The sequence below is a fragment of the Streptomyces sp. NPDC026394 genome (genome assembly GCF_055567735.1).
The window spans coordinates 1-55,528 of sequence record NZ_JBVHPX010000035.1 but is presented as its reverse complement, the minus strand read 5'-3'; the positions used below and the strand labels follow the sequence as shown (position 1 = coordinate 55,528).

Here is a 55,528-nt window from a genome sequence, read left to right as displayed (position 1 = left end):
ACCGCAGACGGCTCGTCGTGGCCCAGTTACTGCTCCTGGTGCTGGCGCTGACCGTCGTGGCAGCCGCCCGCACGGCGACGTTCCTGCTCGTGGGCATGGCTGCCACCGGGCTTCTCGCGGTCGTCACCCAGACGTTGGTCGCCTTCGCCGCGTCACTGGCCGCACCCGCCGTACGCGGACGGGTCGTCGGCCTGGTCACCAGCGGCGTGGTCGTCGGAATCCTGCTCGCCCGCACCGCCTCCGGCCTGCTGGCCGACCTGGCGGGCTGGCGCTCCGTCTACCTCGCCTCCGCGTCGCTCACCGCTCTCCTCGCCCTGGTCCTGTACCGCGTGCTGCCGCGCCGTACTGACGCCCCGCCGACCGCCTTGCGCTACGGGCAGCTCCTGCGCTCCACGGTCACCCTGTTCGTACGGGAAAGACTGCTGCGGCTCCGGGCCCTGTTCGGGCTGCTGATCTTCGCCGCCTTCAGCACCCTGTGGAGCAGCGTCGCGCTGCCGCTCAGCGAGGCCCCGTACTTTCTGCCGCACAGTGCGATCGGGGCGCTGGGCCTGATCGGCGTCGCCGGAGCCCTGGCCGCGACGGTGGCGGGCCGTCTGAACGACCGTGGGCTCTCCCGGCGGACCACCGGCATCGCCCTGGCACTGCTCGCCGCCTCGTGGCTGCCCTTGGCCTTCACCCGCAGCTCGCTCTGGGCCCTGGCCGTCGGGGTGATCCTTCTCGACCTCGCCGTGCAGGCGGTGCATGTCACCAACCAAACCCTGATCCACGCGCTGCACCCGGACGCGGGCAGCCGGCTGATCGGCGGATACATGGTCTTCTACTCGGTCGGCAGCGCTGCCGGCGCCATCGCCGCGACGACGCTCTACACGGTCGCCGGGTGGGGCGCCGTATGCGCGCTGGGTGCCGCGTTCAGCTTCCTCGGGCTCGTCCTGTGGGCGTGCGCCCGACACGCTGACCTGCACTGAGCTACGGACCCGGCAGTCCGACTCGATGTCTTCTGCCGGAAGCCGGAGTGAGCGGCTGCCCCGGCCGACTGGTCGGGGCAGCCGCTCACTCCGAATGTCTGACAGGGAAGCCGTTATCGCTTGCGACCGTCCGTGTGCTGACGTGTGTGCCGGAACGCGGCGCGGATCTCGGCAACCAGCAGGTCCGGCTGTTCCAGGCCGGGGAAGTGGCCGCCGCGATCCATCTCGTGCCACGAGCGGAGGTCGTGGTAACGGCGCTCCGCCCAGCGCCGGGCGGTCGGCCACGGCTCGGCCGGGAACAGTGAGCAGGCGGTGGGCGTCGTCACCGGTTGGGCGATCTCCTCCTCGGCGCTGCGCGGCACCCACCGCATGGCTTCCCAGTACCAGCGGGCGCTGGAGGCGCCGGTCCCGGTCAGCCAGTACAGGGCGATGTTCTCCACCTGCTGCGTCACGCTCACCCCGCCACCGGCCTCGGGCCGGGTGTCGGAATAGGCGTCGAACTTCTCGCCGAGCCACGCCGCCAGACCGGCGGGGGAGTCGAGCAGGGAGTAGCCGAGCGTCTGCGGACGCGTCGCCATGATCATGCCGAAGCCGTAGCCGTCCGCGAGATGGTTGTCGCGTCGCTCCAGCATGCGCAGCTCCGAGGGGTCGGGGGCGTCCCGGTCCGCCGGCAGAGGAGAGGCGAGCGGCATCGTCAGATGCAGACCGGCGACGCGCTCGGGCACCTGGCGCGCCAGTTCGGTACTGACGTACGCGCCCCAGTCCCCGCCGTGCGCGCCGAACCGCTCGTACCCGAGCGTGGTCATCAGCTCGGCCCAGGCCCGCGCCGTACGGGCCGGCTGCCAGCCGCGCTCACCCGGACGCTCACTGAACCCGAATCCGGGCAGCGACGGTACGACCACGTGGAACGCGTCGGCGGCGGAACCGCCATGAGCCACGGGATCGGTGAGCGGCCCGAGGACGTTCTCGAATTCGAGCACGGAGCCCGGCCAGCCGTGGGTCAGTACCAAGGGGAGCGCCGTCGGCTCGGGCGAGCGCACGTGCCAGAACGCGATGTTCAGCCCGTCGAGACGGGCGCGGTAGTGCGGAATCGCGTTCCAGCGGTCCTCCGTGGCCCGCCAGTCGTGCTGTCGCCAGGCGTCCAGCAACGTCCTCAGCCGGCCGAGCCCGATGCCCTGGGACGCGTCCGGCACCGTCTCGGGCTCGGGGAGCCGGACCTCGTCGAGACGAGTCCGCAGGAGCGTCAGCTCGCGGTCGGGAACGTGAAGGGGGAAGTGCTCGATCTGTCCGGTCTGCTCGGTGCCCGGCGGTGTCGTCGTGTTTCCAGCCATGGACGAAACCCTAGGTACGGTCACCGCTCGGACCCATGCGCGAGATTGCCGCGAAGAGGTCAGGAATTGCGGTACGCCGAAGGGCGGACGCCGGTGTGGCGCAGGAACGCCGTCGACAGGGCGCCGGGGTCGGCGAATCCGCAGAGCGGTGCGATCCGGGCGACCGTGAAGTCGGTCTCGCGCAGCAGGCGTTTCGCCTCTTCGACACGGAGGCGGGTGAGGTAGCGGTGAGGTGTCTGCCCGGTCACCCGGCGGAACACGCGGACGAGGTGGAAGACGCTCAGATGCACTTCGTCCGCGACATCGGCCAGCGTGAGCGGTTCGGCCAGCCGGTCACGCATGAGCGCGATCGCCGCGCGGACACGCGCGTCCTCCCGCAACGGCCCCCGCCGCTCCGGGGCCCCGCAGTGACGGGTGAGCAGGTGTACGGCCAGGAAGGCGGCCGATGCCTCGGCGTACAGGTCCCCGGTCTCCGCCGCCGAACCGACGGCACGGACCGCCTCCACCAGGAGCGGGTCCCCGGCGGCCACGGATGCCGCCATGCTCGCGTAGTCGACCTCGCGGCTCCCCAACTGCGCCGCGGTACGTTCGACGGTGCCGCGCGGGATGTGCACCTGAATGCTGCGCAACGGCCCGTCCCCGCGGTAGCGGCGGAGGACGGACCGGTCGGGGACGGCCAGTTCGAGCTGGTCGGGTGCCCAGGTGCGGCGGTGCCATGGGCCACCGGCCCGCGTCTCCATCACGGCCCGGCCGGCCACGGGAAGGATCAGGTGCAGGTCCGCCGCGGCCGGCAACTCCATGCTCTCGACCACCGGGACGTGGTGGAACCGCTGTACGAGCAAGGACTGCCAGTCGGCGTCCTCCCAGCTGCAGTGCGTCCGCCGGACGTAGGAATCCATGGCGAAACCGGCGTAGGGCTGGAGATCGAGATGAGCCGAATCGAACACCATGCCGCCGAGAGTACGGGCTCCGGTGGCTTGCCCGGCCCGGGCGGACCCGCCAGGGCGGGCCGCCCGCGTGCGGCGTGGCATGCGTGCCTGGTCGCCCGGCACTCAGTCGAGACAGAACTCGTTGCCCTCGACGTCCTGCATGCAGAGACACGACTCGTTGTCGTCGTCAGCGGGCAGCAGCCGCACGCGTACCGCGCCGAGCGCGACCAGGCGTGCGCCTTCGGCCTCAAGCGCGGCCACCCGCTCTTCACCCACGAGCCCGGTGCCGGCCCGCACGTCGAGATGCACCCGGTTCTTGACCACCTTCCCTTCGGGAACACGCTGGAAGTACAGTCGCGGGCCCACCCCCGAGGGGTCGTGGCAGGCGAACGCCGAACCCTGTAGCTCAGGCGGCCGCGATCGGTCGAAGTCGTCCCAAGTGGCGAACCCCTCCGGTGGCGGCGGTACGACATACCCCAGCGCCTCGCACCAGAAGCGAGCGACGCGCTCGGGGTCTGCGCAGTCGAAGGTGACCTGGAACTGCTTGATCGATGCCATCGGCCCATCGTAGAGGCGGGGTCTTCCGTCGTCATCCGGGTTGTCGCGGCTGGTCAGGTGGTGAGGCGCACGGCCGGCCGCGAGGTCGCCCGAAGAGTTGGCCGTAGGCTCCGCTGCCGGGCAACTGGCCCCCAGAGGCACTTCCGGCACCATGGTCGCGTGACGAACGACGAGGAAGTCGGAGCACCGTCGCTCAGTACCGGGTTGGTTGTCGGCATGCTGATCGGCATCGCGGCCGGGCTCGTACTCGGGTCGACTGTTTTCCACAATATGGCGATCGGCCTCGTGCTCGGCGGTGGTGCGGGCGGGGTCCTGGGGGGGCACTTTGTCTGCGGCACGGCGCTCGTAACGTCAGCACCCACGAGAACCCGCATGCCGAAGCCGCGGATGCGGCCCCGCCGGTAGGGCCGGCGGAGCTTCGGAGCTTCGGAGCTTCCGGGACTTCAAGGTCGCCGAGGAATCAGAGCATCAGCAGCAGCCGCGTGTGCGGCACCAGCTTCCGGTTCACGCTGGTGCTCTGCACGAATATGGTGAAGTCGTCATTGCGGTCCGGGTTGACGCGAACTTCCTCGTCCGGCAGGCCCAGCAAGGATCGGGCCTCCGGCCCCGTGTACACCCGGTCCGTCTTCTTCTCCAGCACGGCGATCTGCTTCCGCGCCTGAATCTTCTCCGACTTGCTCAGCTGATAAAAGGCGCAACCGGTACGGTACGTGTGTCCGCATTCGACGACCCATTCCCGTATCGCCGCTGTGCGAGCCACCGGAATCAGCTGGTATTGCGACGGAGCCACGGGAGTGAGGCCGGCTGCCTCGATGGTGTCCTTGTTGACCGCCTCCGCGCCGGTGGAGAACACCGCCCGGGATCCTCGGATGCCCTGGGCCCGGCCGACCATGAAGTTCTCGGTGGCCTGCTGGATGACCAGCCCCGCCTCCTCCAGGCCCTGGGTGCTGGTGGCGTCCCAGATGGCGATGTTGTCCTTCGGGAAGCCGCACTGCATCGCCTCGCGCTTGCCCATCTGGTCCGGCACGAGGACAGCGAGCGTCCAGTTGTCCTCCTGCCTCTTGAGCAATGCGTCCACGGCCTCGACCAGTTCACGGGTGCCCTTGCCGGCGGCGTCCGGGCAGCGATGGCTCGCGTTCTCCTGCCCGTCGGTCAGCACGAACGTCAGGAAGCTGTGGTCGCCGTACAGTTGAGCGGTCTGCGCCAGTTCCCGCTGCGACTTCAGCGTGGCCGCCAGCAGCGCCGTCATTCCGCCGACCCGGTAAAGCTCCTTCAGGGACGGCATCCGCAGCACGTCCTTGTCGTAAATGACGCACTCCACCGTGTCCGCGAAGGCGTACACCGTGACGCGGGTCTCCTGGTCCAGTTCCTTCGAGCGGCGCGCCAGATAAGCGATCTGCTGGTCGGCGACATCGACGACCTTACGGCTCAGGTGCGACATGGACGAACTGGCATCCAGCACAAGAGCGACGTGATTGATGTAGTTCTGCTTTCCGGACATGAAAGCTCCCCCTCTTCCGACTCGGTGCTCCCACCTTCTCACCCACCACTGACAATCGATCTTGGACGCGGAGCCGGGGGGCCGTGTACGCGGGTGAATCAGCGACCGGTCGAGCCGTCGATCAGCTCGCGGAGGATGTCCGCGTGGCCCGCGTGACGGCCGGTTTCCTCGATCATGTGGGTCAGTGCCCAGCGGACGCTGGGGCCGGGGCGCCCCTGCTGCGGCCGGGGGAACGGTGCGTCGAGATCGGTGCACACGTCGAGGGCGACGTTCGCGCGCTCGACCGTCTCGCGGTAGCGGGCCACGATGTCGGCGACGCTGTCCGCCGGTGCGGCCTGGAACGTCGCCCGCCAGTCGGTGACGCCGTCCCCGAGGAACAACCAGCGCTCGACCGCCGTCAGGTGGTTGAGCAGGCCGAGCAGGTTCGTGCCCGACGGTACGGCGGCTGTTCGGGCCTGTGGCTCGGGGGCGCCGTCGACCTTCGCGGCGATCGACGTACGGAGGTAGTCGAGGAATCCGCGCAGGACCTCGGCCTCGCTGCTTCCGGTCCGGGGTGGTGGGGTGTCGCCGCGGTGGGTGTGGCGCGTGGTGCTGGGCAACAGGGGTCGCCTTTCTTCGTCGAGCCGTCGTCGAGGTCGGCGCCGGCCACCGCGTCAGGCGGTGCGGCGGACGAGGAGGACATGGTCGGTGACTTCGGCGGTGCGCCCGTCCGGCCCGGTCGCGATCCGGCGGGGCGCGTCGGCCCGTTCGATCGTCCATGTCTCCGGGGCCAGGCCGATACCGGCGGCGACCTCCTGCGAGCTCGGGTACCGCGTGTCGGGTTCCTGCTGCCACGACCACGGCGCGGCCGAGCCGTGGTCGACGACCAGCAACCGCCCGCCCGGGCGCAGGGCGTGCGCCGCCGCACGCAGGGCGGTCGCCCGGTCCAGGTCGCACGGGGACTGCAGGTAATGGGCGCAGATCAGATCGAACGCGCCGGGCGGGAAGGACTCGTGCACGTCGTACGGCACGGTGGTGACGCGTTCGGCCAGGCCGTGCGCGCGGGCGAGGGTGGCGAGCCGTTCGACCGCCACGGCCGAGATGTCGACGCCGGTGACCTGCCACCCCTGGTCGGCGAGCCACAGTGCGTCGCCGCCGGCACCGCAGCCGAGGTCCAGCGCGTCGCCAGGCGGCAGACCCGTCACCGTCTCGGTGAGACGGGCGTTGGGCCGCGGGTGTCCGGCTGCCGGCCGGGCCGCGTGGACGCCGTCCCAGAACGCGACCGCATCGGTGGTGCTCATCAAGACTCCTTGTGTCGGTGGGCGCCCAGTGTCGCCAGGCACCGCACGGCCTGGCACGGAAACTTGCGGTAACGGCAAGATGGGCCGCATGGACCCCAAGACGGACGACGACGTGCTCGACGCGGTGGGCTCAAGGCTCCGTGCGCTGCGCCGTCACCGCGGCATCACCCTCGCCGCCCTCGCGGTGACGACCGGCGTATCGGAGAGCACCCTGTCCCGGCTGGAGAGCGGGCAACGCCGGCCGACCCTGGAGCTGCTGCTGCCGCTGGCCCGTGTCTACGACGTCCCGCTGGACGACCTCGTCGGTGCTCCGCGCACCGGCGATCCCCGGATCCACCTCAAGCCGATCAGCCGGCACGGCATGACCTTCGTACCCCTGTCCCGGCGTCCGGGCGGCGTGCACGCCTTCAAAATGATCATCCCCGCCCGTCCGGAACCCCTCGAACCGGCTCCGCAGACGCATGAGGGCTTCGAATGGCTCTACGTGCTCAACGGTCACCTGCGGCTCGTGACCGGCGATCGCGACCTGACGTTGCCGCCTGGTCAGGCAGCCGAGTTCGACACGTCCTTGCCGCACTGGCTGGGCAGCGCCGATGGCGGCGCGGTCGAACTCCTCATCCTGTTCGGACTGCAAGGGCTGCGCGCGCATGTACGCACCGACGCCGACCGGCCGTCTCCCGGCCACTCCTAGGCCCAGCCTCCGCCCCGGCCTGGCTGGTCACAGCAGGTGCTGTGCCCGAAGGTCCGCCACATACTTGGTGATCAGTTCCTGCGACAGGTGGGGGATGTCGTTCTCCTCGTCGAGGGCGGCGGCCCGGACGGCCGCGCGGAATTGTTGCGCAGGCAGTGCGGAGCCGGGCAAGGGCTCCTCCGGCTCGGCGAAGGCGTGCAGCAGGGGGAGCAGTGAATGCTGCCTCTGGCGATCGGGCAGGCCGCGCATGGCGGTCCCGAAGCGGTCGAGCCATTCGTCGTGATCGCGGATGCGCGTCAGGGGGTGCCCGGCTGCCACCAGCCAGTCGACGAAGGTGTCGAGTGAGATGCCGTCCTCGTGCGGGTTGACGACGTTGAAGGTCCGGTACCCCTCCCGTGCGCCGTCGCCCAGCGCGGCGATGGCGCGCGCTGTGAAGTCCACGGGGAGACCGTCGTAGTGCCCGCTGCCGGTATCGGCACCGACACCTCGGGCGTAAAAGCTCTCCGGGGCGATGCCTGTCGCCAGCAGGCTCAGCAGGAGGCGTGTGAACACGTCCGGGATGTTCAGCTGGCCCCGGTAGCGTCGGTGCGCGAGGATCATGTTGGAGCGGAACACGGCGACCGGCAGACCGTACGTGTCGTGTGCCTCGCGCAGCAGCACCTCGCCCGCCCATTTGCTGGCGGCGTAACCGTCCGCGTAACCGCCGTCGAGGTCGCGCACCCCGCAGGCCGTACGGATGTCGGCCGTCTCGTCGGCCGCGGCCTCGTACCCGAAGACGACGGCGACCGTCGACAGGTAGGTGAACTGCTTGATCCGGGAGGTGAGCGCGAGCCTGATCAGTTCGGCCGTCCCCAGTACGTTGGGGCCGAACTGCTGGTCGTACGGCAGGACATGGTTGACGAGCGCTGCCGGGTGGACGATCAGGTCCACGGTGTCTGCCAGCCGCTGCCAGGTCCCCTTGTCGAGCCCGAGGCCGGCTTCCCCGATGTCGCCGGCGACCACCTCCAGGTGCTCGGCGGCCAGTTCGCGGTAGAGCCGGAGGAGTTCCGGGTCGCCGCTGTCGAAGGCCGCGTCGAGCCGTTTCCGGGCCGCCTCGTCGGTGCTGCCACGGACCACGCACACCAGGGTGCCGCCGCGCTCGGCGACCCGTTCCAGCCATTCGAGGCACAGGAAGCGGCCCAGGTAGCCGTTGGCGCCGGTCAGCAGGGCGGTCCGTGCCTCGGGCAGCGGACCGGTCGGCCTGCCGGTCTTCGCGAGGGCGTCCGTGTCGAGGAAAGCGTCCGGCGTCAGGTCGCCCGCCAACAGCCGCGTCGCGCCCGGCCCGTGGACGCTGTCGGCGGTCGGGCGCCGGTGTCCCGCAAGGGCCTTCTCGATGTGATCAGCCACCTGCCGGAGTGTGTTGACCGGGTTGATGAGGACGTCGACCGGGACATCGACGTGGAAGATGTCCTTCAGCAGTTGGGAGAACGACAGCGCGGAGAGGCTGTCACCACCGAGTTCGAGGAAGCGCGTGCCGGACCTGACGTCGCCGGGCCGGTGTCCGAGGAGCGCGCGGGCGGCACGGAGCACGGTCTCCGCTACCGGCTGGGACGGGCCTGCCTGGCGCAGTGCCTGGAGTTCGTCGGCCCCGCGCTCGGTCAGCTCGGTGTACAGCGCTTCGAGGCGTTCGCCGTAGCGCTTCGTCAGCGCGGGGCGCAGCAGCTTCCGCACTCCGGAGAGTAACCCGTTCCGCTGGCTGAACGGCTCGGTCTCGATGAGGAAGTCCCGTGGCACCTCGTACGCGTTGAGACCGGCCTCGGTGGCGAGGCGTTGCAGGGATTCGCGCAGGATCGACCTCAGCCGCCGCGGGTCCTGGCCGGCACGGTCGAGCGCGTCCTGAGTGGGCACGATGACCGCGAGCAGGTAGGCACGGGCGCTGTTGCCGTACACAAACACCTGCCGGACGAGCGGGCTGCCGGTGAACAGGGCTTCCAGACGGGACGTGGCCACGAACTCGCCCTGGGACAGCTTGAGGACGTTGGAGCGGCGGTCGACGTACACCAACGTGTCGGGGCCGGTGCGGGCCATGATGTCGCCCGTGCGGTAGAAGCCGTCCTCGTCGAAGACCTGGGCGGTGGCATCCGGCCGCTGGAAGTAGCCGGAAATGAGCCGGTCGGACTTGATCAGCAGCTCGCCCCTGGGGTGTGGCGCATCGGTCCGGAAGTATCCCAGCTCGGGCACGTCCGCCAGTTTGTGGTCGGTCACCGGCGGACGCAGCACCCGGCCGTCGAGCGAGACGATTCCGGCTTCCGTCGACCCGTAACCGTTGAGCAGCCGGACGTGCAGGCAGTTCTCGACGAACGCCGTCATCTCGGCGCTCAACGGTGCCGAGGCGCTGACGGCCCACAGGAGGCGGCCGCCCAGGAGCTCCTCCCGCAATTCCGTTCGGAGCTCCGCCTGTACACGCTCGATCTGCTCGGACGTGTCGCCTTCCACCCCCGTATCGCTCCGGCGGGCCAACTCGGCCTGGTAACGCTGGAAGAGCATGTCGCTGACGCGGGGCACCATGATGAACTCGGTGGGGCGGACCAGGGAAAGGTCCTCGAAGAGCGTCGACAGGTCGCTCGACGCCACGAAGCAGGCGATGCCCCCACGGGCGAGTGTGCCGAACAGTACGCCCCGTCCCATCATGTGGCTCAACGGCAGGTAATTGAGCACGATGGACGGCCGTACGCCTTGGCCAGGCACGAAGTCGACCCAGAACTGCCGGACAAGCCGCTCGGTGTACATGGCGCCCTTGGGGGTGCCGGTACTTCCCGAGGTGTAGATCAGCGAGCTGAGTGTGTCGGCCGTCGCCCCCTCGGGGCACCGGGGGGCCGGTGGCAGGGCCCGCCCTCGCTCGATGACCGACGCCAGGGTGTCCAGGGCGACGCCTCGGCCCTGCGCGGCGAGGCGATCGCGCGCGGAGTCCAGCTTCTCCTGGTGAGCGGTGATCTCGGGACGGTGGCCGAGAACGACGACCCTGTCCAGCGACGGGGTGTCCGCCGCGAGCTGGAGCGCGACGTCGAGGTGGGCCACGTCCACCGCGAGCAGGCGCGGCCCGCTCTGCGCGACGACGGGGGCCAGATGTTCGGCCGAGGCGCCGGCCTGGAGGGGGACGCTCACCGCACCGGAGCGGACGCACGCCAGATCCACCAGGGTGTACTCGGCGCTCGTGGGACCGAGCAGCGCGACGACGTCACCGCGGCCCACGGCGTGGCCGGGCTGGTGCCGCCAGTCGGAGGCCACCGCGCCGACGCGTTCCCACAGTTCGCCGTAGGTGATCGTGTCGAAGCGCTCCAGGAGACGCAGCGTGGTACGGCCCGTATCAGGGTCGGTGACCGGTTCGGTGGCACGCTCGCCCAGGGCGGGGCGGTCCGCGTACCCCTCCATCACCGTGGCCACGAGGTCGGCGAGCGTGAGACCCGGCCGTCGGATCGCCTCGGTGACGGCGTCCAGGGGCGCGGCGTCGCGGAACTGCGGGTCTGTCGCGTACAGGTGAGCGGCGCGCTGCGCGGTACGTTGCGTGAACGCGTCGGTCGGAGGCTGCGCGGTACGTGTGGTGAACTCGTCGGTCGGTGGCTGCGCCGTATGCGCGGTGAACGCGTCGGTCGGGGGCTGTGAGTCGGACATGAGTGCTCTCCTCTGCGCCTGGGGCTGGAAGGCCCGTTCAGGTGGGGGAATCTTCATGCTGCGGGGATGAGTGGGCGGCCTTGTCAGCGTGCCGGACACCGCACTTGGCGGTTGCGCCCTGCGCCGTATCCGGCACCTGCCATGGCGATGCCGAGAACGACCAGAAGCACGAGCGGAAGGGTCCAGCTGTCTGTGCTGTCGTGCAGGATGCCGAGGAGGAGGGGCCCGGCTGCTGCCACGAGGTAGCCGACGGACTGCGCCATGCCTGCCAGTGCGGCAGCTTCTCCGGGGCTGCCGGCGCGTTCGCTCTGGAAGGTCAGTGCGAGGACGAGACACGCGCCGCCACCCAGGCCGAGCAAGATGCACGCCAGAACGGACAGCGCGGGGGCCGACACCAGTACGGCGAAGCCACCGGCCACGAGGACCGAGGCCCCGGCCGCAACCCATCGTTGGTCGTGACGGCCCCGGGTGAGCAGGGGCAGGAGACCGCTGGCCGCCAGGCCGATCAGCTGGTAGAGGAACAGCATCCACCCGGCCGTGGTGCTGGTCGTGCCGTGGTGCGTCAGAATGCTGGGCAGCCACGCGACGGCCGTGTAGAAGGCCAGGGATTGCAGGCCCATGAACAGGCTGACCTGCCAGGCCAGTCGGGACCGCCAGGGGACCGGGCTGCGGGTCGCCCCGGTGGAGGAGTGGGGCCTGTCGCCCCGCATCCGGGGCAGCCAGGCGAGGAACGCCGCGACAGTGAAGGCGACACCCCAGGCGAGCGCGGTGCGCCAGGAACCCGGCAACGTGTGGGAGAGCGGCGCGGAGATCCCGGAGGAGACCGCGGCCGTGACGCCCATGACCGTGACGTAGAGAGCACTGATGCCCTGGACGCGGTGTGCGGGCACGCTCCGCCGGATCAGCGCGGGCAGCAGCACGTTGCCGAACGCGATGGCAGCGGAAAGGATCACGGTCCCGGCGAACAGGCAGATCACCGAGGGAGTCGACCGGACCACGGTGCCGACCGCCAGTGTGCCGAGGGCGGCCACCAGCAGGCGTGCGGTGCCGAACCGGTGGGAGGCCCGGGCCACCAGGGGTGACGTCGCGGCGAACGTCAGCAGGGGGAGCGTGCTCAGCAGTCCGCCCCAGCTCGATGTCAGGCCGCTGCCGTGCTCGATCGCCGGGAGCAGCGTACCGACACCGGTGAGGCCGGTACGCAGGTTCGCCGCTACGAGGCAGATCGCGAGGACGAGCCCGACGGACACGGCGGGCCGGGTGCGGTCGGCGGCCGGCGACGCCGCGGTGGAGCGCCGACGGGACAGCGACGCCGCCCGCGGACTCACTCTCCCGCCGCTTCGTGTGGGGCCCCGGCCTCGTGGTCGCGGGTGAGCTGGACGATCGCGGCCGCCGCGGCGCGGGCGCCGCTCTCGTCCCGGTCCTCGATCGCGTCGACGAGGCGCCGGTGCAGGGTGGCATGCTCCTCGGCGCCGGCGGCGTCCCAGGGCAGGCCGCCCAGGGAGGAGGTGAGAGCCGTACCGAGGTGGTCGTACATCTCGATCAGAAGGTCGTTGCCGCTCGCCCGGACGACGGCCCGGTGGAACAGCGCGTCGACACTCTCGGCCGCGGACCTGTCCGCGCCGGCGCAGGCCGCGTCGGCGTCGGCCACCAGCTCTTTGAGCTGGTGGAGCTGGTCCTCGCTGCGGCGCAGGGCGGCGGCTCCTGAGGCGTACTCTTCGAGGACGGTACGCAGTTCGAGCACGTTGTTCCGTTGCGCGGAACTCGCTCGCCGCACCATGACCGACTGGAGCTCACTCGACGCGCGGACGTAGGTGCCGTCCCCGACCCGGGCCTCCAGCAGGCCCAGGTGTACGAGCGCACCGAGCGCCTCCCGCAGGGTGCTGCGCCCGACCCCGAGCTCCTCGATGAGCGCCTGCTCCGACGGGATACGCGTTCCCACCGGCCATCCGCCTGCCTCGATGTGCGAGCGGAGACTGTCCACGAGCTGCGCGGACAGGCTGGCTGTCCGCCGCGGTGTACTGATGCGTTTCATGGCGGCAGCATACAGACAAACATCAGACATTTGAACATCACATAGGTGCTGACTGGAGAGGTCTCGTGCGTCGGCCCCCATGCGGGCGGTTCATGGACGTTCACGCTCGTCATCGCCAGGCTTGAGCCTCACGTAGCGTGAGGCTGGAGTGTGGGGGCATGAGCGACTACTACAACGCGTTCGAGATGAGCCCCGTACCCGCTCCCGGCCCGGACGCGGTTCCGCCGGAGCCGTTCCACGGCATATACGGGATGCCCGCGTTCGTGACGATCCCCACGAGCGACTTGGCGGCTTCGGTGGACTTCTGGACCCGTGGGCTCGGGTTCTTCGAGCTGTTCGGCATCCCCGGCAGGCTCGTACATCTGCGCCGGTGGGCGTTCCAGGACGTACTCCTCGTCCCGGCGGAGAACGCTCCGGCACAGCCACCGGCGATGAGCTGCAGTTTCGCGTGCGTGCTCAGCCAGGTCGACTCCCTCGTCGAGGCATGTCGCGCGCTGTGCCCCGACTCGGTCGAGGGGCCGAGGGACACGCCCTGGAACACCCGCGACGTGACGGTGATCACGCCCGAGAACGCACGGATCGTCTTTACTGCGGCGAAGCCCTTCGATCCGGCCAGTCAGGAGGCGCGGAACCTTGCAGCCATCGGAATCACCCCACCGGACGCCGGCCGCGGCGACCATGAGAAGCATGACTGATGCCGATGAGGCCGGTGGCCTGACCATCGGTCAGGTCTCGGCGCGGCTGGGCGTGACCGTCCGCGCGTTGCACCACTGGGACGAGATCGGCCTGGCGCGGCCGTCGCTGCGTACGACTGCCGGATACCGGCTCTACACCGCCGGTGATCTGGAACGTCTGCACCGCGTCGTCGTCTACCGCGAGATCGGTCTCGGCCTGGACCGGATCCGGACCGTCCTGGACGACTCGACCGCGGATGTACCCGGTGCGTTGCGCGCGCAACGCACCCAGGTCGCCGAACGGATCGCCCGCCTCCAGCGGCTCAGCGCCGGACTGGACCGGATGATCGACGCCCACGAGCGCGGCCTGCTGCTGACCGTCGAGCAGCAGGCCGCGGTCTTCGGCCCGCAGTGGAATCCGGACTGGCCCGCCGAGGCCCGTCGGCGCTACGGGGACACGACGCAATGGCAGCAGTACGCCGAACGCTCGGCCTCTCGCGGCACGGAGGAATGGCAGGCGGTCACCGACGCCATGGCCGACCTCGACCGCGCCCTCGGGGAGGCGATGGACGCAGGTGTCACCCCCGGCAGTCCGGAAGCGGACCAACTCGTCGAGCGGCACCGCGAAGTCTTTGCTTCGTACTTTCCCCTCACCAGGCAGATGCAGGTCTGCCTGGCCCGTACGTTCGAGACCGATCCGGGATTCGCTGCCCACTACGACGGCATCCGCACCGGCCTTGCCGCATGGTTCCGTCGCATCGTCGACGCCGGCGCCCGGGCCCACGGCATCGACCCCGAGACCGCGACCTGGCAGTAGAGCGCGGGACCGGGAGCCCGCACCCGTGAAGCGACCCTGACAACCCTTTTGGAGCTGCTTGGTAGGCCTTGGCGGGCCTTGGTATTGTTTACGGCTTGGATGGCCGGTGGATGTGTGGCCCGTGAACGCTCGGGAGGGCCGGATGTCAGTGAGCTTGGGGTACCGGAATGCGGGTGCGCCGGACGTGTACCGGCGTGGCCTTCGGCCTGAGAGGGCGCATGACGGAGTTCTGCTCGTGGACATCGAGGCAGACCTGGTCATCCGGGACGGAGACCGGGTGGTGCTGGCGGAGGAGCAGTTCCCCGTGGCTGAGCTGGCGCGTGCTCTGGTGGGCTGGCTGCGCCGGTCGGACGGCGAGCGCGGTGACTTCGTGTTCGACTCGATGTCCTACCCGGAACCGGGGGTGGTGCGGATGGTGGAGTCGGCAGAGGGGTGGCGGGTCGGCTCGGTCTTCGAACCGGATGCCTGGACCTCACCGGTCACTTGGGACGTCCTTGCGGCGGAACTCGGACGCTTCGTGGCCGCCGTCCGCGGGGATGTGGCGGAGATCGGTGCCAGGCCCGGTCTGATCCCCGGCCTTCGCGGCACGGCCGGTCCGTGAGGCACGGCCGCCCGTGTCTCATCGGCCGGCCTCCTGCGCGGCCGCGACCTGTGGTTGGGGACATGATCCTGCTCGCAGAGGGGCGATCAGTCACCGAGTCCGGCCGGAGCCGCGGGCGGGCGACCACCAGCGCATTCATCGACACGGGGCCTTTCCCCCTCTCGTAGTCGAGCGCAGCGTCCCGCAGCAGTGGGGCGGTCTTACGCGTCCTGGACCCGGCGCGAAGGGCGCGAGCGCTCCCTCGGGCGCGCCAGTACGTCGTACGGGTACGGCAGCGGACGTTCGCTCGCCGCAGTCAGGCGCTCCTCCTGCTCCGGCGCAAGCTCCCAGCCGTGAGCGCCCAGGTTGTCCGTCAACTGCTCCAGGGTGCGTGCTCCGATGATCGGTGCCGTCACGCCCGGGCGCTGCAGCAGCCAGCGCAGTGCCACCTGGGCCGGGGTACGCCCCGTCTCGTCGGCGACCGCGAGCACCGCGTCCACGACCCGCCACGTCTGCTCGGTGTCCCGGTCCCGCCAGCTCTCCCGACCCTGCTGCTCCTGGACAGCCGCCTCCCGCGAGCCCGCCGGGGCGGCCGCCATGCCGCGCTGGTACTTGCCCGAGAGCCAGCCTCCCTGCAGCGGGCTGAACGGTATGACTCCGACTCCCTCCGCCTGGCTCAACGGCAGCAGCTCCCACTCCAGTTCCCGCGTCAGGAGGTTGTAGAGCGGCTGCAGACAGACGAACGGCTCCCAACGGTGGAACCGTGCCACGTCCAGCGCCTCCTGCAACTGCGACGGCGTGACGCTGCTCGCGCCCAGGTAGCGCACCTTGCCGTCCCGTACGAGCCCGTCCAGCGTCGACAGGGTCTCCTCGACCGGCGTCTCCACGTCCCACATGTGTGTCTGGTACAGGTCGATGTAGTCCGTACCGAGACGGCGCAGGCTGCCCTCGACAGCCGTCAGGATGTGTTTACGGCTCAGGCCCGACGCGTTCCCGCCGCCCTCGCCCATCGACCCGAACACCTTGGTGGCGATGACGAGGTCGTCACGGTTGCCACGGGCCTTGAGCCAACGGCCCAGGACCTCCTCGGACGCGCCCTGCCCGTAGATGTCCGCCGTGTCGACGAAGGTACCGCCCGCCGCCGTGAACGCGTCCAGCATGCGGTGCGACGTCACCTCGTCCGCGCTGCTGCCGAACGTCATCGTGCCCAGGCACAGTTCGCTGACACGCAACCCCGTCCCGCCCAGAAATCGCTGCTCCATCTGCTGCGGCTGCTCCATGGTTCCCGCCCTGCCCTTCCGTCGGCCGATGGGGCCACCTAAGACGTCCGGTACGGCAGGGGCAACACAATTCCTGGGACTGCCGGGGTGTTGGGTGAAGGCAGGCGCACCGATGTGGGCCCCGGGGATCAGCCGTAGCGTCCCCGAGGCCCGGCCGTGGCCGTGGTCGTGATGGTCGTGAGATCCCGCATGCCGTCCGCGGCCGGGCTGCCGGCCTTAGCGGACGTCCACCGTGGTGGGGCTGGAAGTCCGCTGGCGTACGGGGTTGTGGTCGGCCGGGCTGAGCAGGCCGTACACCACCGCGCGGTACTGCTGGGCGCCGCTGTGCGCGGCCTCGACGTGTGCGGCGACCCGCGCGTCGTAGCCCCTTTCGACCACGGCGCCGCAGGTCAGTCGGTGCCACGCCGACCCGCCGCTGCGGTTCTCCAGGCATACCCGCAGGTAGCTGGAGGCGTCGTCGTCGCCGTGCGCCGTGACCGTGAAGGTCTTGCCGACCTGCGCCGTGGGCGGCGCCGTGATCTCCACACCACCCTTGGCGAACGCCGGCCCGGCGGCCAGAGCCACGGAGGCCAGCCCCAGCGCACCGATCACAGCCACCCGGCCGCTCCGCGCCTTCGTCCCGGTCTTCTTCGTCCTGGTCATGGACTTCCTTCGCTCATGCGTGTCTCTTGTGCCCGGGCTCCAAGCCCTTGTGCCTGATGCCGTCGACGCTACGTCCGGGTACGGGCGCCTCGGGCCGTCCGGACGCGATCTACGTAGCGCCTTACGTAAACCCCACCTAGCGCTCCGGTTGTACCGCGGTAGACCGTGATCCGAGAGAGGTGTGACCGCGAGGGCGGCCGTCATGCCAGCCGCTTCCCGGGCACCTCTTGGTCCGGGAAGCACTCCGCCTCACCCCGGAGAAGCAGCACGTCGAAGGTGTCCGGTAGGGCCAGGCGTACGCGCGGCTCCTTGCGGGCGTTCCGCGCAGTCGCGGAGGTGGCGCTGGCACACACGTCTGGCGGCGAACGATTGCCGGTATCTCCATGGGAACCGACCTTGACCAGGCAGGCGCGAAGCGCGCCTGCGGCGCAGGACCTACCCCCAGCGACCGATGCCCCGGGACGGGAGTGCCCCGGTGCCGTGGCCCGGCCCGCCGCAATCCCGCCCGGCACGGATTACGGGTTCTCCCGCACCGACTGTTTCAGCGCGATGCTCGCCGAAGTGGCGGCGGAGGCACGTTCCGTTCTCCGGGTGGGCTCTTTCGGTAGGGGAACGGTCCTACTCGGCCGCTGCGCGGACATTTTCGTCCGTCTTTTCGAACTGTTCGGAAGACGGTGTGAGTGCTCCTCCGGCCAGGAGAGAATGGCGGGTTGAGCTGGGAATTCGCCGTGGCGTCAGACCGCGCCGGCCCGCGGTGCGCGTCCCTTGACCGCCTCCCGGAGGCGGAGGATTCTGAGGGGCGCGGACCGCCGCAGCGGGAATCGTCGGTCCGGGCACGGGTCGGGGGACGCTATGGCGGGACTCAACGTTGCGGCGACATGGGTGGGTACCGGCGCGCTGGGGCCGGGATGGCGTTCGGTGGTGTGGGTGCAGGGGTGCCCGTTCCGCTGCCGGGGCTGTATGTCCCCGGACTGGATACCGGACGTGCCCGCCCGCACGGCCCGGCCGGCCGAGCTGGCTGCCGAACTCCTCGCGGATCCCGCCGTCGACGGGCTGACCTTCTCCGGCGGTGAGCCGATGCAGCAGGCCACGGGGCTCGCCGAACTGGCGCGTGCGGCCCGCGAGGTGCGGGAGGTCAGCCTCGTCTGTTTCACCGGTCACCGTGTGGAAGGCCTGCGGGCCCGGCCCCCCGGGCCCGGTGTGCGGGAACTGCTGGGGATGGTCGACGTCCTCATCGACGGCCGGTACGTCGCCGCGCTGGACGACGGCCGGGGACTGCGCGGCAGCAGCAACCAGCGGGTGCATCACCTGACCGGCCGTCTCGCGGGGTGCGGATACGACTTCACGGGCCGCGACCGCAGTGCGGAGATCGCCGTCGACGGGCCCGCGGCCCTGCTGATCGGCGTCCCGCCGCCCCTCCTGCTCGCCGCGTTCGACTCGGCGGTCGACCAGGTACGGACGTCACACATCGGGGGAGACCATGAGCGGTAGGAAACGCATCCAGGTGGACGAGTCCGAGTGGTACCGCATACAGCGTGCGGCGTCACGCCAGAAGGACGTCCTCCGCAACGTCCCGGCGTTGATACGGGAGATACGCCGGCAGACGCACGACGACCTGGAGCGCGTCTTCGGAGTCATCGAGGACCGTCAGCGCTCGGTGGAACAGGTGGTCGAAGGGCTGAGCGAGCAGACCCGCCGGCTGGAGACGGAGACCCAGCAGCGACTGCGGGCGCAGGCGCGGCAGATGGCGGAGGACCTGCGGGCCACCGCGGACGAGCTGCGTGGCGACACACGCCGGCAGCTCGCCGATCAGCAACGCAGGTTACGGAACGAGCTCGCGGCCGAACGGGAGCAGCGACGCGCGGACATCCGGCGCATCAGTACCGAGCTGGCCGAACTGGTCCAGGACCGGGAGCACGCCGCAGTCGTCGCCCGCGCCGCCCTGTCCGACGCGCGCGCCATGCACGCCCTGGTCCTCGGCACGCTGCCGCACGAACGGCACGCGCCAGGACGGCTGGAGAGCCTGGAGGAGACACTCGGCCGGGCCGGGGACAACATCGCCCAGGGCCGGTTCGACGCCGCTCTGGCCACCGCGCAGGCCGCGTATCAGGAACTCAGCGAGCTGCGACTGGACTTGGAGCACCGTGAGCGGGAGCGGGAGGTGCTGCGCGCCCAGGCGCGCGGCGAGCTGCTCCTGGTCCGCCTGCTGATCGAGGACAGCGCCCGGCAGAACGTGCGCGACGAACAGGGTGAGGAGCTCGACGGGTACGACCTCGACGTCGACTACTGGACGCACGGCGAGTTCACCGCCCTGCGCCAGGAGGCCGAGGCGCTGCGGCGCCGCGTCGAGGACGACGAGCGGCCGCTGTCCGCCGACGAGCTGCGGGAACTCCTCGAACACCGGGCACCCGCGCTCCAGGACCGTCTGACCCGGCTCGTCGAGCGGGCGGGCGGCCGCCAGCTCGCCTCCCAGCAGCGGGTCAACCTCGCCGAGGCGGTCGTACGGACCCTGGAGGGCATGACGGCGTACGAACTCGACGCGACCACGTATCTGGGCGGGGACCAGCGGGACGCGTTCTTCGCCCGGCTCGTGCACGGCAACCGCAACGCCATCGTCGTGGAGGTCGCCCCCGCCGGTCCCGACTCGGGCGCGTCCGTCCTGCGGGTGCTGTCCTACGACCACGACACGGCCTCCCGTACCGAACTGGAGGAACGGGGAGCCGGACTGATGCGCGCTCTACGGGGTCAGGGCTTCCCGGCCGCGGCGCCCCAGGAGGAGGCCGGCACGCCGGACCCCGAGTACGCCGATTTCGCTGCTCTGAGTGAGCCGCGGAACCTGCCGGACAGTGAGCCGAGAGCCTTGCCGGACAGTGAGCCACGCACGCCGGCGCACAGTGAGCCGCGCGCCCTGCCCCACGCCGCCGCGGAAGCCGAACCGGGATGAGCCGCCCCCTCGTCGAGCGGCTGGACGGATTCCGGCTGCCGGCCGGCGATGCCCTGCTGATCGTGCACGGCCAGGGCGTCGACGACATCTTCGTCTGCCGGGACCACGGGGTACGCGGCATCGAGGAACTGTTGTGGGACGTCCTGCACGACGCCGGATTCACCCGCATCGTGTACTCGTCCCTGTCGCACCCCGTGTACTTCCGCGACCAGCGCTCCCGTGACCTCACCCGGCGCCGCCGCCCCGCCGCGCACCGGGGCGGGAGCAACCTGATGCGAGCGGAGTTCTCCGGACCGCTGGGCCGGCGCATCCTGGGGGCCACCGTGCCGGACGGCTCCGCCGCGGACGGCACCCTGCCGGGCGGGGCCCCCGTACCGACCCTCACCGATCAGCACCGGGTCATGCTCCTCGACCACCTCATGAGACAGGCCGAGCACCGTACGGCGGTGGTCTTCACGCACGCCGAGGAGTCACTGCGCTACGAACAGGCGGGCCGTACGCTCGCCGGCGCACTGGCGGAGTGGGTGGAGCGCGCCCAGGACCGCAATCTGTGTGTCCTGCTGTTCCGCCGCGACACGCTCGACGACGTGGAGGAGTTCGTCCGCGAGCTGCGCCGCGTCCCGCGCCTGGAGACCTACCTCGCCGACCAGCGCGGGCGGCCCGGAGGCGGCGCCACCGCGGCGATCGGCCTGCCGTCCGCGGAAGAGCTGGAGCGCCTGGTCCACGTCGTGCGCCTGCGCGCGGAGCTGCGGGTCGAGAAGTGGAACGAGCTGCCACTGGTCGTCCGGACGATGGCTGCCGCTCCCGAACGCGCCAAGAACTGGCGGGCCCGGCTGAGTCTGCTGGCCGAGAAGAAGCGGCCACTCGACGTCGCCGCACTGCGGCAGTACCAGTGGGCGGGTGGCAGCCCCCAGGACGACCGGAGCGTCACCGACCGCATCGAGGCCATGGTGGGTCTCGGTTCCGTCAAGGAGCATCTGCAGCGGCTGCGCTGGCGGGCGGCCGCGGACGCCGCGCTCCGCGCCCAGGGCCTCGGCCGCGAAGTCGAGACGGGCTCTCCCCACCTGGTGTTCACGGGCAACCCCGGCACCGGCAAGACCACGGTCGCACGGCTGGTGGGCGAGATCTACCGGGACCTCGGCCTGCTGCGCCGCGGCCACCTGGTCGAGGCGGAGGTCCCCGACCTGGTGGCGGGCGTGGTCGGCGGTACGGCGATCCGTACCAACCGGACCGTGGACCGGGCCCTCGACGGGGTGCTGATGATCGACGAGATCTACCGGCTGACCGAGCCGGGGCGTGGCGGCTTCGGCTCCGAGGCCGTCGACACGCTGCTCACCCGCATGGAGAACGACCGCGGCAGATTTGTGCTGATCGCGGCCGGCTACCCGGACAAGGTGGAAGAATTCCTCTCCACCAACTTCGGCTTGCGCAGCCGCATACCGGTCGCCAACGTCATCCAGTTCCCCGACTACGAACCGGCGGAACTGCACGCCATCCTGCTCGGCCGGCTGCGCGCGCTCGGGCTGAGCTGGACACCGGCCCTCGAAGAACTCCTGGGCGAGGTGACGCGGGGCCTGCACGCCACGCGTGACCAGCAGTTCGGTAACGCGCGTGCCATGCGCGACCTCGCCGACGAACTCAAGGACGCCTGGGCACAGCGCGTACGCGCTGTGGTGAGCGAGCCACTGGACGCCGAAGACCTCCCGGAACATTACCGGGCACACATCAGGGGCCCGGTGCCGCCGGTCGACGAACTCCTCGCCGAGCTGGACACCCTGGTGGGGCTCGAACCGGTCAAGGAGATGATCCGCGACCTCGTGTACCGGCTGCGGCTGCGCCGGTCGCACGGCGGCGAGCCGTTCCCCCCGCCCCACCTGCTGTTCGTGGGCCCGCCCGGTACCGGCAAGACCACGGTGGCCCGCCTGCTCGGCAAGCTGCTCCGCTCCCTCGGCCTGCTGCCGCGCGGACACGTGATCGAGGTGACCCGGCCCGAACTCGTCGCGGGCTACGTCGGCCAGACCGCGCTGAAGACCAAGGAAGCGGTGCGGTCGGCGGTGGACGGCGTGCTGTTCATCGATGAGGCGTACAGCCTGTCGCGCGGCAGCGGACCCGGAACGGACTACGGCAAGGAGGCCCTCGACACACTGACCCGCGAAATGGAGAACCTGCGCGGCCGGCTGGTCGTCGTGGCCGCCGGCTACCCCGCTCCGATGGAGACGTTCCTGGCGGCCAACCCGGGCCTGCGCTTCCGCTTCACCGAACGTGTGGTCTTCCCGGACTACTCGGGCGCCGAACTCGTGGAGATCCTGCGCCGGACGGCCCACGACCACGAGCCGCCCTACGAACTGCCGGACGACACCGTACCGAGGGTACGGAGATGGCTGGAGGGGCAGCGCCGCGCCCACCCCGAGCACTTCGCCAACGCCAGGACCGTACGGGTGCTGCTGGAACGGATGGAGGCCCGCATGGCGCGGCGCATCGACGCGGACACACCGGCCGGCCGGCCACTGGAGTTCGTGCCGGAGGACGTGCCCGATGGCGACCGGTGAAGTGTCCGTCGCCGGACACGCGGTCGAGGAGACCTGCTGCCCGGTGTGTCTCGCGACGGCCGCAGGTGGGCCGGAGTGCGCGTACTGCCGCTGGGCCCTCGAAGGCCCCGCAGTTCTCGGCCCTCTCACGCCGGAGATCCGGCATGCCTTCGACGAACGGCTCGCCACCGCGCGGCGCCGTCTGGACCTGACGGCTGCGGCGCGGGCGGCGGGCTACCCGGGGCGCGGAGAGCCCGAGCGGCTGGCCCGGCTGGAAACGCTGCTGCGTGGTGGCCCGCCACAGCCCGCCGAACGCGACCAGGCGCTGGCCGAGCTGACCGAGCCTGCCGAGCCTGCCGACGAGCTTACGGCGACGGGCCTCCCCGAGCCGCTCCCCGACGGCGTCGTCATCGAGATCGGCCCACGGGGACTACGGGCCGCCACGGTCCGGCACGGTGCCGAGCAGGCGGAAGCCACCGAATGGCCCTGGGCCGAGCTGCTGCCCGGGCTGCCCGACGGCGCGGACGAGACGCTGTTCCGCCTGGCGGGCGGCGTCGGTACCCGTACCACCGGCGCATCCGAGGCCCAGGAGCCCACGGCCCTCCCGACGACGGTGGACGTGCTGGCCAGCCGACTGCGTGGTTGGGCGGTGCCGGAGCGCCTGCTGGCCAGGCTCGCCCGGCGGTTCCCGCAGGCCCGGACGCTGTACCTGCCACCGGAACGCCCGGAACCCGGCCCGCTCCGGCACCCGGGCGGATTCACCACTGCCGTCTGCCGCGGCCTGCCCGACCCGGACGACGTACTCCTCGCGGGCGGGGACCAGGACGGCACCGTCACCGTCTGGCGGCTGTGGCACCAGGCGCCGCTCGCCTCCCTGAAGCTGCACGACCGAAGGGTCACCTGCGTCGACCTCACCGAGGACCGCCTGTCCGTCGTGTCCGGCGGTCAGGACGGAGCGGTCCGGCTCTGGTCGTTCGCCGCCTCCGGCAGGGTCCGGGTGCTCGCCTGGCACGACGGTTGGGTCAATGCGCTGCGACAGCGGGACGGCGTGGTGTTCAGCCTCGGCGACGACGCCTGCGTGCACCGGACCGTGCTCGGCGCGGCCGGAGCCGCCGGCGCCGTGCTCGCCCGGGTCGGCTGGGCCTCCGCCACCGCGCTGGAGGTCACCCGGGACGGACGCGTCGTGATCGTCGCGGGCTCCGACGGGGCGAGCCTGTGGGACGGCAGGACCGGCGCGCGCACCGGTCGCCTCACAGCGGAACACGAGGTCGCCTGCCTGGCACTGGACCGCGAGGACCGGCTGGTGGCACTCGGCTGTGCCGATGGCGTGGCACGGATCTTCACCCTGGGGGCCGCGCGGACCGCGCAGGCCGAGATGGACGGGCACACCGGCCCGGTGCGCCAGGTCGCCTTCGGCCCCGGGGGAGTGCTGGCCACGGCGGACGACGCCGGCACCGTCCGGGTCCGTGAGCGGGGCGGAACGGCCCGGACGGTGGGGGCCCACCCGGACCGCGTACGGGGACTGGCCTTCGCCCCGGACGGCCGGCTGCTCAGCGCGGGCGCCGACGGCCTGGTCCGCACCTGGCCCCTCGCGGGCATCCACCGATCCGACAGCGACAAGGGGGGACCATGAGCGAGGGATATCTCGGTGCGGCGTTCCAGTCGGCACGCACCAAGCTGGAGCTGACCCTCGACGACCAGCTCGCCACCGAACAGGCGACGCACGCGATCCGTGCCGCGCTGACCCGGCTGGCGCGCGAAGCGCAGACACATCCCGAGCTGGGCGCGAGCGAACGCCGACAGGCAGCCGCCGCGGTGGAACTGGTCCGGGCGGCAGTCGTCGGTACCTTGGCCGCCGTACGGGCGCCGACGCTGCCGCAGCCCCGGCCCTCGCCGCCGCGCCGGTCACCGTTCCACCTGCTCCTGACCGGATTCGGCGGCGACGAGGACGACCGGCGCAGGGAGCGGGAACACGAGGAGGAACTGCTGCGCGTACGGCGGCCGGTGGCCCACACGGTGTCACTGCTCGAACAGCTCCACGCCGCGTTGGAGTCGGCCGACCGCCTGCTCGCCGAAGCGGAGCCGCCCCCGCCGGAGAAGGTGCCGCTCGCCTGGCACGAGGACGACGAACTCGTCAACCTCCTCCGTGACCTGATGGCGGCGCACAGCGAGCACGACGGCGAGCTGGCGTTGCGCCGGATCGCCGGGCTGCGCCAGGAACTGTCGCTGCGCCACGACATCGACGTGGTCGACTTCGACGGCACCAACGAATGGCTCTTCACCGTGGGCAGGCAACCGGGCGGCCCGGCGGGCGGAGACTGCCGCACGGTGCAGCCGGCGCTGGTGCTGAAGGACGGCCGGATTCTGCGCCGGGGCGAGGCGACCATGCCTGTCGCGGTACCTCCGGAGCCCCCGGCGCGGGCCGGAGCCGACGTACCGCCGGCCGGAACGGACGTACCACAGGCCGACCCCGACGTACCACAGGCCGGGCCCGGCGCAGCGCAGTCCGCACAGGCCCGGTCGGCTCCGTACGGGGAGACCGCCGACGAGAAGACGCCGACGGCCGACCATGACACACAGAACAACGGGGGCAAGGAGCACCACCATGGCTAAGGTGTCCGGCAGCACAGTGATCGTCGGCTTCGATCTCGGGCACGGAGAGTCCGCACTCGCCAAGACATACACCGACCGGACCGCACCGCCGGTCGTCCTGGACATCGGGTCGACCGGCGCGGGCCGCCAGCATGTGACCGCGGTCGCCGAGCACCCCGGCCGCGGGGTGCTGGTGGGCCGTGAGGCCACCGAAGCGCGCGGGGTGACCTCGCTGTACCTGGCGTTCAAGTCGCCCGAGATCGAACGCGACGAGATTCGCACCCCCATCCGTCTCTTCGTGGAGAAGGTGGGCCGCGACGCCCGGGAGCGGGACCACGACCTGAGCGGGTCCCGTCCGGTCCGCTGGGTGTTCGGCGCCCCTTCTGGATGGGACGACGAACTGATTCGCGTATACGGGGAGTTGCTCGCTCAGGCCGGGCTGACGGACGTGGAGGTGGTGCGGGAGTCGCGGGCCGCGATGTTGTACGCCCGGGACTCGGGTGAGGTGCAGCTCGACCGCGACCAGTTGGGCGGCTGTGTGCTCATCGCCGACTTCGGCTCGTTGACCACCGACTTCACCGGCGTCCTCGGTTACCAGACCGGCCCGCCCATCGACGCCGGAGTGCAGCTGGGCGCCGGACTGATCGACCGCACCATCCTGGAACGCCAGCTCAGCCGGCACCCGATGGCCGACGCGCTCCGCGAGACGCTCCAGGACTCGCGCTTCGAACGGCTGCGGCTGGAGCTGCTGTGCCGCGAGGCGAAGGAGACCTTCTTCCGTACCGATCCGAGCCGGTTCGTGGACGACCCCGAGGCCACGGTCGGCGGCACCCGGAAAGTGGTCACCAGGGCCGGGAACGCCTACTTCGAGGTCGAGTTGACGGCTGCCGAGATGGACACGGTCCTGGACACGCCACAACCCTCCCTCGGCAACCGCCCCTGGCGCCAGGCATTCCGGGACGCGCTCCACGAGGCGGCCGGCCGGCTCGGGCGGGAACCGGAGCTGGTGGTGCTCACCGGTGGCGCGTCCCGCATGCACTTCGTGCAGGAGGAGGCGCGGGAGGCGTTCGGCGCGGACCGGGTGCTGCTCGGTCTGGAGCCTGAACTCGCCATTGCCCGCGGCCTGGCCCTGGCGGGCCGGATGGGGCTGCACGCCGCCGGTTTCCGGGCCGACGTCCGCAAACTGATCAAGGGCGACCGGGTCGGTTCGCTGGTGCAGGACAGGTTGCCGGCGCTGGGCGAACGGCTGGGGGCGGCGGTCGCCGAAGGCATGACCGAGCGCCATGTGATCCCCGCGTTCCGCCGCTGGCGCAACGGCGACATCGCCACGCTCGACGACATGGCGGAGGGGATATCCCGGGCGCTCCACGCCGAGCTGGCCGAACCGGGCAACGCGCGGCTGGCCGGGGCGATCGCGGAGTGGCAGAACGGGCTGCGACCGGAGATCGAGGAGCTGACCCGCCCCATCTGCCACCGGTGGCACATTCCGCCGTCCGCGATGGAGCTGCCCGCTGTGCAGGTCAGCGGTGGGCAGATGGACATTCCGTTCGACTCGGCGGCGGCGACCGAGGTGCTCGACAACATCGCCAAGGTGGTCAACGTGGTGGTGGCCGGCGTCGTGGCCATGACCCTGTTCGGCGCCGGTACCGCGATCATCGCGACGACCGGTCCGTTCGCCGTCATCATCGCCGCCGTCGTACTGTTCATCGGAATCAACGAGGGGCGGGAGGCCGCCATGACGAGGGCCCGGCAGACGAACATCCCGCTGATGATGCGCAAGGTCGGCGGGGAGAACCGGCTGGTGTCGAAGTTGCGGCAGGGCGCCGGACCGCAGGAGGCACAGCTCGCGGCCGCGTTCAGCGCCCAGTTCATCGAGGACGGTGGCCAGAAGCTGGTCAGCGAGATCAGCAAGGGCATCGCCGCGGATCTCGAAGCCCTCGCGCGCGACGCGGAGTTGTTCATCTCCTGATCCGGCCGAGGGGGCCCGGGGGTCACCGCGCCGGGTGGGTGGCCGGTCCCTCGTCATTCCAGGTGACGAGGGGCCGGGCTGCGGACATCTCCTGGTCGCGGGTGTCGAGAGCGCGTTTCAGGGCGGCGTCCAGTTCGCCGAGCCTGCTCTCGACGGTGCCGAGGGCGCCTGCGATCCGCTCCAGCGCGTCGTCACCGTTTCCCGGCTCGGCGCACTCGGCCAGCGACTCCACGATGCGGTGGTTGACCTGGGCCCAGGTGGTGAGCCGAGCCAGCCGCTCGCGCTCGGCGTGCACCAGGTCCGTCTGCTGCGCGGCCTCGGACGCGGCCTTCTCCGCGGCGGCCAGCTCGCCCTCGGCCCCGGTGAGAACGCGCTGCGCCTCGGCGGCTCGCTCCAACGCCTGCCGTACCGGCGTGGCCAGCCGCGTCAGCCGCTCCTCGGACAGTCGCACCAGCTCGCCGCTGCCCAGCCGAACGGCCTCCTCGGTGCCGTCGGCGCGCTCGCGCAGCAGCGTCAGACGCGCGTCGAGCACATCGCGCTGCTCCTGTACGTCCTCCAAGGCCTCCACCAGCCGTTCCAGGCGACGGACCTCGGCGACCTGGTCCCGGAGGCCCGCCAACTCCGCGAGGCGGGCGTCGAGGGCGTCCCGGGTTCCGGCCACCTCGTCGCGCCGACGACGTAATTCCTCCACCTCCGAGCCCAGTTCGGCGAGTTCCCGCTCTCGGTCCCGAAGGTAGGCCACCACGTCCGGGCCGGGGCGGGCCGCCCGCAGCAACGAGGGCACCGCCCCGGTGAGCCCGGATGCCGAGCCGAGGGCGTCGTCCAGCAGGAAGACCGCCTCGGTCGTCACGTCCTCCGGCGCCTCACCGGCCAGCCGGGCGACGGCCTGCGCCGCCCATTCCAGCGACCAGCGCAGGGCGTGCAACGCGTCCTGGTCCGTGCCGCGGGCCGCCGCCTCGGTGACGCGCGCCCTCGTCTCGTCGTTCATTCCGTGTCCCCCGTCCTCGCTCCGGCCGGGCCGCTCAGCGGCAGTAGCACCGTCTCCCCGCCGTCCTCCGGACGCAGGGCCAGCACACCGGGCCCGTTCCCCGCCGAGTGCAGGCCCAAGCGGTACCGTCCCGGGCGCAGAGCGGGGCTGGGCACGCGGATTTCCGTGTCGCCCAGCCGGATCAGGACCTCGGGGCGGTGCCCGTCGGGCACGTCCACCGTCGCGTCGTGAGCACCGTCTCGTACGGACTCCTGCACCGGCTTTTGTACGGACTCCCGTACTGGCTCCTGCACAGGCCCTCGCCCGGATCCCTGTAGGGACAGGGTGACGGGCCCGCCAGGGACGGCCAGAGGGAGTTCGGCTTCGGTGAGCAGTCCCTGGTGGACGCGGTGGACGCGCAGACTCAGCCGGTGGCGCGCGGTCTCGGGAATCCGGACGGTGCCGCGCGCGACGAGGAATGCTCCCAGCGCGGCCGCGTGGTCCTCCAACACACGGACCGGTGCGCCTGTCGCGGCCTCCTGGACGGCGGCCCCGGCGAGCGGATGCCGGCGAAGGCCGCCGTCGAGAAGGACCTGCGTCACGCCCTCCGAGGCGGTCAGCCCGGCCAGGAGCGGCAAGAGCGCCGACCGCAGGGACTGTTCGACGGGTGCGAAGGCGTCCAGCACGGCTCCGGCCGTCACCTCCCGCGGCAGACACAGTGGAGCCGCCCGGTAGCGGGCCTGTACCCGCGCCCGGGACAGCAGCAGCGCGGCCCGCCTCGCCTCCTGCGGATTCTGCGGCTCCCGTGGCGACCCGACAGGCGGGCCGGCGGACGCCGCCCGCCACTCGACACCGCACAGGGTCACGGACCGCCCGCGCACACCGCACACGGCGGCCACGACCCCGTCCGCCTCCAGTCGGCACACCAGGTGCCCGCCGGAGGACTGCTCCAGTGAGGCCACGGCCGCCACCGCTCTGGGCACGAACTGGCGCAGCGGCATCCCCAGGCCCTCGGCGAGTTCTCCGTACAGCGCCTCGCGGCGGGCCGCACCGGCCGCGTCGAACCACTGATCCGGCACGGCGAGCACCAGACCGTCCACCGGCTCCGTGAGGCCCCGCAGAAATACCCCGGGCCCGGAGACGAAGGACTCCGGCGGCCGGACACCGTCCGCCGCGCCGGTCACGGCGACACCCGCCGCGACATCGATCCCCACGAACACGGCCACCACCCGCCCGCGCCCACCACACCCGTGCGCTCTCCGCACGCCCCAGAGTAGCCCTCCCGGCGGGCGCCCGTCCGCCCACCGGAAAAATGACGTCATCGCGGAATCGACCGCAGGGAGCGGGACTAGACTCGAAGCGCACTTCGGTCGGGCCGGACTGGTCAGGGGGCGGCACATGAGTGATCTGGTGCGGTTCAGGACGGCGGGTGGCGAGGACATGCTCGTCGAGGTCGACAGCGCCTCGCCCGGCCTGGAGAACGTGGCACGCGGCGACAACGGCATCCTGGAAGCGGCCCGGAGCCTCGACGAGATGCTCGCCGGAGCCCGGCCCACGATCGACGCGGTACTGGAGTGGCTCCGCCGGATGGCACCCGACGAGTACGAAGTCGGATTCGGCGTCAAACTGAACGCCGAGGCCGGGGTGGTCGTCGCCAAGACCTCCGCCGAGGGGCACTTCACCGTACGGCTGGGCTGGCGCCGGGACGAGCCCGCCGCTCCGGCCGGCTAGGCAGCCCGCGGTGTCCTCCCAGTGGGAACAGGCCGCCTGGCTGGTGAGCATCGCCCGTGCCGAAGGCCGGCCGCCCAGTGGCGCCGGTGTACTCGTCACCGACCGGCACGTACTCACCTGTGCCCATGTCGCGGCCGCGGCCGGAGACCGGGCCGAGCCGCCCGACACCCCCGTGTCCGTACGGTTCCAGTGGGCCGGGGGCCATGAGCCGGTACCGGCAGCGGTCGTGGCAGGGGGCTGGCACCCGCAGGACGCCAAGGGGCGCCGGGGTGACCTGGCCGTACTCGAACTCCTGGGCCCGCTGCCGCCGTCGGCCGCTCCCGCTCCCCTGATCAGCACCAGGGGAGGCACCTTCGACCACGCCTTCCACGTGTACGGCTATCCCCGCGACCACGAATACGGCGGCGTCCCGGCCAACGGAATCGTCCGCGGCGCCGCGGAACACGAATGGATCGAGCTGGAGTCGCAGTCCGCCCGCGGGCACGCCCTCGCCCCCGGCTTCTCCGGCTCCCCGGTGTGGGACCGCACCCTGGGCGGCGTGATCGGCATCGTCACCACCCGGGACAGGCCGTCCCAGGGCCAGGACACCCGGACGTCGTACGCGATCCCGGTCGACACCCTGGCCACGTACTGGCCGCCCCTGCGCGACCTCATCCGCGACCCGGTCAGCGAGGACCAACGGGCCGTACTCGAAGAACTGCTCGCCCTCCCACTGGACTCCGCGGGCGAACTGCCCAGACTGCACGACGTCCGCATCTACGACATGGGCGTCACCCCGTCGAAGAACCTCCAGGACCACCCGGACCCGCCCTACGTGCCCCGGTTGCGGGAGGACCGCGCACTCGACGAAGCCTTGCTGACCAGGCCGTTCGTCCTGCTGGCGGGGGACGCCAAGGCCGGGAAGTCCCGCACTCTCGTGGAGAGCCTGCGCCGCGTACTGCCCCACGGCACACGCCTCATCGTGCCCGGACCCGCTCCCTCGGCCCCGGGCGGTATCGCCGCTCTTCCGCTGCCCACCGGGGGCGACGGCGCGGTGCTGTGGCTCGACGACATCGACGAATACCTCCGGCCCGGCGGCCTGGACACCAAGGTGCTCGACGCCTACCGGTCCATGCGGCCCCCGGTCCGCGTGGTCGCCACCATCACCTCCGAGTGGCTGGGCCGTATCCTCACCCCCAAGGGCGAGGTGAACCGCGCGGCCCGGCAGGTGCTGGAGCGGGCGCCGCAGCCGGTCCTGCTGCCGCGGCTGCTCCGCCAGGAGGATCTCGCGGACGCCCGTCGCCTGTATCCGGACGAGGACTTCACCGACCGCGGCATCGGCGAGCTGATGGTCGCCGCGCCCCTGGTGGAAGCGCGCTTCAACGGCGGTCGCGCCGGCTGCCCCGAGGGCTGGGCGGTGGTCCTGGCCGCCGCGGACTGGCACCGTATGGGCTGCGAAGGGGAACTCACGAGTGCGGCGCTGGCGGGTCTCTTCACGCACTACCTGGAGGCCGGGCCGAGCCACCGCGCCGCCACCGACGTCGCACTGCGCTCCGGGATCGCCTGGGCGACCGAGCCCGTGGCGGGCAGCATCGCGCTGCTGACCGAGTACAGCCGGACCGGCACACCGGGAGCGGGCGGCAGGGCCGACGGCAGCGAGGGCCGCCGTTACGAGGCGTTCGCCTACCTCCCCGGGTACCTCGACAGCCGCGACGACCCGGACACCGCGCGCGTCCCCCGCTTCGCCTGGGACTGGGCGGTCCGCGGCACCCCCGCCGACCAACTGCTCGGCGTCGCCTTCGCCGCGTTCACCCGGGAAGAGGGCGAGGCGGCCAGGAGCGCACTGGAGCGCGCCCTGGCCGAGGCCACGGACCGTGACGTCGTCGCCTGGGCGGCCCTGATGCTCGGCGAACTGGCCATGTACCGCGGCGACGTGACCAGTGCCAAGAGGCTGCTGGAGCGAGCGACCGACTCGGATGCGCCGGACGTCGTCTCCTTCGCCCAGGTCGACCTGGCCGCCGTACTGCAGTTGTCCGGCGACCTGGACGCCGCACGCGCGGTGCTGGAGACGGTGATCGCCACCGGTGACCCGCTCGCGGTGCCGCTGGCCCAGGCCAGTCTCGGCGGACTGCTGCTCGGGCAGGGCGAGACCGACCGGGCCCGGGAACTCCTCGAAGCGGCCCTGCGGTCCGGGGACTCACAGGTCGTGCCGCTGGTACAGATGGGCTTCGGCGGCCTGATCGTGCAGCGCGGCGAGATGTCCGGAGCGACCACCACGGTCAAACGGGAGCCGTCCGGGCCCGCCTCCTCGGACCCGCCGGCCCGCTTCGGCACCGCGGGTCCGCTGAACCTGCCACGGGCCGTACGGCAGTCCGCGATCTCCTCGGCGGTGCCGCTGGCCCAGGTCAACCTGAGCGCGGCCCTGCTGGGGGAGGGCGAACTGGAACAGGCCGACGAACTGCTCCACTCGGCCCTGCGGTCCGGAAACCCGATGGTGGTGCCGCTGGCCCAGGCGAACCTGGGGGGCCTGCACATTCAGCGGGGCGAGCTGGAAGAGGCCCGTCAACTCCTGGACGCCGCAGCGGCCTCCGGGCACGTCTTCGCCTCCGAGCACGCGCAGGTGACCCTTGCCTGGCTGTTCTGCCTGAAGGAGAGGTACGACGAGGCGTCCGAGATCCTGCGGCGCGCCGTCGGCTTCACCAATCCGGAACAGGTGCTGCGGGCACGCTGCCTGCTCAGTACGGTGCACGCGGCGCGCGGGGACTACGCGGCCGCCGCCGAGGAACTGCAACCGGTGGTCGACTCCGCCCCCTCCGACTGGCCACCGCTCGCCCGTACGGACCAAGGTCTGTACTGGTGCCAGGCAGGGCAGTACGAGCGGGCCCGCACCGCGCTGACCGAGATGGCGGGGGCCGGCCACCCGGAACAGTCGCCGCGAGCCGCCGACCTCCTGGGGGACCTGGAAGCGGCGCAGGAGCAGTGGCAGCAGGCGGAAGCCGCGTACCGTCAGGCGATCGGCAGCGGACACCCGCTCTGGTCCCCGATGGCCCGCTTCGACCTGGCCGTGATGTGCAACCGGCTCGGTGACGAGCGGGACCGGGACCTGCTCGCCGAGGTCGCGGCGTCCCAGGAGCCCGACCTGGCACCGCGCGCCTCGGACCTGCTCGGGGACGTACTGGCCGCACGAGGTGACTGGGCGGAAGCCGAGGCCGCGTACCAGCGCGCCATCGATGCCGCGCACCCGCACTGGTCGGCCGTCGCCAGGCTGGACCTGGCGATGATGCTGGCGGACCGGGGCGAACTGGCCCGTTCCGAGGCCCTGTTCAGGGAGGAATCCACGTCCGGCTCGGCGCTGGCCGAGGTCGCCGAAGCGTTCCTGGGCATCCTGCTGGTGCAGCAGGAGGGGCGTGCGCAGGAGGGACGTCCGCTGCTGGAGCGGCTCGTGACGTCCGGCTCCGACTCGGCCGCGGACCTCTGCCGGGTGCAACTGGGCAAGCTGGCGGTGGAGGAAGGCCGGATGCCGGAGGCGACCGCGCATTTCGAAGCCTTGCTGGACTCCACGAGCGAGGTCGCCGTCTCGGTGATCCCGATCGCCCGCGCCCACCTGGGCGCGATCCTGCTCCGGCAAGGACACGTGGACGAGGCACTGGAACGGCTCGACGAGACGGACTTCGCGCACCCGGGCGCCGCGGTGGTGGCACTGCTGGGCTACGGCGAGTTCCTGATCGAGGTGGGCGACACCACGGCCGCCCAGGAGTACCTGAACACGGCACTCGGTCTGGAGGTGCCGGACACCGTCCCGAAAGCCCTCGCACTGCTCGGCGTGGCCCTGCTCGCGGAAGGCGACCTCGACGGGGCCAGGGCAGCCCTGACGGAGGCGCTGGCCACCGGCACATCCGCGATCGAGCCGCTCGCCCGCCGCTACCTCGGCAGCGCCCTGGCCAGGCTGGGGCGCCTCGCCGAGGCCCGCGGCACCCTCCTCCCGCTGGCCCGCTCGGACGACTCCGTCCACCGGCCCCAGGGCCTGGTCATCCTCGGGCAACTGGCCGTGCTCGACAAACACGCCGACCAGGCACACGACTGGCTCGCCCAGGCGGCGGCGTCGGACGACCCCGAGGCCCGAGGCCGCGCACGCCAGGCACTGGACGAGTTCGATGCCACGCCCGTCCTGCCGCTCGGCCCCGGTCCGCCAGGCATCGCGGGTCCGGAGCCCACCGGGGCACCTCCGGCCTCGGCCCTTCCGGAGCCCATCGGCGCACACCCGGCCTCGGCCCCCGTGCAGCCTGCCTCGCCCCCAGGCCAGGCACCCTCACCTGACGATCCGCCCGAGCCGTCGAGCCACGCGGAAAGTCTTCCGGCCGACCTCCTCCTCGTCTTCGGCCGGATCGCCGAGGGGGAGGGACTGCCGCACGAGGCCCACTACTGGTTCGAGCGGGCGCTCGCCACCGGCGAGCGCACCCGGGAGGCACAGGCGTTGCTGGCTTCGCTCACGCGCGAGGACGGCCCCGGTGCGTGACCGCCGCGCACTCGGGACCGCCCCGTCGGCTCAGTCCTTCAGGCTGTAGAAGCGGATCGGCGAGTTCGGCTGGAAACCGATACGCGGATACACCGGGGCCCCGGCGGCGGTCGCGTGCAGAACGGCGCGAGTCAGGCCGGTGGCCCGGGCACCCTCGTACAGCGCCTTGCGGGTGACCGCCTCGCCGTACCCCCTGCGCTGCCACTGCGGATCGGCGGCGACGAGTAGGACGAACAGGCGGCCCTCCGCTTCGACGGTGGCGGCGCACGCCACCGGTACGTCACCTCGCATGCCCAGGTAGGCGTACACGCCGTTCTTCCAGAGCGCGGACCCGGCGAGGCCGTCGCGGCCCTCTTCCACGGGGAAACCGTAGGCGCGGGAGTTGATGTCCGCGTAAGCCCGTACCTGCTCCTCGGTGCTCACGCGCGTGAACGTCAGCTCGGGGTGCGCAGGTTCCGGGACGGGCAGCAGGTCTCCGGCCATGCCCGTACCGGGGAAGGCGTACTGCAAGCCCGCCTGCTCCGCCGCCGTCTCCACGGCGGAGCGGGCCTCGCCGTCGAGAAGGTCTTCGAAGAGCCACAGGAAGCCCGGGTGCTTCTTCGCGCGCATGATGTCCGCTGCCTGGCCCAAGCGGTGTCCGAGAGTCTCCGCCCCTACGCCAACGTCGGTCAAGGTGACGCAGTTCCAGAACGCGAAGCGGCAGTCCGCCCAACGGACGGCGATACCCGGGAGGTCGCGTACGTCCGCGTCCGCGTCGCGGTCGAGCACCATGGAGCGCCAGACCACGGTGAGCTGGCGTGCCGATTCGACGGACTCCGTGAGGTTCTCGGTCACCGTACCCCCTGAATTGTTGAGTGCGTACAGGCACTTGACCAAGTGGTGGACGACTCCGTGCCTGCCGGTCAGTGGGACTCTACTGGCGACACGGCGGCACGACGACACGGTGTCCCGGTCTTCCACCGAGGGGACGGAGGAAACGCGGCCGCGGGTGGCGGGGTCACTTGGATTCGAGGTGTCCCAGCGGGTGGTCGCCGGTGAGAACCGTTCGGGCGTTGTTCCAGTCAGTGCGGTCGATTCCGGTGACGTGGCGCAGGTAGGCGAGGGTGGTCTGCTGGACGAGGGCGACCCGGTCGGGGTTCTCGTCGGTGGTCTCCGCTGCCTGGTAGCCGGAGATGCCGCCGAGGAAGTGCTCGCCGCCGTGGACGGTCAGGAGGCTCTTGTCGCCGCGGCTGAGGGTGTAGGGGTCGGCCGTCCAGGCCGGGCCCCGGGTGGAGAACGGGAGGTCGTCCTTGTCTCCCGCGACGACGAGGCCGGGGGCGGTGATGTGGGAGAAGTCCTGACCGCGCAGCCAGGGAAGGTTGGCGTGGGCGAAGGGGGTCAGTTCGTCACCGCCCCTGCCTGCCGTGGCCAGTTGGATGCTGGCCATGACCCGGGAATCGGACAGGTTCTCGGCGGTGCCGGTCTGCGGGTCCGTGACGCGCAGACCCACCAGGATGCCGGCGGTCTGGCCGCCGAAGGAGTGCCCGGCCGCGACGATGCGGCTGTGGTCGACGCGGCCTTCCAGACCCGGCACGCTCCTGACCAAGGTGGTGAGCTCGTCGAGGACGCGCCGCATGTCCTGTACGCGGTAGCGCCATATCCGGGGCCGGCGAGGGTCATCGGCCGGCAGGTCGAGCCGCTTGGAGTCCAGGTGGGTGGCTTGGACGACGACAAAGCCGCCGGATGCCCAGTGATCGACCAGCGGGGCGTAGCCGTCCAGGTCCGAGCCGAAGCCGTGGGCGAAGAGCACGACGGGCAGGCTGGTGCCGGTGGTGGGGGCCGTGACGCGGACATGCAGGTCCGCGCCGCGCCACGGTGCGCTCAGCACGAGCGGCTTGACGGATACCGTCGCTGTGGGGGCGGGGCCGGTGAGGCCGGTGGTGTGGTGCGTGTTCATGCGGGGGTCTGCCTTTCAGGGAGCAACGGGCCGGGGCAGGTGGAGAAACGCGTGCGGCGTCGAGGTGACCGAGGGCGTCCCGGCCGTACAGCGGCACACCGAGGTGGTGACGGACAGGACCTCCGTGCCCACGCCGCCGGCGTCCCGGCGGGCACGTGAGCTACGGTAAAACTTGACGTTGACGTGAAAGGCAAGTGCGTGTGCCGCAGATCACGCAGAAGGGGGCGGAAATGCGGATCGGGGAACTCGCCCGCCGCACGGGCGTCACTACCCGGGCCCTGCGGTACTACGAGGAACAGAACCTGCTCACCGCCGAGCGCAGCAGCAGCGGCCAGCGCCGCTACACGGAAACCGCCGTCGACCGCATCCACCTCATCCGCCAGCTCTACGCCGCCGGACTGAGCAGCAAGGTCATCGCCGAGCTGACGCCCTGCGTCATCGACGGCAAAGCCACCCCTGAACTCCTCCAGCGCCTGGCCGCGGAACGTGACCACCTCGACCGGCGCATCGCGGATCTCACCCACACCCGGGACAGGCTCGACTCCGTCATCGACGGCGCCTCGTCCCACCTGCACACCGGCGCCCCCTGCCCACGAGACGCGCACACATAGGCCGGCGCCGACTCCCTTCGGGGCAGGGCCGTTCGCCGATATTCGGTCCCCCAGCGAAGGCGCGTGCGAAAACCTTGCGCCTGATTGGCGCGCCCGTGGCGGCGAGATGCTTCCCGGTGGTCAGCCCGTCCCCTCAGGGGGCGGCTCCGGCGGTTCGGCGGTGACGGCGCGGACGGTGTCCCGGAGCCAACGCTGCCCCGGGTCGCCGTCGAGGCGCGGGTGCCAGGCCGTCTGGTAGCGCAGCGGGCGGATCTCCTCGGGAGCGGGCAGGATCCCGATCCCGGTGTCCGGGCGCTGCTGAGCGAGCAGCCTCGCGGGCAGGGTGAGGGCCGGGGACGCGCGGGCCGCGACCGGGTGATGCCGATCCTCGACAGCGCGGAATCCGGCGCGGACGGGAAGTGACGCCCACCGCGTCAACGCCGACAACGTCCCCGGGACAACAGTCCAGGCGGAGGGGCCTGTGCCGCCGTGCCCGGCGGGCGGTCAGGCGGCGAGGTAGTCGTGGACCGGCTCGGCGGGGGCGAGGGTGAGGTCGGTCAGGATGTGGCTGGCGTCGACGACCTCGCGTACGGGCAGGTCGGCCAGGGGTGCCATGACGTGCTCGAAGAGCTGGAGGCGGGCCGGGCCGTGCCAGGCTTCCTTCACGGTGATGTCGGTGATCCGCATACGGACCAGGTCGCAGACGCGGGGCCTGAAGTCGTAGCCGGGGACTGTCTTGACGGCGAAAGTGGGCACGGTGATCTGGCTGCGGGCCTCCTCCGGGTCGAGCGGCTGCCACTTGTAGGCCATGGTGGCGGTGGCCACACGCTCGCTGCCGTAGTCGAGGGTCCCGACGAGGGCGCCGCGCTCGTGGCGCAGCGCGGGCTCGCCCGCGACCTTCGGATAGGCGCTCAGTTCGCGCCCGGCGGCGGTGGCGCCGAAGGAGTCCAGGTACATGACGTGCAGGTACTCGCCCTGCTCGGCTCCGTGACGTACCGGGATGACCTGGCCGCACTCCGTGTACGGCCCGAAGCCGTCCACCTCGCCCATGCGCATGACCTCGAAGCGGACCAGAGGCTCGGTGATCTCCAACGGCTCCGGGACCACGGCGCGCAGGGCGTCCGGATCGGTGCGGTAGACGACGTTGAAGTACTCGCGGTCGGTGAAGCGGGTGGGGCGCGGGGGGTAGAGCGGGACGGTCAGGGGGGTGGTCACTGCGGCGGTCACCTGGTCGGCGCGCATGGGGTTGCTCCTTCACCGGGGCGCGAGGGGCGCCCCTTCAGTTGCATACACGGTGTATCGGATACACACTGTATCGAGAAGTTGGGTGGTGCATCCACCCGCGTTCCGGCCCCGCGCCCCTCCCGCGGCGGGGCCACGAGACAGGAGCAGTCATGAGCTTCACCCCTCCCGCCCGCCACCAGGACCGGCCGGTCGCCGTCATCGGCGCGGGCACGCTCGGCCGCCGTATCGCCTTGATGTTCGCCACCCGGGGCGGCCTGGTCCGCATCTACGACCCGGCCGCCGAAGCGGGCGAGGCGGCCTGTGCCTATGTGGCCCGCGAGCTGCCCGAGGTGGTGAAGACGATCGACGGCGGCCGTCCCGGTACCGTCGAGGCCGTGACCGACCTGGCACCCGCCCTCGCGGACGCCTGGCTGGTCATCGAGGCCGTACCGGAGCGCCTGGACCTGAAGAAGCGCCTCTTCGCGGACCTGGACGCGCTCGCCGAGCCGGACGCCGTCCTGACCAGCAATTCCTCGTCCTACGCGACGAGCCACCTCGTCGACAGCGTGCACACCCCCGAGCGTCTGCTGAACCTGCACTTCTACATGCCGCCCCGGCAGAACGCCGCCGACGTGATGTCCTGCGGTCACACCGACCCCGATGTCGTCGCACTGCTGCTGAAGGTGCTGCCCGACTACGGCATCCACCCGTTCGAGGCCCGCCGGGAGAGCACCGGCTTCATCTTCAACCGCGTCTGGGCCGCCATGAAGCGGGAATGCCTCGCGGTGGTCGCCGAAGGTGTTTCCACCCCGGCGGACATCGACCGCATGTGGCAGGTCAACACGGGTGCCGCGGCCGGTCCGTTCCGCCTGATGGACGCCATCGGTCTGGACGTCGTCCTGGACATCGAGAACCACTACGCCGCCGAACGCCCCGGGCTGCCCGAAGGGCCCCGCGAGCTGCTGCGGGAGTACGTGGACGCGAACCGCCTCGGCGTCAAGACCGGTGCCGGCTTCTACGACGACTACCCGCGACAGGGCTGACGGCAGGCCCGGAACGGGCGGGCGCGTACCCTTCGGGAGGAACCATCACCTCCAGGGAGCGGTACGTGCCCAAGTCACCCACCAAACGCCGGCCGGCCACCGTCGCCGCACTCACCGACAGCGCGCTCGTGCTCTTCGCCGAGCGCGGCTTCCACGCCACGTCGATCAGTGACATCGTCCAGCAGGCCGGACTGACCCGCGGCGCCTTCTACTCGAACTTCCGGGACAAGGAAGAACTCTTCCTGGCCCTGTACGACACGCACACCGACCGGCTTCTGTCCCAACTCCGGGAGCAGGTCGAGACGTTCACGAACGACGCCGACCCGGTGGCGCGCGTCTTCGACCTCCTGGCCACGCATGACGCGCAGGAGCGCTCCTGGTTCCTGGTCTCGATGGAATTCACCCTGCACGCGGCGCGCCACCCGGAGATCGCGCGCGCCCTGGCCGAACACGAAGAGCGCCTCAACACCGGCCTGGCCGAGATCCTGGGCCGCTGCCTCGCGTCCTCCGGACAAGCCCCCGACGTCTCCTCCACCGCCCTCGCCCGCCTGGTCGTGGCGCTCTACGAGGGCCTCACCGCCATGCGCGTCACCCACACGACCACCGACGCCGACCCCGCTCCCTTGGCCCGCCGCGTCCTGCCCCATCTGGTCCGTGCCCTGGGGGCATCGCAGGAGTGACGGCGGCTGCGGTCCGTCCGCAGCCGTTCCCGGCCGACGTCGCTCAGGCCGTCCCCTCCCGCGCCCAGGCGCCAGGCGTTCGCGAGAACGAGCGGGGGAGGGGAGTCGAACTGCTCCGGCTCCGCGACCGACGGACCGCTACTTGCTCTTCCCCGCTTCGCCTTCGGCTCCCTGGGCGGCGCCCTCCGTGCTCTTGTCGAGGATGGCGAAGTCGACCGTCACCTGGTCGTCCTGCACTTCGGTGACGGAAATCGTCATCGACTTCGGCCGGCCCTTGTAGACGGCGGTGCACCGGACACTCTCCGCCTCCTTCGCCCGCAGCCCGCTCGGGCAGCTCACCGAATCCGGCTCCTCGCCGCGGAAGGGATGGCCCTTGGCGTTCTCCTCCACGTCCGCGCGCGGCACCTCGTGCCCGGCCCCGCTCGCGGTGAGGACCGCCCCGCCGTTGTTCGTGTTCAGGCTCAGGGCGATTCCGCCGCCTGCCGCCAGTACGACAATCACGGCCAAGGCGATGATGATGCGCTTCATACGGTGTTCCTCGAATTTCGTTCCGGCCGGTTCTGCCCGGCTGTTCTTCCTCACCCGTCCGTCCTCACCCGCAGTGCGGAACCAACGGGTGGTATGTCCCCTCGACCGCCTCGCCGGCATCGCATGTGAAGGTGGCGGCGCCGATCCGCGCGTGGCGTTGGCGACGCCGCTTCCGGCGGGGCGGACTTGCTGCCGGTGGACTGGGACGAGGCCGAGGAGTGCCGGGCACTGGACGCAGGCGAAGAGGCAGCGGAGTCCGCTGAGCCGGAAGCACCCGCCGCCACGGAATCCTGCCCGCAGGCCGTGGCCCCCGGACCCGGCGCCGTGGCGACGACGGCGGCGGCGATCCGGTGGCCGGTGCGGCCACGGAATCGGCGGGCGGCGGTGTGCATCGTGTTCTCCTGTTGCGCTGTTCCCTCGTCTCGCTCCCGGACGAAAGACAGCTTCGAAGATCACGTTGGCGTTCCACTAACGGACGGCTAATGCGGCGTAGCAGCGCGCATCCGTGGTGAATCCGGTTCCGGTTCCGTTCCGTTTTCGATTCCGGTCCGTCGGTCGTCGGCCGCCGCTATCGGCGGGGGAGCCCCTGGAAGAGAAAGCCGGTCTCCATCGCGGGGAACGCCAGGTCATGCGTCAGGGACATACGGGAACTTCCCGGCTCTGCCCAGTATGTGTAATTGAACGACTTCCGCAACGTTGCCAGTACGCCCGCTTCCTCCTCCATGATTTTCTCGTCGCAGCCGCGGTGCGAGGAGAGGGCCACGTCGTGGAAGAAGACGTGCAATCCGGAGAACGTGGCCCGGGCGGTGAAGTCGTTGCAGCCGAGTTTGCCGCTCACCTCGCCGTTCTTGTGGAAATCGAAGTACATCCGGTCGCCGGCGGCGAATTCCGGACCTTGGCTGTCGTAGGCCGTGACGGTGCTGAGTTTCCACCGGGTCGTGAAGAAGGTGTCGCTCCTGGCTTGCACGAGGGTGATGTCGTCGCCCTGTTGGTTCTTGAGATGCAGCTCCACCTCGCCTTGCGTGTTGGGCCGCTCCAAGGACAGTGAGAGATTCCCGCGGAGCGCTCCTTGCACCTGCTTCTCGAAGCGCGTCAGCTTCAGTCGGTCGTGTCCGCTGTGCGGAGCGCACGGTCCGGACCCGGCCAGTGGAGGGGCCGCGGAGGGGGCGGGACGAGGGGTCAGTTTCTCGCCCAGCGTGAGCCGGGTGGCCGACACCTCGGCTTTCAGACGGAACGGCGTACAGCCGTAGTCACCCGAGGCGGTGCCGTCGCCGTGCAGCGCGATCCACGCACGCGCCTCGGACGGCAGGTTTTCCTCCTGGCCGTCGAACGTGACCTCCCGAAACCGCCAGACGCCTTCCGCCAGCAGCCCGCCCGCGCCGGCCGGTCGCTGCTCTGCGGGAAACGCGGGCGCCGCGAGGTCTCCCGGCGCGCCGTCACCCTCCACACCACCGCCGCATGCGGAGAGGGTGAGGAGCGCCGCCAGTGTGGCAGCAGGGACGAGAGCCAATCTTCGGGACACCTTCATGCTTATCGGGACGCTTGGGTGACATGTCCGGTTCCGACTCCCATCGCGTCCCTTCCGGGCGCGGCCGACGGCCTGCCAGTCCTCCCCGCGGCGGCCATGAGGCCGCCACGGGGAAGGGACTGTTTCGGCAGGTGGTTCGATCAGTGCGGTGTCACGGCCCGGCCCGAAGGGCCCTTCGGCACCATCAGCCTGCTGGTGCCGAAGCTCACCACCACCAGCGCGACAGCGACCCAGAAGGCGATCTGAACCGCGTGCAGGGCGGCGGAAGGGCCCCCGGAAACAGCGTAGTTGAGGTACACGCTGCCCAGGACGGCCACTCCGAGCGTGGCTCCGAGCTGCTGTACGGCGTTCAGCAGTCCGGCGGCCGACCCGATCTCCTGAGGTTGCAGCGGCTCCAGGGCGATGGTGAAGAAGGCGGGGCCGAAGAGGCCGACGCCCAGGCCGATGAGACCCAGCGCGAGCAGCAGCGGCTTGGGGTAGGCCGTGACGTCCGCCGTTCGGTACACGGCGATGGCGGCCAGCGCTCCGGCCAGGAGTACGCCGAGACCGATGGACATGGTGTGGTGCCTGTAGCGCCGCACCAGGCGGGCGCCGGCCAGCCACGACGCGATGGCCAGACCGACCGACCACGGGACGAGTGTCAGCCCCGCGTCGAGCGCGTCGGTGCCGAGTCCCAGCTGAAGGTGCAGCACGATGACCATCATCAGACCGTTCGTCACGGCGAAGAACGCCGCCGACGTCACCAAGGCGGCAGGAAAGCTCCGCCGCGCGAACAGGCTCGACTCCACCAGCGGACTGCGGCCGCCCGCAGCCGCCCGTCGCTGGTGCAGTCCGAACAGGATCATCACCAGCAGACCGGTTACGACGGCTCCCCAGCTCCACCCTGGCAGCGTGGCGATGTCTCCCCCGATGAGGGGATGGACGACGAGCCCGGTACCGACCATGGCCAGAAGCGTGCCGGTCAGGTCGAGTGTGGGCCGTTTCGGAGCGCGGGCCTCCGGCATCTTGGGGGCGATAACCAGTACGGCGAGGGACACCGGGACGTTGACCAGGAACGCCGCGCGCCACGACGAGCCGAACAGGTCGGCATGGGTCAGCACACCACCGAGCACCGGACCGCAGACGGCGGCCAGGCCCATCACGGGGCCGATGCTGCCCAGCGCCTTGGACATCTCGTCGCCGGAGAACATGGTCTTGATCAGACCGATGGTCTGAGGGATGATCACGGCCGCCGCGGCTCCCTGAACCGCACGGAAGGCGATCAGGAGACCCGCCGAGGGTGCGAGAGCACAGGCGGCGGACGCGAGCATGAAGCCGGTGACGCCGATGACGAAGATCCGCCGCCGGCCGGCGATGTCGCCCAGTCGGCCACCGGTGATCAGCAGCACCGCGAACGGGAGGGTGTAGGCCGTCGTGAACCACTGGATGTCGGACACCGTCCCTCCGAGCTCGGCGTGGATCGCGGGCGCGGCGACCTGAACGATGGTCGCGTCCAACAAGTTCATGGCCTCACCGAGCAGCAGGGCAGCGAGCGCCGGCCACCGCCATCGGTGCGCCGCTGCGGGACTCGGCGCGAGCACGTGCTCAACGGTCATCGGAGGTCCTTCCCATCATGATCACGGTCGGTACGCCGGTACGCCGGTACGCCAGCTCGTCGCCTCGTCCTGTGAACCGGGACGCCCTGGGAAAAACAGGGAGGGCACCGAGCTCGGCCCCGGACAGAGTGGAGGTAGGGAAGCGGCGCCCCCCAGTCAGAGCGCCGGGAAAGGGGATTCCTGTCGTCGTAGGGGCCTTACGCTGCGAATTCCCACGCGCAAGCCTGTTGTGAGGCCCGTTCCCGACATCGCTCCGACTCTGGAGGCGTCAACCCGGCGCGGCGCGCGGGGTGTTAGCCGCGTGTTAGCGGAGTGGCAGCTTCACGCCAGGGGCCCTGGCCAGAGTGGGTGACGTACCGAGGAGTCAACGGCATCGTCTGCCCTGGGGGACCCGAAATGAGCACGAAGTTGAGCACGGAAACAGGCACGGAAGCAGGCACGGAGACTGGTACGGAAACAGGCACGGAGACAGGCACGGGCTTGAGCATGAAGTTGAGCACGAACACTTCGCGTACCGCCCGTCGTCGCACGCTGCGCGTCGCAGCCGCGGCCCTGACCGTGGCCGCCGGTCTGGCCTTGACAGCCTGTTCCGGGGCGGATGCCACCGGTACGAAGGGGCCGGGGCAGACGGATACGGGTGCGGCCGCCGCGGAGCCCGGCGGTTCGGGCTCCGGTGCCGAGGCGGGAGACGCGGGCAAGCAGCCGGGCAGTGAGAATGCCGCCCGGGGCGGCAAGGCGGGCTCGGGTGTCCAGCGCTGCCACACCTCCGGACTCAAGGCAGCCTTCGCCACCGGCGAGGACGCGGTCCCGGACCCGGACGCGGACGGGGGCACGACCACCAGCATCGTGCTGACCAACACCAGCGGCCGCACCTGCAAGATCGGCGGGTTCGCCGGTGTGGACCTCACACCGGACGGGGGCGGCCCGAGCTGGTCCCTGGCCCGGTCGGCCGCCAAGCACGGCTCGATCGTCCTGGGCCCTGGCGACAGCACCGACTTCACGATCAACCTGGGGATGGCGAAGGAGAACGAGGAAGGCTCCTGGAAGCCCGCCACCGTGGCCGTCACCCCGCCCGACGAGACCACCGCGTTGACCCTGAAGTGGCCCTGGGGCCCGCTCGTCCACCAGGACGGTGCCACTCAGCCGGCCACCTTCGTCCATCCCATCGGCTGACCGCCACCAGCGGTTCCCCGTCGGCGCCCCCGCCTGACGGAACGAGCTGATGCGGTCGTTCCAGGAGTCGCCGACGTAGGCGAGCCGTGGCCTTGGCGGTCACAGGGGCCGGCATTGCCACGGATCCGGACCGGCGGCTTGAGCAGGAGTCGTCGCAGTGGCGTCCGGACGAGAGCATGCTCTCGCCCGGAGGATGTTCAGGAAGGCGGTGGGCTGTCCAGGAGCACCGTTCCGTAGTGTCCGAGGATGTCGGTGTGTTCGGTGTCGCTGCGCGCGTCGGCGGGGCCGATCGCGTGGAAGTACCCCTCGATGGCTCCGGGGTTGTTGATGACGAGGATGTCGGCGGTCGGTGTGATGGTCTGGAACGTGTGGGGGGTGAACCGGGGGACGAAGATGTAGGCGCCCGGCTCGGCCTCGTGCACGTCGCACTTGGCGAGTGAGGGCGAGCCGACCCAGTACCGCACGCGGCCGGACAGGATGACGAAGCTCTCGTCCTCCCGGCTGTGAGTGTGCAGGGGCGGTGCGTCTTCGGGCCGCGCGGTCTGCCTCATGACGGTGACCGCGCCGCCCGTCTCGGCGTTGGACACGACCTGCTCGATCACGCTTCGGTAGTAGCGGAAGTTCTGACCGTCGCCCGGATTGCGTACGAGGGCAAAGCTCATGGAGTCCTCCTGCACCTTGGCTCGTTCTTGCGCCTCCTGGCGGGTGGTGCCGTACTGACGTGAACACCGGGTGCCAACGCGTTAATCCGTGGCGGTCGTTGGGCCGGCGTCGGAGAATCGGCGCATGACCTCGCCCCTCACCCCGCCGCTCGGCCTGACCGTACGCCCGGCGACGCTCGACGACGCGGCGGCGGTGTGCGCGCTGCTCAACGAGATCGACCTGCTGGAGGTGGGCCGCGCCGACACCGACCTGAGCGAGGTGCAGGCGGACCTCAAGCACCCCGAAGCGGACCTGGAGCACGACTCCTGGCTGATGTACGACGCGGGGCGGCTGATCGCGTACGGCCTGCTGTGGGACGAGTCCGGCGGCGAGCGCATCGACATGGATCACTACGTCCTGCCCGGCAGACTGCCGGGCGCCCTGCACCTGTACGACCTGATGGAGGCGCGGGCCGTACAGCGAGCGGCCGCCAACGGCGCGGCACGAGCGGTGATCCACCTGCACCTCAACACCGCGCCCACCATGGACCTCGACGCGCTCCGCCGACGGGGCTGGCGTACGGTGCGCCGCTACAACGTACTGAACCGGACCCTGTCCACCGCCACCGACCGGCTGCCGACCCCGCCGCCCGGCGTGGCCTTGCGCCCCTGCCGCACCGAGGCCGACCGCCGGTGCGCCCACGCGCTGCTCCAGGAGACGTTCGCCAGCCACTTCGACTTCCAGCCCCGGACGTACGAACAGTGGCTGGACGACATCGACGCCGACCGCGCGGACTGGTCGCTGATATGGATCGCGCGGGTGGACGGCCTCGGCGACGCCGCGGTGCTGCGCACCCACGACGCCCGTGCCTCGATGGCCTGGATCGCACACCTCGGTGTCCTGGAGCGGGCCCGCGGCCAGGGGCTCGGCAGCCACCTCCTCCGCCACGCTTTCGGTCACTACGCGGAGCTGGGCCGGCACCTCATAGGTCTCGGCGTCGACACCGACAACAGCAGCGGCGCGCTCGCCCTTTACGAACGGCACGGGATGGTTCTCGACTTCGCCGTGGACACCTGGGAGCTGGTGCGCACCGTCTGAGCGAGGGCTGTCCTGGCCGGCGGCTGAGCCGCGGTGCAGGTGAGGAACCGCGACCAAGTGTGTGGCGTCGCCATCAGCATGCGAAGAAGAAGTGTGGACGCCGCCGGAGCAGGCTGCCTGCTGGCCTTTCTGGGGGCCTGCGTGGGATGCGGAGTATGGCTGTCCGGGGCCCGCGCCGGCCTCGGGGGAGGGTTCGAGGGCGAGCGGGAGTGGAGCCTGCTGTATGTCGAGCTGCCGGTGATGATGCTCGGCGTCCCGGCGCTCACGCTGGCGAGCTGGGCGTCTGTCCGAGCCGTCATGGGTGACCGGGGTGGTCGCAGGGTCCGGGTGGCGGTGTCTGTGGGGACCGCGGTGGCCGCGCTCGTGGTGCTGGGGCTGGCCTGCCTGGCCTGGTGGGCGGCCCGTGACGCCGGTCGTACGCCGATCTGACCAGAGGCGGGTGCCGGGCCGGGGTGCGGCGGTGAGCCGTGTTGTTCAAGAGCAGACACAAGTTCATGCCCCGCACATGTACAGGCCCGATGCCGGTAGCCCGGAGTGCACCCCGCGCCGTGATCTTCACCAACGACAGGGGACACCCCGTACAACTCGCGCATCCGGAGCCGCACATGGACCGCAGAGCCCTTCTCGCCGCGGGCGGTGGCACCGCCCTGGCGGCCGCCGCAAGCCTTCCGCAGGCATACGCCACTCCGCACCGAGACCCCGGGCGGGGCGCCGCCGTACGGTTCAACGTCATCAGCGACATCCAAGGGGACCTGCGCGACTTCGGCCGGGCCCTGGACGACATGGCGGCCGTCAACCCGCACAGCGCCGGTCTCGCCGTCGCGGGCGACATCACACCGCGCGGCTACGACGCCGAATACGCGCAGGTCAGCGCCGAACTGGCGCGCCACTCGCACCCGCACGAGGTGGCCTGGGCGATCGGCAACCACGAATTCTACGTACCGAAGTGGCGCGACCCCGGCACCCTGTCCCAGGACACCTGGCCCAACCACACCACCGAGGACTCCCTCTTCCGAAGCTTCCACCGCTTCGCCCGGCGCGGCACGGTCCACGCCGAAACCTCCTTCGGCGGTATCCCCGTGCTGACCCTCGGCACCGAGCGGTACGCGCACTACCACGATCCGAAGCTCTGGGACGAGGTCTGGATCAGTGACGCGCAGTTCACATGGCTGGAGGACCGCCTGTGGCACTGGTCGCGCCGCCGCAAGCCGGTCATGGTGATCACCCACCATCCCCTTCCCGACACGGTCTCCGGCACCCGCAACAAGCTCTACGCGAGCGACTACCTCCAGGCCGACCGCCTCCTGGGCCTGCTCGGCCGCCACCCGGACGTCTTCCTCTTCAGCGGCCACACCCACTGGGACCTGGAACTCTCCGACTGGGTGGTGCGCCGGGTCGTACCCGGTACCGCGAACCTGAGCGGGTTCACGGTGGTCAACACCGGTGCCGTCCAGACCGGTTACCGGGACGACGGCAAGGGTGGCGAAGTCTCCGTCGGCGGAACCTTCAACCAGGGTCTTCAGGTCGAGGTGCGCCGCGACGCGGTCGTCATCAAGGCCCGCGACTTCGCCCGCCGTGCCTGGCTGAAGGAGATCACCGTGCCGCTGGCGCGGTGAGCGGATGCCGGGCTCGGACGTTCCCAACTTACAGCCAAGCTGTTAGCCTGTCTGTAAGTTCTTCGAGAAGGGTCGGCCATGACATCCGAACGTCGTGCTCTTGAGATCGCCATCCTGGTGTGCCCCGGCTACATGCCGGTCGACATCATCGGGTTCCACACCGCCTTCGGCCTGCTGCCGGACGTGAACCTGCACCTCGTCTGGAAGAACCGGGACGAGATCGCCGGCATGCCGCACTTCCCCACCCGCGCGACGACCACCTTCGAGGACTGCCCCGCGGACCTCGACGTCCTGTACGCCGGTGCCGTGCCGCCGGAAATCTTCGAGGACGAGGACGTTCTCGCCTTCCTCGCCGACCGGGGCAGCCGGGCCACCTGGGTGGCCGGAGTGTGTGCCGGGTCGCTGCTGCTGGGCGCGGCGGGCCTGCTGCTCGGGTACCGCGCGACGACCAACTTCCAACTGCACGACAATCTCGTGCACTACGGTGCCGTGCCGGCGCGCGGCAACGTCGTGGAGGACCGCAACCGGATCACCGCCGGCCCGGCGACCGGAAGCTTCGGGATCGGGCTGCGGCTCCTCCAGGCATTCTTCGGCGACGACGTCGCACGGAAGTCGGAACTCATGATGGAGTACGCGCCCCGGCCCCCGTTCGGCGTGGGCACCCCGGAGCTGGCCGGCCCCGAACTCACCGAGCAGCTCCTTGCCGCGAGCGCCGACATGGGCGCCGTCTTCGCGCAGGTCGCGGAGCGGGCGGCCCGGCGGCTCGGCGTCCACGCGGAAACGGTGCAGGCGGCGGTGTAGCCGGGAGGGCGCGGTGCGGCTGCTGAGGGGAGATGCAGCCGAAGGGTGACGCAGGCGAGGGGGTGGTGCGGTGCGGCTGCACTCTTCGACTTCGCGCCGGAGGGTGCAGTCCGTCCGTTTCGCTGCCCCCGGAGTGCCCGGTACGGCAAGGTCGTACCACCGCCTCGGCCGTACGGCAGGGTGGGCCGGGGCGGACGAGGGCAAGGAGCGTGCGGTGGAAGAGAGCTGGACGGCCGACGAGTACGGGGCGTCGCACGAGGGAACGGTCAAGGTGCTCCTGGACGACGGCAGTACCGCCGAGCCCGTGTACTTCGACGCGGGTTCCGGGGGCTACGTACCGAGCTCCAGTCACTGGAGCATCTACGACGGGCGGAGCGCTCGGGCGCCGCGGGCGTCCGCGTTCCGGGCCACGTGCGCCTGCGGCTGGGTGGGGGCCAGTCATGTCCTCGACTGGGGCAAGGTCGGCGACCAGCCGTTGCGCACGGCCGCCGCCGCGGACGCGGACCGGTGCATGACGGACTGGGACCGACACATCATGGAGGTGGGCGAGTCGACCGTCCCGGTGCCCGAGCGGATCGCCGGGCTGCTGGAGACGCTTGAGGCGGAGGTCGAGCGGTACACCGAGGAGTCCCCGGTGGGGGCCGTCAAGATCGCCCGCCGTATGGAGATCTCCGCGGCCAATCTGGGGTACTGGGCGGCCCGCAAGGCCCGTGGCGCGATGTCCCCGGAGGAGGTGGCGACAGCTCTCGGGCTGAACTCCCGCCAGGCCGCGAGTCTGCTGGCCCGCTTCGGCCGGTGGAGTCCGTACGTCTGATCCTGCGGGCTGCGGGCTGCGGGCTGCGGGCTGCGGGTTACGGCTTACGGAGGTATTCGCGTTCCGTCCGGGGTCTTCGGGTGGGCAAGGGCGTGCGGCTTGACTTAGGTATGACGTCATACCTAAAGTGTCCGCATGACCGCCTCCCGTGCGTCCGGCCAGGACACCCACCGCATCGCCTCCGGGCTCGCGTCCGTCCTGCCCGCACTGCACCGGGCCCTTGACCGGCGGATCGTCCAGGACCTCCCGTTCCCCAGGCTTCCCGAGAGCCAGATCGCGCTGCTGCGGCACGTCGCCGAACACGACGGTGTCACCGTGCGCGCGGCAGCCGACGCGCTGCTCATCAAGCCCAACAACGTGAGCGCCCTGGTCACCCAGCTGGCTGCCCAGGGGCTGCTGGAGCGCAGGCAGGACGCGGCCGACAAACGGGTGGCGCACCTGCACCTGACGGCCAAGGCCCGGCGCCAGGTCGCCGAGGTCGACAACCTGGTGGACGGCTACCTCGTCGAGGCGCTGCACGCCCTCACCGACGGGGATCTCGACGCCATCGGGTCCGCTCTCGGCGCTCTCCAGGGACTGGCGCAGCGGATCCACCCTGCTGCGGACTGACGCCCCGGACCGACACCCGGGCCGGTGATCCGGGCCGTTGAACCCGATCAATGGCCAGGGCTGCCGGCCCGTCGTCGGCCGTCGGCTGTGCCGTGATCCTCGCCGTGCCGTGTTCCACGTCCCGGCAGTAGCCCGCAGCAGTCCGCAGTCGCCCGTAGCCGCGCACCCCTGTAGCACCACACACCTCCCCATTCACCCCCTTCGAAGAAGCAAGGCATCACCATGTCCTCCTCCGTCATGGGGCACTCACCCATGCCCACCCACGCGCCGCCCGCGCCGCCGGAACCGGCCCGGGGCCGCCGCGGTCACCCCTGGCTGACGCTCGTCGCGGTCGCCTTCGGCCTGTTCATGGTCGGTCTGGACGGTTCGGTCGTCTCGATCGCGAATCCGGAGATCGGCCGGGACCTGCACGCCTCCACCGCCGACCTGCAATGGGTCACCAACTCCTACCTGCTGGCCCTGGCCGCCACGCTGATCCTCGGCGGCAAGCTCGGTGACCGGTTCGGCCGGCGTACCTACTACCTGATCGGTGTCGCCGGTTTCGCCCTGGCGTCCGTCGCCATCGGCCTGTCCGGCTCGATCGAGGGCGTCATCGCCTTCCGCGCGGTGCAGGGCTTCTTCGGCGCACTGCTGATGCCCAACACGCTGGGCCTGCTGCGTGCGGCCTTCCCGCCGAAGAAGTTCGGTATGGCGGTGGGCATCTGGGCGATGGTGTCGTCCGTGTCCACGGCGCTCGGCCCGATCGTCGGCGGTCTGCTCGTCGAGCACGTCAACTGGGAGTCCGTCTTCTACATCAACGCCCCCATCGGCGTCGTGGCCCTGGTGTTCAGCGCGCTCGTCCTGCCGCAGAGCAAGAGCACGGCCGGCCGGCACCGTTTCGACATCCCGGGTGTCGTCCTCCTCGCGCTCGGCCTGCTCCTCGTCGTCTTCGGCGTCGTCAAGGGGGAGTCGTGGGGCTGGGGCGCGGGTTCGACCCTCGGCGTACTCGCGGCGGGCATCGTCGTGCTGCTGGCATTCGGCTGGTACGAGACGCGCCTCGGGCGACCGGCCCCGGCCTCCCCGGCCGGCGCGGCCGAGGAGCAGCGCGGCAACCCCATCCTGCCGATGCGGCTGTTCCGCAGCCCGGCGCTGACCATCGGTACGGTCATCACCGCCGTCAACTTCTTCGTCCTGCTCGGCGTGATCTTCTTCGTCATGCTCTACCTGCAGAACGTACGCGGCTTCACGCCCGTCGAAGCCGGGGTGCGCACCCTGCCGCTGAGCCTGGCCTCCGTGGTCGCCTCGCCGCTGGGGGCGAAGCTCACCGAGCGGTTCGGTGCCCGGCTGTCCATGCCGCTGGGCATGGTGCTGCAAGCGGGTGCCTCCTTCGGCATCCTCGGCTGGGGGGTGCACTCCTCGTACGCCGCCATGTGGCCGCCGTTCATCGCGCTCGGTCTCGGCGTGGGGATGGTGATGGCCGCCTCCTCCGACGCGATCGTCGGCAACGCGCCGGTCAGTGACGCGGGGGTGGCCGGGGGACTGCAGGCCACCGCCCTCCAGGTCGGCGGCGCGCTGGGCACCTCCGTGCTGATGTCCCTGATCAGCAGCAGGGTCGGCGCCACTCTGACGGACGAGCTGGCCTCGGCCGGTGTCCCCGCCCCCGTCGCCGCGCGGATGCACGAGGCCAAGGACGCGGTCGCGATGGGGGTGTCGCCGGTCGGCGACGGCATGCCGCACCAGTTGAAGTCCGCGGTGGTCGAGGGCAGCGGCCAGGCATTCGTCAACGGTGTGCACACCGCGGCCCTCGTCACCGGTGTGCTGTGCGTGATCGGCGCGGTGCTCGCCGCGGTCGGCGTCCGACGCGATCCGCAGGCGCCCGCCGGGCACTGAGAACAGCGGACCGGCCCGGCCGGGGCGCCTGTTCTGCACAGGCGCCCCGGCCGGGCCGTTGTCCGCGTTGGCGGCCGGGCGACGGCCGCCCCTGCACCCACCCGCTATGTCTGCGGGACGTCCTTGACGAACACGAGCCCGTCGGTGTCCGCCAGGTGGGCCGGATCGAGCGGGGCGTAGCCGAACCAGGGGGAGACGCGGGCAGCGGGCGGCGTGTCACCGAGCACGGTGGCCAGCCGGGAAGCGTCAACGACGTAGCGGTCCTCCGGGAGCGTGTACAGCAGCCCTTCGACGGTGTCGGCCGGCGGGGTGCCCACCTCGCGGTGCCGCATCGAGCCGAGGGCCGTGGCCAGGACGGCGTACTCCTCGCCCAGGCGGGCGCTCACGATCGCGCCGGCGCTCCACCACTCCAGCAGGGGGTGGTCCCACATGCGCATCGAGCTCTTGTGCCGCTGGAGGTGGGCGTTGTGGGCGTGGACCAGGGCGGGGCCCCGGTCGGCGAGGGCGAGGAGGTTGTCGGCCATCATCTGGTCCCGTATGCCCAACAGGTGCGTCATGCGGCTCGGGGACGTGTCGGCCATCCAGAAGTGGTAGCGGAGCAGGCCGGTGGCGGTGCGCCCGTACAGGCAGGCCCGGTCCCAGGCATCCCGTGAGGTGGCCGCGATCAGGTGTGGTGTGTGGGCGTGCAGCAGCGCTTCCAGGTCGTCGGCGAGCAGCCGCAGTTCCCTGGCCTCGGGCGACCGGCCCACGGACCGCGACGGGTCCGTCATCACGGCGGGGTCGGTCCACCGTTCGTCGGTGCCGAGGAGCTGGTCGAGTGCTTCCGCCGTGCAGGGGAGCAGGTCCGGGTCCACCCAGGTGGCGAGGTAGCCGTGGAGGGCGGTGAGGACCTGCCGGGGGCTCGCGGCGCCGGTGATCTCCAGCGGGCCGTCGAAACCGGCGAAGCGCAGCTGCCCCGACGCCGTCCGGCCGGCGTTGTACGCCCGTGCCCACCGTACGAGTTCACGGTTGGCCGTGGACGCGCCGAACCCGTGGCTGAAGCCGCGTTCCATGACGTCGTCGAGCGTGCCGGTGCCCGCGGTGACGTAATCGTCCACGATCAGGCCTGCCACGCAGTCGCTCTCGATCGCGATGGTGCGGTACCCCTCCTGTTCGACCAACTGCCGGAAGAGGTCGTTGCGCAGGTCGAGCAGTGGGCCCTCCCCGTGGGTGGGCTCGCCCAGGGCGAGCAGTCGCGGCCGGGCCGGGAGCAGCCGCATGACGGCGGCGGCTTCGACGGCATGGACGGTGTCCTTGATGTCGGATGCCATGCCTTCAACGGTATCGTTGAACCTTCGGTTGAAGCTTTTGCTCTCTAGCGGCGGGAAAATGGGAAAGAACCTTCAAAACGAGGGGCGTCTCAGGCCGATCGACCTGGCCCGCGCGCACGGCCTGTCCACGCAGGCCGTCAGGAACTACGAGGAGGGCGGCATCCTTCCGGCCGCGGACCGCACACCGCACGGCTACCGCGCCTACACCCCCCTGCACGCACTGGCCCTCCGCGCGTTCCTCGCCCTGTTGCCCGGCCACGGCCACCAGGTGGCGGGGTCGATCCTGCGGGCGGTGAACCGGGGCGAAGCCGACGAGGCGTTCCGTCTCATCGACGCGAGCCACGCCCAGCTCCTCGAAGACCGGCGCACCCTCCAGGCTGTCGAGAGCGCCATCCGCGACCTGACGCGGGCCCCGGCATCCGAGGCCGACGCGGCGTCGGAGACCGGCAGCACATTCATCGGGCCGCTGGCAGTGAAGCTGGGCATCCGGCCCGCGACGCTCCGCAAGTGGGAGAACGCCGGACTGGTACGACCGCGCCGCGACCAGCTGACCGGCTACCGCGTCTACGACGCGTCCGACGTACGGGACGTCCGCCTGGTCCACCAGCTCAGGCGGGGCGGCTATCTGCTGGAACAGATCGCCCCGCTGATCGACCAGGTGCGGGCGGCGGGCGGGCTGGAGCCGCTGGAAGGCGCCCTGCGTGACTGGCAGGGGCGCCTGTCCGCCCGGGCCCGCGCGATGCTGACCGGGGCCGCGGAGTTGGAGGCGTACCTCCGCAAACGCGGATGAACGGCCGGGGCCGACGGCCGGATCGGACCCGGCGGACTGCTCGGGCCGCTGTCCGTTACGTCCGCGGCGAAGAACGGTCCGCCGCCGTCGCCCCGGGGCCGTCTTCGCCGGAGACCGTGCGCAGGTCGGTGTGCCAGTCCAGTTGAGCGATCAAGGCGTCGTCGCCAGGACGCTGCGGTGCCGGTGACGGTGCCGAGCCGCTGCGCGGGGGAGTGCGGGTACCGCGCGAAATCTGCCCGCTGACGGTGATGTTGTGCTCGACGCGAGGGCGGCGGCACGCCTCGTAGAGGGCGAGAGCGCGCTCCGCGTCGGGTGTGTCCCGTAGGGACTTGGCCAGGATGACGGCGTCCTCCAAGGCCATGGACGCGCCTTGGCCCGTCGCCGGTGATGCCGCGTGCGCGGCATCACCGATGATCAGCGTCCGCCCGGAGTGCCAGGGGGTGCCGGGCGGGATCTCGGTGGCGTTCGTGGCCATGATGCCGTCCGTGGAGGCGGCGACGATGTCCGCGGCGGGCGTGGCGCCCGCGCGCAGCAGGGCGACCAGTTGCTCACGCCGGCGCAAGGGGGCGGGGCCTGCGGGTTCCTCGGCGGGAAGGGCCTCGGTGGCGACCCGGGCGAACCAGTACGTCTCCCGGTCCGGTGAGACCGCGTAGCCGAAGGACGCGTTGCTGCCCCGCACCATGGTGATGTGGCCGGTCTCTTCCGCCACCGGCGCGCTGCGGGTGTAGCCGTAGAAGACGCGCTGCCCCGCCGGGACGGGGGCCACGCCAGGGGCGATCGACCGTCGAAGGGTCGAATGCACCCCGTCCGCGCCGACGAGCAGATCACCGGTGGCGACGCTGCCGTCCGCGAACCGCGCGGACACCTGGTGCGGCCCGTCCTCGAAGGACACCAGCCGCGCTCCGTGCACGATCCTGATGCCCCGGCGGACGGCCTCGGCCTGCAGCGCAGCGTTCAACTCGCCGCGACGCAGGCACCGGTACCGCAGGAGCGCGTCGTCGGCCTCTCCCATCGGCGCGTGCGCCACCTCGCCGCCCCGGTCGTCGAGAAGACGCAGGGAACGCAGCGGAAAGCCGATCGAGGTGACCGCGGCCGAGGCGCCGAGCTGCGCCAACGCGCGCATACCGTTGCTGGCCAGGGTCAGGAAGGCCCCGATGTCCTCGGCCGTGTCGGGCTGCGCCTCGTGCACGACGACGTCGAATCCCGCCTTGTGCAGCGCCAGCGCGGTTGCCGTGCCGGCGATGCCGCCACCGATGACCAGTATGCGTTCCACGAATTACTCCGCTCTTCTGTGCGGGTTCCATTCTGCGTCAAGTCTGCGTCCGGCCCGGGCCTGTTCCGGGGCCGGCTCGGGACCAGCCCCGTTCCGGCTGTTCCTCCGGAGCAGGGTGGCGGGGGGGGGGGGGGGGGGACCCCCCCCCCCCCCCCCCCCCCGGGGGGGGGGGGGGGGGGCGCGCCCGGGGCCGCGGGGGGGGGGGGCCCCCCCCCCCCCCCCCGCGCGCCCCCCCCCCCCCCCCCCCCGCAC

Annotated in this window: 49 protein-coding genes and 1 pseudogene (1 of these 50 cut by a window edge); 26 read left to right on the top strand and 24 right to left on the bottom strand. The window is 71.2% G+C overall.

All coding sequences use genetic code 11. The features are described 5' to 3' along the window. Nucleotides 1-965, top strand: partial view of an MFS transporter gene (locus ACZ4QV_RS39935; RefSeq protein ID WP_361592929.1) — the 3' portion only. Its footprint begins 337 nt before the window's first position; only the last 965 of its 1,302 coding nucleotides appear in the window; its start codon lies beyond the left edge, outside the window; its stop codon occupies nucleotides 963-965. Nucleotides 966-1,078: 113 nt separating this feature from the next. Here ACZ4QV_RS39935 and ACZ4QV_RS39930 read toward each other — a convergent pair whose 3' ends face one another. The 3 genes from ACZ4QV_RS39930 to ACZ4QV_RS39920 all read right to left on the bottom strand — a co-directional run bounded on the left by ACZ4QV_RS39930 (nucleotide 1,079) and on the right by ACZ4QV_RS39920 (nucleotide 3,783). After that, a complete protein-coding gene (locus ACZ4QV_RS39930) occupies nucleotides 1,079-2,296 on the bottom strand; it encodes an epoxide hydrolase family protein (protein ID WP_361154939.1) in 1,218 nt (405 codons plus the stop codon). Between the two features lie 59 nt (nucleotides 2,297-2,355). Continuing rightward, the gene (locus tag ACZ4QV_RS39925) at nucleotides 2,356-3,246 is read right to left on the bottom strand and encodes an AraC family transcriptional regulator (RefSeq protein WP_361591451.1); all 891 of its coding nucleotides are present in this window, start codon (nucleotides 3,244-3,246) and stop codon (nucleotides 2,356-2,358) included. A 102-nt stretch (nucleotides 3,247-3,348) separates the two neighbouring features. Then, complete coding sequence (locus ACZ4QV_RS39920; protein ID WP_361154936.1) at nucleotides 3,349-3,783, bottom strand: VOC family protein; 435 nt, start codon at nucleotides 3,781-3,783, stop codon at nucleotides 3,349-3,351. Between the two features lie 159 nt (nucleotides 3,784-3,942). Here ACZ4QV_RS39920 and ACZ4QV_RS39915 point away from each other — a divergent pair, with 159 nt between their 5' ends. Further along, on the top strand, nucleotides 3,943-4,188 hold the full coding sequence (locus tag ACZ4QV_RS39915; RefSeq protein ID WP_467764280.1) for a hypothetical protein: 246 nt from the start codon (nucleotides 3,943-3,945) through the stop codon (nucleotides 4,186-4,188). Between the two features lie 55 nt (nucleotides 4,189-4,243). Here ACZ4QV_RS39915 and ACZ4QV_RS39910 read toward each other — a convergent pair whose 3' ends face one another. The 3 genes from ACZ4QV_RS39910 to ACZ4QV_RS39900 form a co-directional block, all read right to left on the bottom strand. Beyond that, a complete protein-coding gene (locus tag ACZ4QV_RS39910; protein ID WP_361591449.1) occupies nucleotides 4,244-5,284 on the bottom strand; it encodes a vWA domain-containing protein in 1,041 nt (346 codons plus the stop codon). A 98-nt stretch (nucleotides 5,285-5,382) separates the two neighbouring features. Then, the gene (locus tag ACZ4QV_RS39905; protein WP_361591447.1) at nucleotides 5,383-5,883 is read right to left on the bottom strand and encodes a DinB family protein; all 501 of its coding nucleotides are present in this window, start codon (nucleotides 5,881-5,883) and stop codon (nucleotides 5,383-5,385) included. Between the two features lie 54 nt (nucleotides 5,884-5,937). After that, nucleotides 5,938-6,564 carry a class I SAM-dependent methyltransferase gene (locus ACZ4QV_RS39900; protein WP_361591445.1) on the bottom strand — a complete coding sequence of 209 codons (627 nt, stop codon included), beginning with the start codon at nucleotides 6,562-6,564 and terminating at the stop codon, nucleotides 5,938-5,940. Nucleotides 6,565-6,652: 88 nt separating this feature from the next. Here ACZ4QV_RS39900 and ACZ4QV_RS39895 point away from each other — a divergent pair, with 88 nt between their 5' ends. Next, nucleotides 6,653-7,255: a helix-turn-helix domain-containing protein gene (locus tag ACZ4QV_RS39895; protein ID WP_361591443.1), complete on the top strand. Its 603-nt coding sequence runs from the start codon at nucleotides 6,653-6,655 to the stop codon at nucleotides 7,253-7,255. A gap of 27 nt (nucleotides 7,256-7,282) precedes the next feature. On the opposite strand, the gene car is transcribed toward ACZ4QV_RS39895, so the two are convergent. The 3 genes from car to ACZ4QV_RS39880 all read right to left on the bottom strand — a co-directional run bounded on the left by car (nucleotide 7,283) and on the right by ACZ4QV_RS39880 (nucleotide 12,938). Next, nucleotides 7,283-10,906, bottom strand: a complete 3,624-nt coding sequence (gene car / locus ACZ4QV_RS39890; RefSeq protein WP_467764279.1) for a carboxylic acid reductase — start codon at nucleotides 10,904-10,906, stop codon at nucleotides 7,283-7,285. 83 nt (nucleotides 10,907-10,989) lie between these two features. Then, nucleotides 10,990-12,231, bottom strand: coding sequence for a CynX/NimT family MFS transporter (locus tag ACZ4QV_RS39885; protein ID WP_467764278.1), 1,242 nt, complete (start codon nucleotides 12,229-12,231; stop codon nucleotides 10,990-10,992). Beyond that, the gene (locus tag ACZ4QV_RS39880) at nucleotides 12,228-12,938 is read right to left on the bottom strand and encodes a FadR/GntR family transcriptional regulator (protein WP_361154924.1); all 711 of its coding nucleotides are present in this window, start codon (nucleotides 12,936-12,938) and stop codon (nucleotides 12,228-12,230) included. Before ACZ4QV_RS39880 ends, ACZ4QV_RS39885 begins: the two co-directional genes overlap by 4 nt. A gap of 158 nt (nucleotides 12,939-13,096) precedes the next feature. Here ACZ4QV_RS39880 and ACZ4QV_RS39875 point away from each other — a divergent pair, with 158 nt between their 5' ends. From ACZ4QV_RS39875 to ACZ4QV_RS39865, 3 genes are all read left to right on the top strand, one after another. Continuing rightward, the gene (locus ACZ4QV_RS39875) at nucleotides 13,097-13,633 is read left to right on the top strand and encodes a VOC family protein (RefSeq protein WP_361620247.1); all 537 of its coding nucleotides are present in this window, start codon (nucleotides 13,097-13,099) and stop codon (nucleotides 13,631-13,633) included. Further along, a complete protein-coding gene (locus ACZ4QV_RS39870; protein WP_361620245.1) occupies nucleotides 13,626-14,429 on the top strand; it encodes a MerR family transcriptional regulator in 804 nt (267 codons plus the stop codon). The genes ACZ4QV_RS39875 and ACZ4QV_RS39870 overlap by 8 nt, the downstream gene beginning before the upstream one ends. Nucleotides 14,430-14,664: 235 nt before the next feature. Then, nucleotides 14,665-15,030 carry a DUF7878 domain-containing protein gene (locus ACZ4QV_RS39865; protein WP_361620214.1) on the top strand — a complete coding sequence of 122 codons (366 nt, stop codon included), beginning with the start codon at nucleotides 14,665-14,667 and terminating at the stop codon, nucleotides 15,028-15,030. Nucleotides 15,031-15,230: 200 nt separating this feature from the next. Here the strand turns inward: ACZ4QV_RS39865 and ACZ4QV_RS39860 are convergent, their stop codons facing one another. The 3 genes and pseudogenes from ACZ4QV_RS39860 to ACZ4QV_RS39850 all read right to left on the bottom strand — a co-directional run. Beyond that, on the bottom strand, nucleotides 15,231-16,271 hold the full coding sequence (locus ACZ4QV_RS39860) for an aldo/keto reductase (protein WP_361591455.1): 1,041 nt from the start codon (nucleotides 16,269-16,271) through the stop codon (nucleotides 15,231-15,233). 234 nt (nucleotides 16,272-16,505) lie between these two features. Continuing rightward, a complete protein-coding gene (locus ACZ4QV_RS39855; protein ID WP_361591429.1) occupies nucleotides 16,506-16,931 on the bottom strand; it encodes a hypothetical protein in 426 nt (141 codons plus the stop codon). A 215-nt stretch (nucleotides 16,932-17,146) separates the two neighbouring features. Then, nucleotides 17,147-17,284: pseudogene (locus ACZ4QV_RS39850) on the bottom strand (pyridoxamine 5'-phosphate oxidase family protein); the annotation flags it as partial. 499 nt (nucleotides 17,285-17,783) lie between these two features. On the opposite strand from ACZ4QV_RS39850, the gene ACZ4QV_RS39845 reads away from it, so the two are divergent. The 6 genes from ACZ4QV_RS39845 to ACZ4QV_RS39820 are packed head-to-tail and all read left to right on the top strand — an operon-like array spanning nucleotide 17,784 to nucleotide 26,964. Beyond that, the gene (locus ACZ4QV_RS39845) at nucleotides 17,784-18,422 is read left to right on the top strand and encodes a 4Fe-4S single cluster domain-containing protein (protein ID WP_361154918.1); all 639 of its coding nucleotides are present in this window, start codon (nucleotides 17,784-17,786) and stop codon (nucleotides 18,420-18,422) included. Then, nucleotides 18,412-19,875, top strand: a complete 1,464-nt coding sequence (locus ACZ4QV_RS39840) for a coiled-coil domain-containing protein (protein ID WP_361638642.1) — start codon at nucleotides 18,412-18,414, stop codon at nucleotides 19,873-19,875. The genes ACZ4QV_RS39845 and ACZ4QV_RS39840 overlap by 11 nt, the downstream gene beginning before the upstream one ends. Further along, complete coding sequence (locus tag ACZ4QV_RS39835; protein ID WP_361638640.1) at nucleotides 19,872-22,424, top strand: AAA family ATPase; 2,553 nt, start codon at nucleotides 19,872-19,874, stop codon at nucleotides 22,422-22,424. The genes ACZ4QV_RS39840 and ACZ4QV_RS39835 overlap by 4 nt, the downstream gene beginning before the upstream one ends. Next, nucleotides 22,411-24,036 carry a WD40 repeat domain-containing protein gene (locus ACZ4QV_RS39830; protein WP_467764277.1) on the top strand — a complete coding sequence of 542 codons (1,626 nt, stop codon included), beginning with the start codon at nucleotides 22,411-22,413 and terminating at the stop codon, nucleotides 24,034-24,036. The genes ACZ4QV_RS39835 and ACZ4QV_RS39830 overlap by 14 nt, the downstream gene beginning before the upstream one ends. Further along, nucleotides 24,033-25,016, top strand: coding sequence for a hypothetical protein (locus tag ACZ4QV_RS39825; protein WP_467764276.1), 984 nt, complete (start codon nucleotides 24,033-24,035; stop codon nucleotides 25,014-25,016). The genes ACZ4QV_RS39830 and ACZ4QV_RS39825 overlap by 4 nt, the downstream gene beginning before the upstream one ends. Beyond that, entirely contained in the window at nucleotides 25,009-26,964 is a 1,956-nt protein-coding gene (locus tag ACZ4QV_RS39820; RefSeq protein WP_361591426.1) for an Hsp70 family protein, read from the top strand. The genes ACZ4QV_RS39825 and ACZ4QV_RS39820 overlap by 8 nt, the downstream gene beginning before the upstream one ends. A 22-nt stretch (nucleotides 26,965-26,986) precedes the next feature. Here the strand turns inward: ACZ4QV_RS39820 and ACZ4QV_RS39815 are convergent, their stop codons facing one another. Further along, nucleotides 26,987-27,952, bottom strand: coding sequence for a hypothetical protein (locus tag ACZ4QV_RS39815; protein WP_467764275.1), 966 nt, complete (start codon nucleotides 27,950-27,952; stop codon nucleotides 26,987-26,989). Further along, nucleotides 27,949-29,145, bottom strand: a complete 1,197-nt coding sequence (locus ACZ4QV_RS39810; RefSeq protein WP_467764274.1) for a hypothetical protein — start codon at nucleotides 29,143-29,145, stop codon at nucleotides 27,949-27,951. The genes ACZ4QV_RS39815 and ACZ4QV_RS39810 overlap by 4 nt, the downstream gene beginning before the upstream one ends. Nucleotides 29,146-29,329: 184 nt before the next feature. Between ACZ4QV_RS39810 and ACZ4QV_RS39805 the strand changes: the two genes are divergently transcribed. Both ACZ4QV_RS39805 and ACZ4QV_RS39800 read left to right on the top strand, forming a co-directional pair. Further along, nucleotides 29,330-29,662, top strand: coding sequence for a CU044_2847 family protein (locus tag ACZ4QV_RS39805; protein WP_361154908.1), 333 nt, complete (start codon nucleotides 29,330-29,332; stop codon nucleotides 29,660-29,662). Between the two features lie 10 nt (nucleotides 29,663-29,672). Then, the gene (locus ACZ4QV_RS39800) at nucleotides 29,673-34,157 is read left to right on the top strand and encodes a tetratricopeptide repeat protein (RefSeq protein ID WP_467764273.1); all 4,485 of its coding nucleotides are present in this window, start codon (nucleotides 29,673-29,675) and stop codon (nucleotides 34,155-34,157) included. Nucleotides 34,158-34,187: 30 nt separating this feature from the next. Here ACZ4QV_RS39800 and ACZ4QV_RS39795 read toward each other — a convergent pair whose 3' ends face one another. Together ACZ4QV_RS39795 and ACZ4QV_RS39790 are read right to left on the bottom strand one after the other, a co-directional pair. Next, entirely contained in the window at nucleotides 34,188-34,928 is a 741-nt protein-coding gene (locus ACZ4QV_RS39795; RefSeq protein ID WP_361638666.1) for a GNAT family N-acetyltransferase, read from the bottom strand. 226 nt (nucleotides 34,929-35,154) lie between these two features. After that, nucleotides 35,155-36,093 (bottom strand): alpha/beta hydrolase family protein, encoded by a 939-nt coding sequence (locus ACZ4QV_RS39790; protein ID WP_361591418.1) that lies wholly within the window; start codon nucleotides 36,091-36,093, stop codon nucleotides 35,155-35,157. A gap of 230 nt (nucleotides 36,094-36,323) precedes the next feature. Here ACZ4QV_RS39790 and ACZ4QV_RS39785 point away from each other — a divergent pair, with 230 nt between their 5' ends. Beyond that, on the top strand, nucleotides 36,324-36,704 hold the full coding sequence (locus tag ACZ4QV_RS39785) for a MerR family transcriptional regulator (RefSeq protein WP_361154904.1): 381 nt from the start codon (nucleotides 36,324-36,326) through the stop codon (nucleotides 36,702-36,704). 120 nt (nucleotides 36,705-36,824) lie between these two features. On the opposite strand, the gene ACZ4QV_RS39780 is transcribed toward ACZ4QV_RS39785, so the two are convergent. Beyond that, nucleotides 36,825-37,121 (bottom strand): hypothetical protein, encoded by a 297-nt coding sequence (locus ACZ4QV_RS39780; RefSeq protein WP_467764272.1) that lies wholly within the window; start codon nucleotides 37,119-37,121, stop codon nucleotides 36,825-36,827. Nucleotides 37,122-37,187: 66 nt separating this feature from the next. Continuing rightward, nucleotides 37,188-37,925: an acetoacetate decarboxylase gene (locus ACZ4QV_RS39775; RefSeq protein ID WP_361638628.1), complete on the bottom strand. Its 738-nt coding sequence runs from the start codon at nucleotides 37,923-37,925 to the stop codon at nucleotides 37,188-37,190. 152 nt (nucleotides 37,926-38,077) lie between these two features. On the opposite strand from ACZ4QV_RS39775, the gene ACZ4QV_RS39770 reads away from it, so the two are divergent. Together ACZ4QV_RS39770 and ACZ4QV_RS39765 are read left to right on the top strand one after the other, a co-directional pair. After that, nucleotides 38,078-38,950: a 3-hydroxyacyl-CoA dehydrogenase family protein gene (locus ACZ4QV_RS39770; protein WP_467764271.1), complete on the top strand. Its 873-nt coding sequence runs from the start codon at nucleotides 38,078-38,080 to the stop codon at nucleotides 38,948-38,950. A gap of 65 nt (nucleotides 38,951-39,015) precedes the next feature. After that, nucleotides 39,016-39,630, top strand: coding sequence for a TetR/AcrR family transcriptional regulator (locus ACZ4QV_RS39765; protein WP_361154898.1), 615 nt, complete (start codon nucleotides 39,016-39,018; stop codon nucleotides 39,628-39,630). 138 nt (nucleotides 39,631-39,768) lie between these two features. Here ACZ4QV_RS39765 and ACZ4QV_RS39760 read toward each other — a convergent pair whose 3' ends face one another. From ACZ4QV_RS39760 to ACZ4QV_RS39750, 3 genes are all read right to left on the bottom strand, one after another. Continuing rightward, a complete protein-coding gene (locus tag ACZ4QV_RS39760) occupies nucleotides 39,769-40,158 on the bottom strand; it encodes a DUF4333 domain-containing protein (protein WP_361154896.1) in 390 nt (129 codons plus the stop codon). 568 nt (nucleotides 40,159-40,726) lie between these two features. Continuing rightward, entirely contained in the window at nucleotides 40,727-41,668 is a 942-nt protein-coding gene (locus tag ACZ4QV_RS39755) for an META domain-containing protein (protein ID WP_467764270.1), read from the bottom strand. A 158-nt stretch (nucleotides 41,669-41,826) separates the two neighbouring features. Beyond that, nucleotides 41,827-43,281 (bottom strand): MFS transporter, encoded by a 1,455-nt coding sequence (locus tag ACZ4QV_RS39750; protein ID WP_467764269.1) that lies wholly within the window; start codon nucleotides 43,279-43,281, stop codon nucleotides 41,827-41,829. A 486-nt stretch (nucleotides 43,282-43,767) separates the two neighbouring features. On the opposite strand from ACZ4QV_RS39750, the gene ACZ4QV_RS39745 reads away from it, so the two are divergent. Beyond that, nucleotides 43,768-44,454 (top strand): DUF4232 domain-containing protein, encoded by a 687-nt coding sequence (locus ACZ4QV_RS39745; protein WP_467764268.1) that lies wholly within the window; start codon nucleotides 43,768-43,770, stop codon nucleotides 44,452-44,454. A 197-nt stretch (nucleotides 44,455-44,651) separates the two neighbouring features. Here ACZ4QV_RS39745 and ACZ4QV_RS39740 read toward each other — a convergent pair whose 3' ends face one another. After that, on the bottom strand, nucleotides 44,652-45,116 hold the full coding sequence (locus ACZ4QV_RS39740; RefSeq protein ID WP_467764267.1) for a cupin domain-containing protein: 465 nt from the start codon (nucleotides 45,114-45,116) through the stop codon (nucleotides 44,652-44,654). A gap of 124 nt (nucleotides 45,117-45,240) precedes the next feature. Between ACZ4QV_RS39740 and ACZ4QV_RS39735 the strand changes: the two genes are divergently transcribed. The 7 genes from ACZ4QV_RS39735 (at nucleotide 45,241) to ACZ4QV_RS39705 (ending at nucleotide 51,903) form a co-directional block, all read left to right on the top strand. Next, complete coding sequence (locus ACZ4QV_RS39735) at nucleotides 45,241-46,194, top strand: GNAT family N-acetyltransferase (RefSeq protein WP_467764266.1); 954 nt, start codon at nucleotides 45,241-45,243, stop codon at nucleotides 46,192-46,194. Nucleotides 46,195-46,287: 93 nt separating this feature from the next. Next, nucleotides 46,288-46,623: a hypothetical protein gene (locus ACZ4QV_RS39730; RefSeq protein ID WP_361879739.1), complete on the top strand. Its 336-nt coding sequence runs from the start codon at nucleotides 46,288-46,290 to the stop codon at nucleotides 46,621-46,623. Nucleotides 46,624-46,799: 176 nt separating this feature from the next. Continuing rightward, a complete protein-coding gene (locus ACZ4QV_RS39725; protein WP_467764265.1) occupies nucleotides 46,800-47,810 on the top strand; it encodes a metallophosphoesterase family protein in 1,011 nt (336 codons plus the stop codon). Between the two features lie 78 nt (nucleotides 47,811-47,888). Further along, nucleotides 47,889-48,611 carry a DJ-1/PfpI family protein gene (locus ACZ4QV_RS39720; protein ID WP_467764264.1) on the top strand — a complete coding sequence of 241 codons (723 nt, stop codon included), beginning with the start codon at nucleotides 47,889-47,891 and terminating at the stop codon, nucleotides 48,609-48,611. Nucleotides 48,612-48,825: 214 nt separating this feature from the next. Further along, nucleotides 48,826-49,425: a hypothetical protein gene (locus tag ACZ4QV_RS39715; protein ID WP_467764263.1), complete on the top strand. Its 600-nt coding sequence runs from the start codon at nucleotides 48,826-48,828 to the stop codon at nucleotides 49,423-49,425. Nucleotides 49,426-49,560: 135 nt separating this feature from the next. Further along, the gene (locus ACZ4QV_RS39710; RefSeq protein WP_467764262.1) at nucleotides 49,561-50,034 is read left to right on the top strand and encodes a MarR family winged helix-turn-helix transcriptional regulator; all 474 of its coding nucleotides are present in this window, start codon (nucleotides 49,561-49,563) and stop codon (nucleotides 50,032-50,034) included. Between the two features lie 222 nt (nucleotides 50,035-50,256). Next, nucleotides 50,257-51,903, top strand: coding sequence for an MFS transporter (locus ACZ4QV_RS39705; RefSeq protein ID WP_361154874.1), 1,647 nt, complete (start codon nucleotides 50,257-50,259; stop codon nucleotides 51,901-51,903). 104 nt (nucleotides 51,904-52,007) lie between these two features. Here ACZ4QV_RS39705 and ACZ4QV_RS39700 read toward each other — a convergent pair whose 3' ends face one another. After that, on the bottom strand, nucleotides 52,008-53,213 hold the full coding sequence (locus ACZ4QV_RS39700; protein ID WP_467764261.1) for an erythromycin esterase family protein: 1,206 nt from the start codon (nucleotides 53,211-53,213) through the stop codon (nucleotides 52,008-52,010). Between the two features lie 58 nt (nucleotides 53,214-53,271). Here ACZ4QV_RS39700 and ACZ4QV_RS39695 point away from each other — a divergent pair, with 58 nt between their 5' ends. Next, the gene (locus tag ACZ4QV_RS39695) at nucleotides 53,272-54,003 is read left to right on the top strand and encodes a TioE family transcriptional regulator (RefSeq protein WP_467764260.1); all 732 of its coding nucleotides are present in this window, start codon (nucleotides 53,272-53,274) and stop codon (nucleotides 54,001-54,003) included. Between the two features lie 55 nt (nucleotides 54,004-54,058). On the opposite strand, the gene ACZ4QV_RS39690 is transcribed toward ACZ4QV_RS39695, so the two are convergent. Further along, nucleotides 54,059-55,276: an FAD-dependent oxidoreductase gene (locus ACZ4QV_RS39690; protein ID WP_467764259.1), complete on the bottom strand. Its 1,218-nt coding sequence runs from the start codon at nucleotides 55,274-55,276 to the stop codon at nucleotides 54,059-54,061. Between the last annotated feature and the right edge of the window lie 252 nt (nucleotides 55,277-55,528).

Excerpts from the sequence above, each read along its gene's own strand:
- ACZ4QV_RS39930 (WP_361154939.1), bottom strand. The coding sequence starts at position 2,296 with ATGGCTGGAAACACGACGACACCGCCGGGCACCGAGCAGACCGGACAG.
- ACZ4QV_RS39925 (WP_361591451.1), bottom strand. The coding sequence starts at position 3,246 with ATGGTGTTCGATTCGGCTCATCTCGATCTCCAGCCCTACGCCGGTTTC.
- ACZ4QV_RS39920 (WP_361154936.1), bottom strand. The coding sequence starts at position 3,783 with ATGGCATCGATCAAGCAGTTCCAGGTCACCTTCGACTGCGCAGACCCC.
- ACZ4QV_RS39910 (WP_361591449.1), bottom strand. The coding sequence starts at position 5,284 with ATGTCCGGAAAGCAGAACTACATCAATCACGTCGCTCTTGTGCTGGAT.
- ACZ4QV_RS39900 (WP_361591445.1), bottom strand. The coding sequence starts at position 6,564 with ATGAGCACCACCGATGCGGTCGCGTTCTGGGACGGCGTCCACGCGGCC.
- ACZ4QV_RS39895 (WP_361591443.1), top strand. The coding sequence starts at position 6,653 with ATGGACCCCAAGACGGACGACGACGTGCTCGACGCGGTGGGCTCAAGG.
- car (WP_467764279.1), bottom strand. The coding sequence starts at position 10,906 with ATGTCCGACTCACAGCCCCCGACCGACGCGTTCACCGCGCATACGGCG.
- ACZ4QV_RS39880 (WP_361154924.1), bottom strand. The coding sequence starts at position 12,938 with ATGAAACGCATCAGTACACCGCGGCGGACAGCCAGCCTGTCCGCGCAG.
- ACZ4QV_RS39875 (WP_361620247.1), top strand. The coding sequence starts at position 13,097 with ATGAGCGACTACTACAACGCGTTCGAGATGAGCCCCGTACCCGCTCCC.
- ACZ4QV_RS39870 (WP_361620245.1), top strand. The coding sequence starts at position 13,626 with ATGACTGATGCCGATGAGGCCGGTGGCCTGACCATCGGTCAGGTCTCG.
- ACZ4QV_RS39860 (WP_361591455.1), bottom strand. The coding sequence starts at position 16,271 with ATGGAGCAGCGATTTCTGGGCGGGACGGGGTTGCGTGTCAGCGAACTG.
- ACZ4QV_RS39855 (WP_361591429.1), bottom strand. The coding sequence starts at position 16,931 with ATGACCAGGACGAAGAAGACCGGGACGAAGGCGCGGAGCGGCCGGGTG.
- ACZ4QV_RS39845 (WP_361154918.1), top strand. The coding sequence starts at position 17,784 with ATGGCGGGACTCAACGTTGCGGCGACATGGGTGGGTACCGGCGCGCTG.
- ACZ4QV_RS39840 (WP_361638642.1), top strand. The coding sequence starts at position 18,412 with ATGAGCGGTAGGAAACGCATCCAGGTGGACGAGTCCGAGTGGTACCGC.
- ACZ4QV_RS39835 (WP_361638640.1), top strand. The coding sequence starts at position 19,872 with ATGAGCCGCCCCCTCGTCGAGCGGCTGGACGGATTCCGGCTGCCGGCC.
- ACZ4QV_RS39830 (WP_467764277.1), top strand. The coding sequence starts at position 22,411 with ATGGCGACCGGTGAAGTGTCCGTCGCCGGACACGCGGTCGAGGAGACC.
- ACZ4QV_RS39825 (WP_467764276.1), top strand. The coding sequence starts at position 24,033 with ATGAGCGAGGGATATCTCGGTGCGGCGTTCCAGTCGGCACGCACCAAG.
- ACZ4QV_RS39820 (WP_361591426.1), top strand. The coding sequence starts at position 25,009 with ATGGCTAAGGTGTCCGGCAGCACAGTGATCGTCGGCTTCGATCTCGGG.
- ACZ4QV_RS39815 (WP_467764275.1), bottom strand. The coding sequence starts at position 27,952 with ATGAACGACGAGACGAGGGCGCGCGTCACCGAGGCGGCGGCCCGCGGC.
- ACZ4QV_RS39805 (WP_361154908.1), top strand. The coding sequence starts at position 29,330 with ATGAGTGATCTGGTGCGGTTCAGGACGGCGGGTGGCGAGGACATGCTC.
- ACZ4QV_RS39795 (WP_361638666.1), bottom strand. The coding sequence starts at position 34,928 with ATGGTGCTCGACCGCGACGCGGACGCGGACGTACGCGACCTCCCGGGT.
- ACZ4QV_RS39790 (WP_361591418.1), bottom strand. The coding sequence starts at position 36,093 with ATGAACACGCACCACACCACCGGCCTCACCGGCCCCGCCCCCACAGCG.
- ACZ4QV_RS39785 (WP_361154904.1), top strand. The coding sequence starts at position 36,324 with ATGCGGATCGGGGAACTCGCCCGCCGCACGGGCGTCACTACCCGGGCC.
- ACZ4QV_RS39775 (WP_361638628.1), bottom strand. The coding sequence starts at position 37,925 with ATGCGCGCCGACCAGGTGACCGCCGCAGTGACCACCCCCCTGACCGTC.
- ACZ4QV_RS39770 (WP_467764271.1), top strand. The coding sequence starts at position 38,078 with ATGAGCTTCACCCCTCCCGCCCGCCACCAGGACCGGCCGGTCGCCGTC.
- ACZ4QV_RS39760 (WP_361154896.1), bottom strand. The coding sequence starts at position 40,158 with ATGAAGCGCATCATCATCGCCTTGGCCGTGATTGTCGTACTGGCGGCA.
- ACZ4QV_RS39750 (WP_467764269.1), bottom strand. The coding sequence starts at position 43,281 with ATGACCGTTGAGCACGTGCTCGCGCCGAGTCCCGCAGCGGCGCACCGA.
- ACZ4QV_RS39745 (WP_467764268.1), top strand. The coding sequence starts at position 43,768 with ATGAAGTTGAGCACGAACACTTCGCGTACCGCCCGTCGTCGCACGCTG.
- ACZ4QV_RS39740 (WP_467764267.1), bottom strand. The coding sequence starts at position 45,116 with ATGAGCTTTGCCCTCGTACGCAATCCGGGCGACGGTCAGAACTTCCGC.
- ACZ4QV_RS39735 (WP_467764266.1), top strand. The coding sequence starts at position 45,241 with ATGACCTCGCCCCTCACCCCGCCGCTCGGCCTGACCGTACGCCCGGCG.
- ACZ4QV_RS39725 (WP_467764265.1), top strand. The coding sequence starts at position 46,800 with ATGGACCGCAGAGCCCTTCTCGCCGCGGGCGGTGGCACCGCCCTGGCG.
- ACZ4QV_RS39720 (WP_467764264.1), top strand. The coding sequence starts at position 47,889 with ATGACATCCGAACGTCGTGCTCTTGAGATCGCCATCCTGGTGTGCCCC.
- ACZ4QV_RS39710 (WP_467764262.1), top strand. The coding sequence starts at position 49,561 with ATGACCGCCTCCCGTGCGTCCGGCCAGGACACCCACCGCATCGCCTCC.
- ACZ4QV_RS39705 (WP_361154874.1), top strand. The coding sequence starts at position 50,257 with ATGTCCTCCTCCGTCATGGGGCACTCACCCATGCCCACCCACGCGCCG.
- ACZ4QV_RS39700 (WP_467764261.1), bottom strand. The coding sequence starts at position 53,213 with ATGGCATCCGACATCAAGGACACCGTCCATGCCGTCGAAGCCGCCGCC.
- ACZ4QV_RS39695 (WP_467764260.1), top strand. The coding sequence starts at position 53,272 with ATGGGAAAGAACCTTCAAAACGAGGGGCGTCTCAGGCCGATCGACCTG.